This is a genomic window from Micromonospora sp. NPDC047707, from assembly GCF_040704235.1.
In the GTDB taxonomy this organism is placed as follows: Bacteria; Actinomycetota; Actinomycetes; order Mycobacteriales; family Micromonosporaceae; genus Micromonospora.
In genome coordinates this window covers 1-55,699 of sequence record NZ_JBEYSU010000017.1, presented here as the reverse complement: position 1 = coordinate 55,699, position 55,699 = coordinate 1, and the positions used below count along the sequence as shown (strand labels likewise).

Annotated in this window: 52 protein-coding genes and 1 pseudogene (1 of these 53 cut by a window edge); 31 read left to right on the top strand and 22 right to left on the bottom strand. The window is 72.1% G+C overall.

The genetic code is table 11. The features are described from left to right. A protein-coding gene (nhaA, locus tag AB0873_RS19405; RefSeq protein WP_366601066.1) for a Na+/H+ antiporter NhaA crosses the window boundary here: on the bottom strand, positions 1–470 show its 5' portion. 841 nt of this gene lie to the left of the window's left edge; the window shows 470 of its 1,311 coding nt (coding positions 1–470); it begins with the start codon at positions 468–470; its stop codon lies off the left edge, out of view. A 294-nt stretch (positions 471–764) separates the two neighbouring features. Here nhaA and AB0873_RS19400 point away from each other — a divergent pair, with 294 nt between their 5' ends. Next, on the top strand, positions 765–2,222 hold the full coding sequence (locus tag AB0873_RS19400; protein ID WP_155332440.1) for a polysaccharide biosynthesis tyrosine autokinase: 1,458 nt from the start codon (positions 765–767) through the stop codon (positions 2,220–2,222). Here the strand turns inward: AB0873_RS19400 and AB0873_RS19395 are convergent. After that, complete coding sequence (locus tag AB0873_RS19395) at positions 2,203–2,757, bottom strand: low molecular weight phosphatase family protein (protein ID WP_366601065.1); 555 nt, start codon at positions 2,755–2,757, stop codon at positions 2,203–2,205. The genes AB0873_RS19400 and AB0873_RS19395 overlap by 20 nt on opposite strands. A gap of 132 nt (positions 2,758–2,889) precedes the next feature. Here AB0873_RS19395 and AB0873_RS19390 point away from each other — a divergent pair, with 132 nt between their 5' ends. From AB0873_RS19390 to AB0873_RS19380, 3 genes are all read left to right on the top strand, one after another. Then, positions 2,890–4,098, top strand: a complete 1,209-nt coding sequence (locus tag AB0873_RS19390) for a glycosyltransferase family 4 protein (RefSeq protein WP_366601064.1) — start codon at positions 2,890–2,892, stop codon at positions 4,096–4,098. Between the two features lie 178 nt (positions 4,099–4,276). Then, entirely contained in the window at positions 4,277–6,061 is a 1,785-nt protein-coding gene (locus AB0873_RS19385; protein ID WP_366601063.1) for a DUF4012 domain-containing protein, read from the top strand. A 13-nt stretch (positions 6,062–6,074) separates the two neighbouring features. Beyond that, the gene (locus AB0873_RS19380; protein WP_366601062.1) at positions 6,075–6,680 is read left to right on the top strand and encodes a hypothetical protein; all 606 of its coding nucleotides are present in this window, start codon (positions 6,075–6,077) and stop codon (positions 6,678–6,680) included. 91 nt (positions 6,681–6,771) lie between these two features. Here AB0873_RS19380 and AB0873_RS19375 read toward each other — a convergent pair whose 3' ends face one another. Further along, positions 6,772–8,088 (bottom strand): hypothetical protein, encoded by a 1,317-nt coding sequence (locus AB0873_RS19375; protein WP_366601061.1) that lies wholly within the window; start codon positions 8,086–8,088, stop codon positions 6,772–6,774. Between the two features lie 130 nt (positions 8,089–8,218). Continuing rightward, positions 8,219–9,556 carry an NADP-specific glutamate dehydrogenase gene (gene gdhA / locus AB0873_RS19370; protein WP_155332434.1) on the bottom strand — a complete coding sequence of 446 codons (1,338 nt, stop codon included), beginning with the start codon at positions 9,554–9,556 and terminating at the stop codon, positions 8,219–8,221. A 467-nt stretch (positions 9,557–10,023) separates the two neighbouring features. Here gdhA and AB0873_RS19365 point away from each other — a divergent pair, with 467 nt between their 5' ends. Together AB0873_RS19365 and AB0873_RS19360 are read left to right on the top strand one after the other, a co-directional pair. Further along, positions 10,024–10,995, top strand: a complete 972-nt coding sequence (locus AB0873_RS19365; protein ID WP_366601060.1) for a pirin family protein — start codon at positions 10,024–10,026, stop codon at positions 10,993–10,995. A 52-nt stretch (positions 10,996–11,047) separates the two neighbouring features. Further along, a complete protein-coding gene (locus AB0873_RS19360; protein ID WP_366601059.1) occupies positions 11,048–11,707 on the top strand; it encodes a hypothetical protein in 660 nt (219 codons plus the stop codon). Between the two features lie 218 nt (positions 11,708–11,925). Here AB0873_RS19360 and AB0873_RS19355 read toward each other — a convergent pair whose 3' ends face one another. Next, the gene (locus AB0873_RS19355; RefSeq protein ID WP_155332430.1) at positions 11,926–12,567 is read right to left on the bottom strand and encodes a DUF1345 domain-containing protein; all 642 of its coding nucleotides are present in this window, start codon (positions 12,565–12,567) and stop codon (positions 11,926–11,928) included. A gap of 18 nt (positions 12,568–12,585) precedes the next feature. After that, on the bottom strand, positions 12,586–12,891 hold the full coding sequence (locus AB0873_RS19350; RefSeq protein WP_366601058.1) for a DUF2795 domain-containing protein: 306 nt from the start codon (positions 12,889–12,891) through the stop codon (positions 12,586–12,588). Positions 12,892–13,007: 116 nt separating this feature from the next. Between AB0873_RS19350 and AB0873_RS19345 the strand changes: the two genes are divergently transcribed. Next, the gene (locus tag AB0873_RS19345; RefSeq protein ID WP_366601057.1) at positions 13,008–13,418 is read left to right on the top strand and encodes a DUF2267 domain-containing protein; all 411 of its coding nucleotides are present in this window, start codon (positions 13,008–13,010) and stop codon (positions 13,416–13,418) included. Positions 13,419–13,481: 63 nt separating this feature from the next. Here the strand turns inward: AB0873_RS19345 and AB0873_RS19340 are convergent, their stop codons facing one another. Further along, positions 13,482–14,648: a CaiB/BaiF CoA-transferase family protein gene (locus AB0873_RS19340; protein ID WP_366601056.1), complete on the bottom strand. Its 1,167-nt coding sequence runs from the start codon at positions 14,646–14,648 to the stop codon at positions 13,482–13,484. 297 nt (positions 14,649–14,945) lie between these two features. On the opposite strand from AB0873_RS19340, the gene AB0873_RS19335 reads away from it, so the two are divergent. The 5 genes from AB0873_RS19335 (at position 14,946) to AB0873_RS19315 (ending at position 18,266) form a co-directional block, all read left to right on the top strand. Then, positions 14,946–15,959, top strand: coding sequence for a TerC/Alx family metal homeostasis membrane protein (locus tag AB0873_RS19335; RefSeq protein ID WP_366601055.1), 1,014 nt, complete (start codon positions 14,946–14,948; stop codon positions 15,957–15,959). Between the two features lie 79 nt (positions 15,960–16,038). Next, positions 16,039–16,629: a sulfite oxidase-like oxidoreductase gene (locus AB0873_RS19330; RefSeq protein WP_366601125.1), complete on the top strand. Its 591-nt coding sequence runs from the start codon at positions 16,039–16,041 to the stop codon at positions 16,627–16,629. Then, the gene (locus tag AB0873_RS19325; protein ID WP_366601054.1) at positions 16,629–17,387 is read left to right on the top strand and encodes a ferredoxin reductase; all 759 of its coding nucleotides are present in this window, start codon (positions 16,629–16,631) and stop codon (positions 17,385–17,387) included. The genes AB0873_RS19330 and AB0873_RS19325 overlap by 1 nt, the downstream gene beginning before the upstream one ends. Positions 17,388–17,405: 18 nt before the next feature. Continuing rightward, on the top strand, positions 17,406–17,699 hold the full coding sequence (locus AB0873_RS19320; protein WP_155332424.1) for a DUF6510 family protein: 294 nt from the start codon (positions 17,406–17,408) through the stop codon (positions 17,697–17,699). Between the two features lie 48 nt (positions 17,700–17,747). Further along, the gene (locus AB0873_RS19315) at positions 17,748–18,266 is read left to right on the top strand and encodes a GNAT family protein (protein ID WP_155332423.1); all 519 of its coding nucleotides are present in this window, start codon (positions 17,748–17,750) and stop codon (positions 18,264–18,266) included. A 36-nt stretch (positions 18,267–18,302) separates the two neighbouring features. Here the strand turns inward: AB0873_RS19315 and AB0873_RS19310 are convergent, their stop codons facing one another. Next, positions 18,303–18,464: a hypothetical protein gene (locus AB0873_RS19310; protein ID WP_155332422.1), complete on the bottom strand. Its 162-nt coding sequence runs from the start codon at positions 18,462–18,464 to the stop codon at positions 18,303–18,305. Positions 18,465–18,598: 134 nt separating this feature from the next. Between AB0873_RS19310 and AB0873_RS19305 the strand changes: the two genes are divergently transcribed. After that, positions 18,599–19,897 (top strand): NAD(P)/FAD-dependent oxidoreductase, encoded by a 1,299-nt coding sequence (locus tag AB0873_RS19305; protein ID WP_366601053.1) that lies wholly within the window; start codon positions 18,599–18,601, stop codon positions 19,895–19,897. An 88-nt stretch (positions 19,898–19,985) separates the two neighbouring features. Here the strand turns inward: AB0873_RS19305 and AB0873_RS19300 are convergent. After that, positions 19,986–20,546: pseudogene (locus AB0873_RS19300) on the bottom strand (fused MFS/spermidine synthase); the annotation flags it as partial. Positions 20,547–20,635: 89 nt separating this feature from the next. Continuing rightward, positions 20,636–21,622, bottom strand: a complete 987-nt coding sequence (locus AB0873_RS19295; protein ID WP_366601052.1) for a DUF2267 domain-containing protein — start codon at positions 21,620–21,622, stop codon at positions 20,636–20,638. Between the two features lie 249 nt (positions 21,623–21,871). Between AB0873_RS19295 and AB0873_RS19290 the strand changes: the two genes are divergently transcribed. Then, positions 21,872–22,186, top strand: coding sequence for a hypothetical protein (locus AB0873_RS19290; RefSeq protein ID WP_155332418.1), 315 nt, complete (start codon positions 21,872–21,874; stop codon positions 22,184–22,186). 86 nt (positions 22,187–22,272) lie between these two features. On the opposite strand, the gene AB0873_RS19285 is transcribed toward AB0873_RS19290, so the two are convergent. Beyond that, complete coding sequence (locus AB0873_RS19285) at positions 22,273–22,617, bottom strand: STAS domain-containing protein (protein WP_366601051.1); 345 nt, start codon at positions 22,615–22,617, stop codon at positions 22,273–22,275. Between the two features lie 56 nt (positions 22,618–22,673). Further along, positions 22,674–23,036, bottom strand: a complete 363-nt coding sequence (locus AB0873_RS19280; RefSeq protein WP_366601050.1) for an STAS domain-containing protein — start codon at positions 23,034–23,036, stop codon at positions 22,674–22,676. Positions 23,037–23,282: 246 nt separating this feature from the next. Here AB0873_RS19280 and AB0873_RS19275 point away from each other — a divergent pair, with 246 nt between their 5' ends. From AB0873_RS19275 to AB0873_RS19255, 5 genes are all read left to right on the top strand, one after another. Further along, complete coding sequence (locus AB0873_RS19275; RefSeq protein ID WP_366601049.1) at positions 23,283–25,031, top strand: PP2C family protein-serine/threonine phosphatase; 1,749 nt, start codon at positions 23,283–23,285, stop codon at positions 25,029–25,031. Next, entirely contained in the window at positions 25,028–26,059 is a 1,032-nt protein-coding gene (locus AB0873_RS19270) for a cobalamin-dependent protein (protein WP_366601048.1), read from the top strand. The genes AB0873_RS19275 and AB0873_RS19270 overlap by 4 nt, the downstream gene beginning before the upstream one ends. An 80-nt stretch (positions 26,060–26,139) precedes the next feature. Continuing rightward, a complete protein-coding gene (locus tag AB0873_RS19265; protein ID WP_155332414.1) occupies positions 26,140–26,496 on the top strand; it encodes an STAS domain-containing protein in 357 nt (118 codons plus the stop codon). Between the two features lie 60 nt (positions 26,497–26,556). After that, complete coding sequence (locus AB0873_RS19260) at positions 26,557–27,003, top strand: response regulator (RefSeq protein ID WP_155332413.1); 447 nt, start codon at positions 26,557–26,559, stop codon at positions 27,001–27,003. A gap of 180 nt (positions 27,004–27,183) precedes the next feature. Next, a complete protein-coding gene (locus tag AB0873_RS19255) occupies positions 27,184–27,675 on the top strand; it encodes an ATPase (protein ID WP_366601047.1) in 492 nt (163 codons plus the stop codon). Between the two features lie 130 nt (positions 27,676–27,805). Here the strand turns inward: AB0873_RS19255 and AB0873_RS19250 are convergent, their stop codons facing one another. The 3 genes from AB0873_RS19250 to AB0873_RS19240 form a co-directional block, all read right to left on the bottom strand. Beyond that, positions 27,806–28,660: a hypothetical protein gene (locus tag AB0873_RS19250; protein WP_366601046.1), complete on the bottom strand. Its 855-nt coding sequence runs from the start codon at positions 28,658–28,660 to the stop codon at positions 27,806–27,808. Between the two features lie 285 nt (positions 28,661–28,945). Beyond that, positions 28,946–29,374, bottom strand: coding sequence for an OsmC family protein (locus AB0873_RS19245; RefSeq protein ID WP_155332410.1), 429 nt, complete (start codon positions 29,372–29,374; stop codon positions 28,946–28,948). A 78-nt stretch (positions 29,375–29,452) separates the two neighbouring features. Then, positions 29,453–30,397, bottom strand: a complete 945-nt coding sequence (locus AB0873_RS19240) for a serine/threonine-protein kinase (RefSeq protein WP_366601045.1) — start codon at positions 30,395–30,397, stop codon at positions 29,453–29,455. A gap of 143 nt (positions 30,398–30,540) precedes the next feature. On the opposite strand from AB0873_RS19240, the gene AB0873_RS19235 reads away from it, so the two are divergent. From AB0873_RS19235 to AB0873_RS19225, 3 genes are all read left to right on the top strand, one after another. Then, entirely contained in the window at positions 30,541–30,774 is a 234-nt protein-coding gene (locus AB0873_RS19235) for a hypothetical protein (protein ID WP_366601044.1), read from the top strand. A 66-nt stretch (positions 30,775–30,840) separates the two neighbouring features. Beyond that, a complete protein-coding gene (locus AB0873_RS19230) occupies positions 30,841–31,587 on the top strand; it encodes a response regulator transcription factor (protein WP_366601043.1) in 747 nt (248 codons plus the stop codon). Beyond that, a complete protein-coding gene (locus tag AB0873_RS19225) occupies positions 31,565–33,070 on the top strand; it encodes a HAMP domain-containing sensor histidine kinase (protein WP_366601042.1) in 1,506 nt (501 codons plus the stop codon). The genes AB0873_RS19230 and AB0873_RS19225 overlap by 23 nt, the downstream gene beginning before the upstream one ends. A 287-nt stretch (positions 33,071–33,357) precedes the next feature. On the opposite strand, the gene AB0873_RS19220 is transcribed toward AB0873_RS19225, so the two are convergent. Beyond that, positions 33,358–34,212, bottom strand: coding sequence for an arginase family protein (locus tag AB0873_RS19220; protein WP_366601041.1), 855 nt, complete (start codon positions 34,210–34,212; stop codon positions 33,358–33,360). A gap of 37 nt (positions 34,213–34,249) precedes the next feature. Between AB0873_RS19220 and AB0873_RS19215 the strand changes: the two genes are divergently transcribed. Then, positions 34,250–34,930, top strand: a complete 681-nt coding sequence (locus AB0873_RS19215) for a helix-turn-helix transcriptional regulator (protein WP_366601040.1) — start codon at positions 34,250–34,252, stop codon at positions 34,928–34,930. 203 nt (positions 34,931–35,133) lie between these two features. On the opposite strand, the gene AB0873_RS19210 is transcribed toward AB0873_RS19215, so the two are convergent. From AB0873_RS19210 to AB0873_RS19200, 3 genes are all read right to left on the bottom strand, one after another. Further along, positions 35,134–35,559: a hypothetical protein gene (locus tag AB0873_RS19210; RefSeq protein ID WP_366601039.1), complete on the bottom strand. Its 426-nt coding sequence runs from the start codon at positions 35,557–35,559 to the stop codon at positions 35,134–35,136. After that, entirely contained in the window at positions 35,556–36,065 is a 510-nt protein-coding gene (locus AB0873_RS19205) for a SigE family RNA polymerase sigma factor (protein WP_366601038.1), read from the bottom strand. Before AB0873_RS19205 ends, AB0873_RS19210 begins: the two co-directional genes overlap by 4 nt. Before the next feature lie 141 nt (positions 36,066–36,206). Further along, on the bottom strand, positions 36,207–36,602 hold the full coding sequence (locus AB0873_RS19200) for a VOC family protein (protein WP_366601037.1): 396 nt from the start codon (positions 36,600–36,602) through the stop codon (positions 36,207–36,209). A gap of 180 nt (positions 36,603–36,782) precedes the next feature. Here AB0873_RS19200 and AB0873_RS19195 point away from each other — a divergent pair, with 180 nt between their 5' ends. The 4 genes from AB0873_RS19195 (at position 36,783) to AB0873_RS19180 (ending at position 41,826) form a co-directional block, all read left to right on the top strand. Further along, the gene (locus AB0873_RS19195; protein WP_168003842.1) at positions 36,783–36,932 is read left to right on the top strand and encodes a hypothetical protein; all 150 of its coding nucleotides are present in this window, start codon (positions 36,783–36,785) and stop codon (positions 36,930–36,932) included. Positions 36,933–36,937: 5 nt separating this feature from the next. Then, positions 36,938–38,356 carry a methyltransferase gene (locus tag AB0873_RS19190; RefSeq protein ID WP_366601036.1) on the top strand — a complete coding sequence of 473 codons (1,419 nt, stop codon included), beginning with the start codon at positions 36,938–36,940 and terminating at the stop codon, positions 38,354–38,356. Then, the gene (locus AB0873_RS19185) at positions 38,349–40,385 is read left to right on the top strand and encodes a sulfatase-like hydrolase/transferase (RefSeq protein WP_366601035.1); all 2,037 of its coding nucleotides are present in this window, start codon (positions 38,349–38,351) and stop codon (positions 40,383–40,385) included. The genes AB0873_RS19190 and AB0873_RS19185 overlap by 8 nt, the downstream gene beginning before the upstream one ends. Positions 40,386–40,542: 157 nt before the next feature. Then, positions 40,543–41,826: a citrate synthase gene (locus AB0873_RS19180; protein ID WP_155332397.1), complete on the top strand. Its 1,284-nt coding sequence runs from the start codon at positions 40,543–40,545 to the stop codon at positions 41,824–41,826. Between the two features lie 171 nt (positions 41,827–41,997). On the opposite strand, the gene AB0873_RS19175 is transcribed toward AB0873_RS19180, so the two are convergent. After that, positions 41,998–43,389: a glycosyltransferase family 4 protein gene (locus AB0873_RS19175; protein ID WP_366601034.1), complete on the bottom strand. Its 1,392-nt coding sequence runs from the start codon at positions 43,387–43,389 to the stop codon at positions 41,998–42,000. A gap of 333 nt (positions 43,390–43,722) precedes the next feature. Here AB0873_RS19175 and glgX point away from each other — a divergent pair, with 333 nt between their 5' ends. From glgX to AB0873_RS19155, 4 genes are all read left to right on the top strand, one after another. After that, positions 43,723–45,840 (top strand): glycogen debranching protein GlgX, encoded by a 2,118-nt coding sequence (gene glgX / locus AB0873_RS19170; protein WP_366601033.1) that lies wholly within the window; start codon positions 43,723–43,725, stop codon positions 45,838–45,840. After that, entirely contained in the window at positions 45,840–48,170 is a 2,331-nt protein-coding gene (gene treY, locus AB0873_RS19165) for a malto-oligosyltrehalose synthase (protein ID WP_366601032.1), read from the top strand. The genes glgX and treY overlap by 1 nt, the downstream gene beginning before the upstream one ends. Beyond that, positions 48,167–49,900 carry a malto-oligosyltrehalose trehalohydrolase gene (gene treZ / locus AB0873_RS19160; protein ID WP_366601031.1) on the top strand — a complete coding sequence of 578 codons (1,734 nt, stop codon included), beginning with the start codon at positions 48,167–48,169 and terminating at the stop codon, positions 49,898–49,900. The genes treY and treZ overlap by 4 nt, the downstream gene beginning before the upstream one ends. Positions 49,901–50,566: 666 nt before the next feature. Next, positions 50,567–52,768 carry a tetratricopeptide repeat protein gene (locus AB0873_RS19155; protein WP_366601030.1) on the top strand — a complete coding sequence of 734 codons (2,202 nt, stop codon included), beginning with the start codon at positions 50,567–50,569 and terminating at the stop codon, positions 52,766–52,768. Positions 52,769–53,071: 303 nt separating this feature from the next. Here the strand turns inward: AB0873_RS19155 and AB0873_RS19150 are convergent, their stop codons facing one another. Both AB0873_RS19150 and AB0873_RS19145 read right to left on the bottom strand, forming a co-directional pair. Continuing rightward, entirely contained in the window at positions 53,072–55,096 is a 2,025-nt protein-coding gene (locus tag AB0873_RS19150; RefSeq protein WP_366601029.1) for an AAA family ATPase, read from the bottom strand. 255 nt (positions 55,097–55,351) lie between these two features. Continuing rightward, entirely contained in the window at positions 55,352–55,567 is a 216-nt protein-coding gene (locus tag AB0873_RS19145; RefSeq protein WP_366601028.1) for a GntR family transcriptional regulator, read from the bottom strand. Between the last annotated feature and the right edge of the window lie 132 nt (positions 55,568–55,699).

Sequence of the window (55,699 nt, the reverse complement as noted above, 5' to 3'; positions counted from 1 at the left end):
AAGGCGATGTCGGTCGCGGTGGGGATCGCCCAGCCCCGCAGGCCCTCGCCGCCCGCGGCGAGGTTGACTCCCACGTAGATCAGCGCGGGCATCGCCATTCCGCCGAGCGCGGCGACCACCGGCAGGGCGGCGCGCCGCGGGTCGCGCAGTTCCCCGGCGACGAACTCACGCTTGAGTTCCAGGCCGACCACGAAGAAGAAGATCGCCAGCAGGCCGTCGGCCGCCCACTTCGCGAGCGTCAGGTCCAGGTGCAGGGCCGAGCCGCCGGACCAGGGCACCCACTTGGTGACCGCGGTGTACGCGTCCCCCCACGGCGAATTCGCCCAGATCAACGCTACGACCGCGCCGAGCAGCAGCAGGCCGCCGCCAACCGTCTCGGTGCGCAGCACGTCGGCCAGGAAGCGCGCCTCCGGCCAGGAGGTACGCGAGAACAGCCGGAAGCGGCCGGGCTGCGGGGTGCGGTCGGTCATGCGTGATCCATCCGGTGGGTCGAGGGCAGGAGGCATCGATCGCCGACCAGGCTTCCCGGCACACCGCCCGTAACCCTATCCAGCCGGGCGAACGGCCGCGAACGGAGACGACGTGACCTCGCTCGCGCCGTTCCGTTTGTCCCTGGGGAAATGTGTGCCCGGCTGTTAGTCGAAAATGCATAACTCCGGACATAAGACGCACGAGCCGCTTTAATGGTTTCACGCGATTAAGACGACCTTGGGGGTTTTCGTGAAGTTCTTTGGCGTTACCGGCCTGGTACGGAGGCGCGCCTGATGGACCTGTACCGCCACCTCCGCCTCGTGCGCCGGCACTGGTGGATCGTCCTCGTCACGCTCCTGGTCGCGATGGGCGTCACCGCCCTGGTCACCGTCCGGGCCCAGCCCCGGTACGTCGCCTCGGTGACCTTCTTCGTCACCACGCCCAGCCAGGGGGTGACCGACGCCTACCAGGGCGGTCTGTTCCTCCAGCAGCGCGTGAAGTCGTACGCGGAACTGCTGACCAGCGACCGCCTCGCGCAGAGCGTGGTGGCCGACAACCCGGTCGGGCTCACCGCCGAGCAGGTCCAGCGACGGGTGAGCACCTCCACCGAGGCCGGTACGGTCCTGCTGCGCGCCTCGGTCACCGACACCGACCAGACCCGCGCGCTGCGGGTCACCGAGGCCCTGTCGGCGAAGTTCGTCGAACTGGTGCAGAAGGTCGAGACCACACCGGACGGCAAGGCCGGCCCGATCAAGATCGAGGTCGTCAGTGGGCCGCGGGTCAGCCCGACCCCGGTTTCTCCGCAGCCGGTCCGCAACTTCGCGATCGGAGCGCTGATCGGCCTGCTCGCCGGTGTCGGCCTGGCGATCCTCCGCGGGCTCGCCGACGTCCGGCTGCGCGACGCCGCCGGTCTCCAGCGCGTCACCGGCAGCCCGCTGCTCGGGGAGATCCCGTACGAGGGGACGGCGAAGGCCTCCCCGCTGATCGTCGGTGAGGCCGCCACCTCCGCCCGGGCCGAGGCGGTCCGGAAACTGCGGACGAACCTGCGCTTCGTCGACGTGCACGAGCCGGCCCGGGTCATCGCCGTCACCAGCGCGTTGCAGGGCGAGGGGAAGACGACCCTCTCCTGCAACCTCGCCATCGCGCTGGCCGAGGCCGGCTGGCGGGTGCTGCTGGTCGACGCGGACCTGCGTCGCCCGAAGGTCGGCGACTACCTCGGGCTGGACAACGGCGTCGGGCTCACCGACGTGCTGGTCGGCGACGTGCAGGTCGGGGACGTCGTCCAGCGCTGGGGCGACAAGTCACTGCTGGTGCTGCCCAGCGGTTCGGCTCCGCCCAACCCGAGCGAACTGCTCGGCTCGAAGGCGATGGCCGACCTGCTGCTGGCGCTGCGCGAATCGGCCGACATCGTCATCATCGACACCGCGCCGCTGCTCGCCGTCACCGACGGCGTCGTGGTCGCCGTCCAGGCCGACGGCGCCCTGCTGGTGACCCAGCAGGGCCGGACGTCCCGCTCGCAGGTGGCCACCGCCGCCCGGTCGCTGCACTCGGTCTCGGTGCGGCTGCTCGGCTGCGTCCTCAACATGGCCAAGGTGCCGAAGGCCGAGGCCTACCAGTACGAGGCCTACCGGGTGGTCGCGGCCGCGGAGCCGCCCGCCGTGCCGGCCGAGCGGGTCGCCGGTCCCCGGCACGCCGGGCAGCCGGGCGTGGTCAGCGACCACACGCAGGAACTCACCCGGCTGTCCCGATGAGCGCCGCGAGGGGTCGCAGCGACCGTTCGATCTCCTCGGCGCAGCGTCGGAAGTCGGCGGCCGTGCCGCCGATCGGGTCCCGCAGGTCATCCGCGTCGGGGGCGGCTGGTTGCAGCCGCCCCCGGGCGCGGGCGGCGGCCTCGACCGCGGCGCGCAGCGGGTCGTCGGGTGGCGTCGACGCCGGCTCCGCCGCGGCGGCGAGCCGCCCGAACTGGCGCAGGGTGAACGTCCGGTGCAGTACGGCCGGGGCGAGGGTGGCGCACACCGAACGTTGGCGCCGGGTCGCGGTCAGCACCAGCGTCGCGCCGGTCAGGTGCTCGCGGCGCAACCGGCGGGTGCGGAACCCGGTCGGGTCCGCGCCGGTCCCGGCCACGACCTCGGCCGCGTACGGGTGCATGGACAGGTCGTCGACGGCGTCGGTGCCGGCGCTGGCCACCTCGACCGGGCGGTCGGCCAGCAGCCGTCGGGCCAGGTACTCGGCCATCGGTGACCGGCACAGGTTGGCGTGGCAGACGAACAGCACCCGGTCGATCATCAGGACCCCTCTTGCGGACGCGGAGACGGCGGGCGTCCGGCACGGGCGGCCGGACGCGGAGGGGTTGCCCGCATCGTACGTGGACACCCGCCGGGCGCGTTACCGTGCCGCGCCGAGCATCGGGGAGTCGCGATGAGGATCGGCATCCTGTCGTACCACTTCCCGCCGGAACCGGCCTTCATCCCCGGCAGCCTCGCCGAGGAGTTGGCCCGCCGTGGCCACGAGGTGCGGGTGCTGACCGGCTTCCCGGACTATCCGGGCGGCCACGTCTATCCGGGGTGGCGCCAGCGCTGGCACCACGAGACCCGCAGCGAGCGGCTGACCGTGCGCCGGGTGCCCCGCTACGCCGGGGGAGACGGGTCGGTCCGGAGCCGGATGGCCGGCTACCTGTCGTTCGCCGGCAGCGCGTCCCTGGTCGGCCGGCGGTTCCTCGCCGGCGTTGACGCCCTCTACGTGCACCAGCCGCCGGCGACCGCGTTCGCCGCCGCGGCCCTGCTGCGGCTGCTCGGCCGGGTGCCGACCGTCCTGCACGTGCAGGACGTGTGGGCCGAGGAGGAGCCCGCCGCCGGCGAGCAGGGCCGGTCGAAGGCCCGGGTGGCCGGGGCGATGGCGCGGACCTACCGGGCGGCCGACCGGGTCGCGGTCGCCGCACCGTCGATGCGCGAGCTGGTGGTGGCCGCCGGGGCCGACCCGGCCCGGGTCGACGTGGTCCTCAACTGGACCGACGAGCGGATCTTCCAGCCGGCCCGACCCAGCCCGGCGGCGCGACGGCTGGTCCGCCGGGACGACCGGTGCCTGGTCATGCACGCCGGCACCATCGGCGCGCGACAGGGCCTGGAGACGGCGGTACGGGCGGCCGTGGCGCTCGACCGCACGATGGATCTGGTCCTGGTGGGGTCGGGCGAGCAGGAGCGGCGGGTGCGGGGGCTCGCCGCCGAGTTGCGCGCCGACAACGTGCGGTTCGTCGAGCGGCGCTCGCCGCTGGACATGCCGGAGCTGTACGCCGCCGCCGACTACCAGCTGGTCATGCTGCGGGACCTGCCGGAGTTGCGCAGCACCCTGCCCGGGAAGCTCCAGGCGGCGCTCTCCTGCGCGGCGCCGGTCGTCGTGTCGGCCGGCGGGGACGCCGCCGAGCTGGTCGAGCGGGCCCGTGCCGGGTTGTCCTGCCCGCCGGAGGACTGGGCGACGCTCGCCGACCGTTTCTGGCTGGCCGCCACGATCCCGTCGGGCGCCCGGGCCGAGATGGGCCGCCGGGGCCGCGAGGCGTACCTGCGGCAGATGTCCATGCCGGCCGGTGTGGACCGTATCGAGCGGCTGCTGTACGAGGCCGCCGCTCGCTGAGCTGATCCCATACCGACCGCGACGCCGCGCCCGACCGGGCGCGGCGTCGCGCGCTGGGAGTACGAGCTTCACTCTCGTAACGGTCAAGACCGTCAATTTCCCACTACGTCGGTCGTTACGTGTTAAGAACGACGGAGAAATCGTCCCTAGTGTCCGATTCCGGGGGAACGGAGTGTCTGTGAGGGAGAGCGAGGCACCGCGTCGACGGCGCGGTCGATCCCGCCGGCGCCGGCAGGCCCGCCTGCGGCGCGCGCTGCTCGCCGCTCTGGTGGCCGGTTCGGTGCTGCTGGTCTCGGCCGGCTGGGTCGGCTTCCGGGGCTGGCAGGCCCGCGCCCACCTGGTCAACGCCGCGGGGCTCGCCCGTGACCTCAGCGCCCAGGTGGTCACCGGGGACACCGAGCGGGCCCGGCGCACGCTCGCCGCGCTGCAGGAACAGGCTGCCGCCGCCCGCGCGGCCACCGGCGACCCCGGTTGGCGGCTCGGCCGGCAGGCCCCGTACGCCGGGGACAACCTGGTGGCCGTCCGGCAGATCGCCGTCGCCATCGACGACCTGGCCCGGGAGGCGTTCCCGGCGCTGCTGCGGACCGACCTGAGCACCCTGCTGCCGAAGGCGGGGCGGCTCGACGTCCAGCGGCTGCGCGCCCTCTCCACCGATCTCGCGGCGATCGACGCCACCGTGCGACGGAGCCGGGCGAGTCTCGCCGAGGTGCCCACCGCCGGCCTGGTCGACCAGGTCCGGGCGGCCCTCGCCGGCCTGCGGGGAGAGATCGACCGGCTCGCCGGCCTGACCGCCGCGGCCGGCCAGGCCACCCGGCTGTTACCACCGCTGCTCGGTGTCGACGGCCCGCGCAGCTACCTGCTGGTCTCGCAGAACCCCGCCGAACTCCGGGCCACCGGTGGCCTCATCGGCGCGTACGCCCTGTTGCACGCCGAGGGCGGGCGGGTGCGGCTCGGCCGCCAGGGCACGAGCGCGCAGCTCGGCCGGTTCACCAAGGCACTGAAGGTCCCGGAGGAGGTCCGCGCCCTCTGGGGTGACCTGCCCGGGATCTATCCGGCCGACGTCAACCTCACCCCGCACTTCCCGACGGCGGCCGCTCTCTACCGGGAGATGTACCGCCGAAAGACCGGGACGGCCGTGGACGGTGTCCTCGCCGTCGACCCGGTCGTCCTGTCGTACCTGCTGAAGGCCACCGGCCCGGTCATGGTTCCCGGCGGGGTGCCGCTGGCGGCGGACACCGTGGTGCGGACGTTGCTCAGCGAGGCCTATCAACGCCTCGACCTGCGTGAGCAGGACGAGTACTTCGCGACCGCCGCGGCATCGGTGTTCCACACGCTGTTCACGAAGAATGTCGACCCGATGGGGCTATTGTCCGCATTTGACCGTAGTGTCACCGAACGCCGGATATTGTTCTGGAGTGCCCGACCGGAAGAGCAACGGACGCTCGGCGACAGCCGGATGGCCGGGGTGCTTCCGGAGAAGGACACCGTGCCGACGGTCGGCGTGTTCCTCAACGACGGCAGCGGCGCGAAGCTCGGCTACTACCTCCGGCCGGAGGCGACCCTGACGGTCGGCGACTGCCAGGACGACGGAAGCAGGGAACTGCGGTTGCGGGTCACCCTGCGCTCGACGGCGCCGAAGACGGGACTCAGCGAGTCCGTGCTCGGTCTCGGCCTGGCGGGCGATCCCTACACCGTCCGCACGCTCGTGTCGGTCTACAGCCCGGCCGGCGGCGGCGTGCAGGGCGCGCGGCTCGACGGCGCCGACCTCCCGGTGGGCACCGGCACCGAGCGGAAACGGCAGGTGGCCACGGCGAACGTCGAAGTCCCACCGGGGGCCTCCCGGACCGTCGAGGTGACCGTGCACACCGCGAAGACCGGCAGTGGGACGGCCGAACTGTGGCTGACCCCCACCGCCACTCCATGGACCACCCAAGTAACTACCGCACCAAGCTGTGACCAGTAGGAGGGAACCAATCATGCGGCTATCCCGCATCATCATGGCGCTCACGGTCGGTCTGGCCGTCGCGGCCGCGCCGACCGCGGCGGGGGCGGCGCAGCCGCAGCCGACGCAACCACCGGTGTACCCACCGGGTGGGGTCGAGCTGTCCGTGGACGACCCCCAGATCATCCTCGGCGAGACCGTGACGCTGTTCGGACGGGGCTGGAACCCCGGCGAGCGCATCGTCATCCGGGTGTCCTCGAGCCCGCTGGCCAACGCCATGACGGCCGTACGCGGCAGCAGCGGCGACCGGGTCGCGATGACGCCGGTCGCCTACCGGCCCAGCCGCGACGAACCGGACCTGGCGGCGTTCGCCGCCCGGGCCGACGGCACCTTCGAGGTGACCTACACGCCGCGCCGCACCGGCTACTTCCTCTTCGAGGCGGTCGGCGAGACCGGCCGTACGGACACCGCCCAGGTGACCGTCCTGCGCAAGAAGAAGAGCGCGCTGCCGGTGACGGGTGCCAGCACCAGCACCCCGATGAAGGTCGGTGGCGGTCTGGTGGCCACCGGTGCCGTCCTGCTGCTGATGACGCTCGCGTGGCGGCAGCGGCACCGCTTCAACACCCGGAGCGTCCGCTGACGTGACCGCGCGCCGGGCAGGGCCCGGACATGTCGTGGGCGGGCGCCCGCCGGGTCCATCTCCCGGCGGGCGCCCGCCCTTGGTGCGCTCGTCAGCAGGCGGGGTAGAGGCGGCGGGTGCCGACGCCGGCGGCGTACGCGGCCCGGTCGCTGAACCGGCAGCCGTAGTCCGCCGCCGCCACCACCGCCGGGTCGGTGACGGTGTCGCCGGCCTCGGCCGGGGTGAACTCGCAGTGCTGCGCGGCCCGGACCGCCCGCTGGACCAGCAGCCGGCTCCGGCCGTGCTTCGCGACGTCGCGGGCGTACGCCTGCTCCATCGAGAACGGTACGAAGAGGTCGCCGAGGTTGTGCAGGCTGAGCACCGGCGCGGTGGGCCGGCCGGCGACGCGGGGCACCTCGGTCAGGGTCGGGGACAGCCGTTGCCGCAGGTTCTCGGGGGCGACGCGCCGCACGGCGGCGTTGACGTCCACCGGGCTGTTCGGCGCGTACCGGGTGAACAGGTTGGTGGCGAGCTGCCCGGGCCGCTCGGCGGGGGAGTCACCACCGTTGGGCACGCTGATCCCGAACAGGAAGTCCTTCCAGATCGCGAACGTGACATCCGCCCCGGGACGCGGCCCGCCCGACCGGTTGACGGTGATGTCCCGAAGCTGCCGCCCCCGCTCGTTGGTGATCCCCGGGCTCGTGGGCGTCACCCTGGTCAGGCCCAGCGCCACCTGGATCCGCGGCACCACGGCGGTCAAATAGTCGGCCGGCACCGGGTAGGCCTCGACCCCGGCGAGGGCCTGCGCGACCAGGTTGTAGTCGAGGAAGAAGTCCAGCAGCGTCTGGTCGCCGAGCACCCCGCACAGCGGCAGCGCGCCGGCGTAGAAGCCGGGGTACTGCTCCAGCGAGCGGGCGATCACGTAGCCGCCCATCGACGCGCCCGCCAGGTACGTCCGGTGCGGGCGCCGCACCTCCCGACGGAAGTGGTCGGCCAGGTCCCGGGTGCTCAACACACCGGCCCTGATGTCGAAGCCGTTGCGGTAGTACGAGGAGCACGCCCACGCGTACCCCTGCTCCAGCAGGCGCTGCCGCAACCCGAACCCGGGCGGTTCCGGCGACAGGACCGTGCTCTGCCCGCGGTAGCCGTGCGCCCACATCACCAGGTCGCCGTTCCACTTCGCCGGGACCTCGACGATGTAGGCGGAGTGGCGGTGGACGCCCTGCCGGACGGTGGTGGGCGCGCCGCCCACCACCAGCGGGTCGAGCGGCGGGTTGCTGATCGTGTAGCCGGGCAGCGGCTGCGTGCCGTCGCCGTGGCGGTCGGGGGCGGCGGTCGCGGGCACGGCGCCGGCGAGCCCGACCGTCAGGGTCAGGGCCACGCCGGCGCCGAGAAGACGTCGGACGGTACGGGCGGTCGAGGACAGCATCGGCGCTCCCGCTGGGACGGTGGCCGCCCGGTGGTGAGCGGGCGGGACGGTGGCCTACCGACCGGTAGGGACCTGAACGTAGGCGCGCCGTTCCACCGGTGTCAATGGAACCGACTGACCGACCGGTCAGTCACACCACCCCGTGCGCCAGCATCGCCTCCGCCACCCGGCGGAACCCGTTGATGTTCGCCCCGGCCACGTAGTCACCGGGCAGCCCGTACTCCTCGGCGGTCGCCCAGCAGCGGGCGTGGATGTCCCGCATCGTCTCCCGCAGCCGCTGCTCCGACTGCGCGAAGGTCCACGAGTCGCGGCTGGCGTTCTGCTGCATCTCCAGCGCGCTCACCGCCACCCCGCCCGCGTTCGCCGCCTTGCCCGGGGCGAACCGCACCCCCGCCCGCCCGAGGATCCGCACCGCCTCCGGGGTGGTCGGCATGTTGGCCCCCTCGACCACCGCGACGCAGCCGCCGGCGACGAGCTCCGCGGCCTCCGCGCCGCCGATCTCGTTCTGCGTCGCGCACGGCAGGGCCACGTCGCAGGGCACCTCCCAGACGGTACGGCCGGCGACCGCGACCGCGTGCGGCACATGGCGTACGTAGTCCTCCAGCCGGGTCCGGCGCTCCTCCTTCAACTCCCGCAGCAGCTCCAGGTCGATGCCCTTCTCGTCGAGCACGTACCCGTTCGAGTCGGAACAGGCCACCACCGTCCCGCCGAGCTGGTGCACCTTCTCGACCGCGTAGATCGCCACGTTGCCCGAGCCGGAGACCACCACCCGCTTGCCGTCCATGCCGTCCCCGGTCTGCTTCAACATCTCCTCGGCGAAGAACACCGCCCCGTACCCGGTCGCCTCGCGGCGCGCCTGCGCACCCCCGTACGCCAGGCCCTTACCGGTGAGCACCCCCGACTCGTAGCGGTTGGTGATCCGCTTGTACTGCCCGAACAGGTAGCCGATCTCCCGGCTGCCCACGCCGATGTCCCCGGCCGGCACGTCGGTCTGCGCACCGATGTGCCGGTACAGCTCCGTCATGAAACTCTGGCAGAAGCGCATCACCTCCCGGTCCGAGCGGCCCTTCGGGTCGAAGTCCGCCCCACCCTTGCCGCCGCCGATCGGCAGGCCGGTCAGCGCGTTCTTGAAGATCTGCTCGAAGCCCAGGAACTTGACGATCCCCAGGTACACCGACGGGTGGAAACGCAGCCCACCCTTGAACGGGCCGAGCGCACTGTTGAACTCGACCCGGAAGCCCCGGTTCACCCGCACCCGGCCGTGGTCGTCCTCCCACGGCACCCGGAAGATCACCTGCCGTTCCGGCTCGCAGATGCGCTCGATGATCCGCGCCTCGGCGTACTCCGGGTGTCGCGCCAGGGCCGGCCCGATGCTCTCCAACACCTCCCGAACCGCCTGGTGGAACTCCGGTTCACCCGGGTTCCGGGTGACCACCCGGGCGAACACCGTCTCGACGGTCTCCGGCATCCCGACACGTCCCTTCGATCGCTCCCGGCGGCCCCGTTGCCGCCCGCGTCGGCGACTTCGCCGAACCGTCCCCGAGTACGGACCGTCACCCCTGTCCGGTTCACCGACGCGTGCCGTCGGTCATGTGCTCGCCGTTGACCTGGTCGGGGTTGGAGCCCGGTGCCGGGGCGAGATCTTGGAAGGGTTTGGCCCTGGAGGGGCCGAATTCTTCCAAGATCTCGATGTTCCACCTGCGTGTGCTGGGTGGTGTGTCCGGTTCGGGGGTGCCCTGTCGTGGCGGATGTCGGGTTTGGCGGGTGTGGTGGGCGGCATGGTGGGGGTGGAATGGTGGCGGCCGCCGTGGTCGTACGCCGGACGGCTGCTGGTGGCGGCGGGTTGCCCGTTCCGGAGCCGGGCCGGTCCGCGGGCGCCACCGCGGTGACGGTCACCTGGGGTTGAGCGCAGGTCGGTGGGCGTACAGTCGGGCCGTGGAGCGTACCGAGAAGATGCCGGCGGAAACCCGCCCACCTGGTGTGGCGACGGTGGATCCCGGCAGCGTGCTGCTGCCCGGCCACGACGTGCCGCTGGGGCGGTACACGACGGTGCGGCGGCTGCTCCCGCAGCGGCAGCGGCGACTCGTCGGGGCGTGGTGCTTCGTCGACCACTTCGGCCCGGACGACGTCGCCGAGCGGCCCGGCATGGAGGTGCCGCCGCACCCGCACACCGGCCTGCAGACGGTGACCTGGCTGCTGGACGGGGAGATCCTGCACCGCGACAGCCTCGGCAACGTGCAGCCGATCCGCCCGGGCCAGCTCAACGTGATGACCTCGGGGCACGGCATCGCCCACTCCGAACGGTCGCCCGCGCAGCATCCGCCCCTCATGCACGGCGTGCAGCTGTGGGTGGCGCTGCCGGACCCGGCGCGGGCCGGCGAGGCGGACTTCGCCCACCACGCGGAGCTGCCGCGCTGGCGCGACGACGACCTCGACGTGACCCTGCTGGTGGGCGAGCTGGCCGGCGAGCGCTCCCCGGCGGTGGTGCACACGCCGCTGCTGGGCGCGCAGCTCGAGCCGCGCGGCCCGGCGCCGGCCACGCTGCGGCTGCGCCCCGACTTCGAGTACGCGCTGCTGGCCATGTCCGGCGCCGCCGACGTGGACGGGGTGGGTCTGACCCCGGGGGCGCTGCTCTACCTGGGCACGGGGCGGGAGCGGCTGAGCCTGCGCGGTGAGCCGGGAAGCAGGTTGCTGCTGCTCGGCGGCACGCCGTTCGACGAGCCGCTGGTGATGTGGTGGAACTTCGTCGGGCGTTCACACGAGGAGGTCGTCGCCGCCCGGGAGGAATGGATGGCCGGGCGCCGCTTCGGCGTGGTCGCCGACGACCCGGCGCCGCCGCTGCCCGCACCCGCGCTGCCCACCACCCGGCTGAAGGCCCGCGACCGCAGCGGCGGCGTGCACGGCTGACCGGTCGTCGCCGGGCAGGCGTGGGCCGGCGCGGGACGGGTAGTCGCCGCCCATGCCGAGCATCTCCACCATCGAGGACAAGAAGCGCCTGGTCCGCCGGCTGGCCGGCGGCGGGCGAGGATTCGCCGAGCAGTACGGCTTCCGGGTCACCAACAACCCGTCGAGCCTGTTCCAGATTCTGTGTCTCGCCGTGCTGCTGGCCCGGCGGGGCGATTTCCGGCGCGCCCTGGACAGCGCGCACGCCCTGCCCGCGAACGGGTGGGACAGCGCCGCGCGGCTGGCCCGCTCCCTGCACGCCGACCGGATGCGGGTGCTGCGGGAGAGCGGTCAGCGGGGGGACGTCGACGCCCTCGCCACGACCCTCGGCGATCTGGCGCGCACCGTCGTCGAGCGGTACCGCGGCGACCTGCGCCGGTTGCGGTCTCTCGCCCACCACGATCCGGCCCGGGAGCGGGCGCTGCTCACCGAGCTGCCCGGTGTGGACGGCACGGTGGCCGACCTCTTCCTTCGTGAGGCGCAGGCGTTGTGGCGGGAGGTGGCGCCGGTGGCCGACCGGCGCGCGCTGGTCGCGGCGCGGCGGCTCGGGCTGGGGCGCTCCGCCGACGACCTCGCCGGCCTCGCCGGCAGCGGCGAGTCGGAGCGGCTGGCCTGGCTGGTGGGCGCACTGGCCAGGGTGGATCTGGAGCAGCGGTACGCGGAACTGACGCGCTGACGCGACGTGCGCCAGCCCACAGTCATCCGGAATTTCCACCCGTTCGGGGGATGTCATGTCGTATGCTGAGCGCGGCAGAGATGCCCGCCCGGTTCGGGCGTAGGGCAACTGCCTGGTGAGCGCGATCCGGTTCGGGCGCGCAGACCACCGGGACAGGTCCGTGTATGGCGCCCCAGGTCGCGGTTCGCGGCCCGGGGCGCCGGCCTGTCCGGGCCGGCTCACCTCGGCAAACTGACCAGCAGGTTCACGATCGCCGCGACGACGAACGCCCCGAACAGGTACGACACCATCGAGTGCCGCAGCACGGTCCGGCGCATCTCGATGCTGGTTATCGTCGTGTCCGACACCTGGAAGGTCGCACCGACGGTGAACGCGAGGTACGCGAAGTCCGTGTAGCAGGGCGGGCCGGTCTGGCTGAACTCGATCCCGCCGGCGTCGTCCATGTAGTAGAGCCGGGCGTACCGCGCGGCGAAGACGGTGTGCACCACGAACCACGACAGCAGCACGCTCAGCACACCCACACCGCCGAAGGCGTCCCGGACCGCCCGGGTGGGCGCGCTGTGCGCGGTGGTCACCACGAACCCGATCGCCAGCAGGCTGGCCACGCACGCCACCAGCAACAGCACGTCCCGTACGGCCCGGTTCGGGTCCTCGCGCAGCGAGAGCCGCGCGGTGTCCTCGGCGTCCAGCGGCCACAGCTTGTGCCACACCAGCACCAGCCACGTCAACGCGGCGGCGTCCCACCCGATCAGGGGCGCGAGGGTCTCCATGCCGAGCGCCACGCTGACGGCACCGGTCACCACGCCGACCACGCCCATGACGGTGAGCTGGACCGCGGCCGGCGGGTGCCCGTCCGGCATCCGCACCTTACGTACGCGTCAGATGCTGCGCAGGTGCTGCGACACCCGTTGGTGCCGCTCCCTCGCCTGCGCGGCGCGCTGGGAGGGGCTGACCTCCGGGGCGGCCTCGATGCCCGCGGAGCGGGCCACCTCGTTGCCGTTGGCGTAGTCGACCTGAGGCGGCAGGGCACGCAGGGCGCGCAGCACGTCCGGCGGGGCGCCCTCCCGTTCGGCCTCGCGTACCACGTCGTCCTTCTCCGCCGGGTAGTCCAGGCTCGACAGGTACTGCAGCACGTCGGCGTACGTCGCCATGATGGTGAGCTCCTCCGGCATCGATCCGGTCACGACCGGCGGCGGTTACCCGCCCGGGCCGGCCTCACGCCCCCGATCGGCGGGTAACCGGGCCCGTTTTCCGGGCCGGGTTGCGGGTACCCGCGGGGCCGGATTCCGAGGGAGTACGCATGAACTACGACACCTTCATCGACCAGGTCGCGCAGCGCACCCGTACCCCGTCCGAGCAGGCGGTGGAGCTGACCCGGGCGACGCTGGAGACCCTGGCGGAGCGGCTGACCGGCGGGGAGGTGCTGGACCTGGCCGTGCAACTGCCCCGCCCGTTGCAGCTGGTGCTGAAGCCGGGCCCGGACAACGAGTCGGCGCAGCGCGTCGGGGCGGCGGAGTTCGTGACCCGGGTGGCGGCGCGGGCGCACGTGGACGAGCCGACCGCCCGGGACGCGGTGCGGGCGGTGTTCACCACGTTGCGGGAGGCGATCAGCGGCGGTGAGTTCGACGACGTGGTGGTGCAACTGCCCCGCGACTACCGGGACATGGTGGAGCCGGCACTCGCCCCGGGGGCGACGCTGCGCCGGCCCTGAAAGGCTGTTAACAAGGGACCCTTCCACTACCGCAGGCGTTAACAGGGGGCCCTTCCTTACACCTCAGGCGATTGCGCCGCTGGTGCGGAGGGCGGCGATCCGGTCGGTGTCGAAGCCGGCTCCGGCCAGCAGTTCGTCGGTGTGCTCGCCCGGCTGCGGCGGTGGGCGACGCAGCGCCGTCGGGGTGCCGGAGAAGCGCGGAGCGGGCGCCGGCTGCGTCGCACCGTCCCGCTCGACGAACGTGCCGCGCGCGGCCAGGTGCGGGTGTGCCGGGGCCTCGGCCCAGTCCAGCACGGGGGCCACGCAGGCGTCCGAGTCGGCGAGCAGCGCCGCCCACTCGTCGCGGGTCCGGGTCCGGAACAGCCGCGCCCACGCCTGCCGCAGCGCCGGCCAGTTCGCCGGGTCGGTGCGGTCCAGTGCCTCGTCGCCGGGCAGCGGGAAGCCGGTCCGCCGCACCAACTCGTCGTAGAAGCGCTGCTCCAGCGCGCCCACCGCGACGTGCCTGCCGTCGGCGCACTCGTACGTGTCGTAGAACGGCGCGCCGCCGTCGAGCAGGTTCACGCCGCGCGGGTCCTGCCACATGCCCTGCCGCCGCAACGCGTGGATCTGGGTGCTGAGCACCGACACGCCGTCCACGATGGCCGCGTCCACCACCTGGCCCGGGGCGCCGCCGCGCACCGCGTACAGGGCGCTGACCAGGCCCAGGGCCAGCATCATCCCGCCGCCGCCGAAGTCGCCGAGCAGGTTCATCGGCGGCACCGGCCGCTCGCCGGCCCGCCCGACGCCGTGCAGCGCCCCGGTCAGCGCGACGTAGCCGATGTCGTGCCCCGCGTACGGGGCGGCCGGGCCGTCCTGCCCCCAGCCGGTCATCCGCCCGTACACCAGGCGCGGGTTGACCGCGTGGCAGTCCGCCGGCCCGAGGCCCAGCCGCTCGGTCACGCCCGGCCGGAAGCCCTCGATCAGCGCGTCCGCCCCGGCCACCAGCGCGAGCACCACGTCCCGGCCGTCCGGTGACTTCAGGTCGACCGCGATCGAGCGGCGGCCGCGGTTGAGCAGGTCCGGGTGCGGGCTGCCGAACGCGGACGGGTCCACGTCGGTCACCCGGTCCACGCGGACCACGTCCGCGCCCAGGTCGGCCAGCATCATCGCGGTGAACGGTCCCGGCCCGATCCCGGCCAGCTCGATCACCCGTACGCCGGCGAGGGGGCCGGCTGGGACGTCCTCGGTCACCGGGCCACGATAGGCGGTCCGGTGTTTGCGCGGTCAAGGGGCCGGGAACGCGACCGGGTGGACGGGAAGGTGGCCGACGACCGGATCAGGGTGGCCCTGCCGCACGGTGATCCGCCGGGCTCGGGGCGTACCGCGCTTGGCGGTCGGAAACCGGCTGACCTAACCTTGTGCCACGAGGGGAGTACTTCCCACGAACCATGCCGGTCAGTACGGCGTGCCCGGAGCACGCCTCGGGTGGTTGCCCACGAAAGCGGGTGAAGGAGACCTCGAGCATGACACCGTGTTCGAGGAGGCTCCATGACTGAGTTGTACCTTGCCGCCGATCTCCAGTCGGTCGGCACTCCTACGCTGTGGGCCGTCACCATCGCCGGCGTGCTCGCGCTCCTGGTGCTCGACTTCCTGGTGACCCGGCGACCGCACGAGGTGTCGCTGCGGGAGGCGCTCGGCTGGTCGGCGTTCTACATCGCCCTGCCGCTGGCCTTCGGCGCGTGGATCTGGTCCCGGTACGGGTCGAAACAGGGCATCGACTACCTCACCGGTTACCTGGTCGAAAAGTCGCTGTCGGTCGACAACCTGTTCGTCTTCATGCTGCTGCTGGCCGCCTTCGCGGTGCCCGCCGTGCTCGCCCAGCGGGTCCTGCTCTACGGCATCGCCGGTGCGCTCGTGCTCCGGGCGATCTTCATCGCCCTCGGCGCCGCCGCCCTGCAGACGCTCGACTTCGCCTTCCTGCTCTTCGCCGCCATCCTGCTGGTCACCGCCGTGAAGCTGCTGCGGGATGCGCTCTCCGGCCACCAGCAGGAGGTCGACATCAACAAGATGCGCTCGGTGCGTCTGCTGCGGAGGTTCATGCCGGTCACCGAGGACTACCACGGCACGAGGATGACCGTCCGTATCGACGGCCGGCGGACGCTCACGCCGCTGGCCCTCGTGGTGGTGGCGGTGCTCGCCACGGACGTGGTGTTCGCCGTCGACTCGGTGCCCGCCGTCTACGGCATCACCGAGGACCCGTACCTGGTCTTCGCCACCAACGCGTTCGCCCTGCTGGGCCTGCGGGCGCTCTACTTCGTCCTGCACGCCGCGCTGAGCCGGCTGGTCCACCTCACCTACGGCCTGTCGATCATCCTCGGCTTCATCGGTGTCAAGCTGGCCCTGCACTGGGCGCACGGCATCTGGGCCGGCGTGCCGGAGATCCCCACGCCGATCTCCCTCGCCGTGATCGTCGTGGTGCTCGTGGTGGTCACCCTCACCAGCCTGCGCGCCACCCGCGAGCGCACACCGGGCGAGCGGGAGATCGTCGTCGAGCGTCGGTGACGGTCACCCGCCGCGGGTCCCTTCCCCCGAGCGGGCACGGACCCCCCGCCCGGGGTGGTAGGACTGACGGGTGGGAATCGTGTCACCGGGCTTCCAGGGCCGGCCCCGCTCGGCGGAGCCGGCCCTGCCGCCGGGCCAGTACCTGACCGAGGACTTCCCGGTGCTGTCGGCCGGCCCGACCCCGAAGGTGCCCCTGGACACCTGGGAGTTCGTCATCACCTCGGAGACCGGCGTCGAGTACCGGTGGACGTGGGACGAGATGATGGCTCTGCCGCAGGAGACGGTGACCGTCGACATCCACTGCGTGACCCGCTGGTCCAAGCGCGACACCGACTGGCGGGGTGTCTCCCTGGACACGCTGCTCGGCGGCGTCGACACCGCCGCGCACTACGCGCTGGCCCACTCGTACGGCGGCTACACGACCAACCTGCCCCTGGCCGACCTGCGCGGCGCGCGGGCCTGGGTGGCGCACACGTACGACGGGGGGCCGCTGCACGCCGAGCACGGGGGGCCGGCCCGGCTGCTGGTGCCGCACCTGTACTTCTGGAAGTCCGCGAAGTGGGTGCGCGGCATCCGGCTGGGCACCACCGACCAGCCCGGGTTCTGGGAGACCGCCGGCTACCACGACTACGGCGACCCGTGGCGTGAGCAGCGGTACCAGGGCGACTGATGGCGGCACCGACGGCGGGCGCCCGGGTCGCCCCGCTGACCTGGCGGGTGGGCCGCCTCGTCGAGCGCCGGACGGAGACGCCGACCGCGCAGACCCTCGTCCTGGAGGTCCCCGGCTGGCCGGGGCACCTCGCCGGGCAGCACCTCGACGTGCGGCTCACCGCCGAGGACGGCTACCAGGCGGCCCGGTCGTACTCGCTGGCCGGGCCCGCCGACGGGGACCGGATCGAGCTGACCGTGCAGCGGGTGCCCGACGGCGAGGTGTCGCCGTACCTCATCGACACGTACGCCGTGGGGGACCCGGTGGAGGTGCGCGGCCCGGTCGGTGGCTGGTTCGTGTGGCGGCCGGCGGAGACCGCTCCGGTGCTGCTGGTGGGGGGCGGGTCGGGGGTCGTACCGTTGATGGCGATGGTCCGGGCCCGGCGCGCCGCCGGCAGCCGCGCGCCGTTCCGGCTGCTCTACTCCGTCCGCACGCCGGTGGACGTCTTCTACGCCGACGAGCTGCGCCGCCGGGTCCGCGACGACTTCGGCCTCGACGTGGCGTACGTGTACACCCGGGAGGCCCCGGAGGGCTGGCGGGGGTCGCCGCACCGCATCGGCCTCGCCGACGTCAACACCCACGGCTGGCCACCCGACCTGCAACCGCTGTGCTACGTCTGCGGCCCGACCGGCTTCGTGGAGACGGTCGCCGACCTGCTGGTCGGCCTGGGACACGAGACCCGCCGGGTGCGGACCGAACGGTTCGGGCCGACCGGCTGACCCGCCGAGAGGGAAACCATGACCGAGATGTCCTACCTGGACGGCAACATGCTGGACGGGCCGCTGCGGGAACTGTTCGCGGTCGACCTGAGCTCCGCCACCGGCCGCTGCGAGAACTGCGGGATGGTCGGCCCGTTGGCCACGCTCCAGGTGTGGTCGCACGCCCCCGGCCTGGTGGCGCGCTGCCCGAACTGCACCGCGGTGATGCTGCGCCTGGTGCGCGCCCCCGACCGCGCCTGGCTGGACCTGCGGGGCAGCACCTTCCTCCAGGTGCCGATGCCGCTCGACCAGCCGCACCCGCGTCCGCTCTGACCGACGCCGGGTGGACACCGGCGCGACGAGCGGCCAGAGTGGGGCGCCGTGAGGTACCTGTGCAGCGACGGGCGGGTGGGCATCCGCCGTCCCCGTCCCACCGACGAGGCCGAGTTCGTCGCCGCCGCCCGCCGCAGCCGCGAACTGCACCACCCCTGGCTGTCCGCGCCCGACGACGCGTCGGCGTACGCCGCGTACCTCGCGAAGCTGCGCCGCCAGGACCACTCCGGTTACCTGATCTGCGACCGGGCGAGCGGCGCCATCGCCGGGTACGCGAACATCAGCGGCATCATCCTGGGCGCGTTGCGCGGCGGCTTCCTCGGCTACGCGGCCTTCCTGCCGTACAGCGGCACCGGGCACGCCTCGGCCGGGATCGGCCTGGTGGTGCGGCACGCGTTCACCGCGCTCGGGCTGCACCGGCTGGAGGCCAACATCCAGCCGGGCAACGAGGCGTCCCGCCGGGTGGCCCGCAAGCTCGGCTTCCGGCTGGAGGGCTACTCGCCCGACTACCTCTACGTCGACGGGGCGTGGCGGGACCACGAGCGCTGGGCGATCACCGCGCCCTGACCTCGCTGGTCCGGCCTCCGGGAAGGCCGGACCGGGTCACCGACCGGGACCGCGGGCTTCGCGGCGTTGACCTCCCAGGCTCTCGATGTGGCCCTCCTTGTGCTTCACCCGACGGCGCTGCCGTGGGGTGAGCTGCGTACGGCCGCTCTGCCGCAGGTACGTCGGCACCCGCCGGTCGTTCGGTGTCGGCTCGCTCATACGGCGCTCCCTTCCCGTCTCGTGGTGGAACAAGGGTGCGCCCCCCTCGGGTGAGTCGTCCTCACCCGGGACGGGTGAGGACGAGCGCCGGACCGGCACGTTTGTCCCGGGTGTCGGTGGGAACGGCAGCGGGCATGACGAAGCCTCGTGTGGTGATCGTGGGGGCCGGGTTCGCCGGGTACCACGCGGCGAAGACGCTCAGCCGCCTGGCGAAGGACCGGGCCGAGATCGTCCTGCTGAACGCGACCGACTACTTCCTCTACCTGCCGTTGCTGCCCGAGGTCGCCGCCGGCGTGGTGGAACCGCGACGGCTCTCCGTGCCGCTGACCGGCACCCTCGACGGGGTCCGCGTCGTCATCGGCGAGGCCGACCACGTCGACCTCCAGAACCGCTGGGTCGGCTTCACCCAGCCGGAGGGGGAGCGCAACCGGATCGCGTACGACCGTCTCGTGCTCGCCGTCGGCAGCGTCAACAAGCTGCTGCCCATCCCCGGGGTGACCGAGTACGCCACCGGCTTCCGCAGCCTGCCCGAGGCCGTCTACCTGCACGACCACGTCGTGCGGCAGATCGAGCTGGCCGAGCAGGCCACCGACCCGGCCGAGCAGCGTGCGCGGGCCACCTTCGTGGTGGTGGGCGCCGGCTACACCGGCACCGAGGTGGCCGCCCACGGGCAACTCTTCACCGACCGGCTGTCCGCGCAACGGCCCCGCCTCAAGATCCGGCCCCGGTGGATGTTGCTCGACGTGGCGTCCCGGGCGCTGCCCGAGCTGGACCGGAAGATGTCGGACACCGCCCACCGGGTCCTCGACCGGCGCGGCGTCGACGTGCGCATGGGCACGTCGGTGGGCGTCGCCACCGCCGACGGGGTGAAGCTCACCGACGGCGACTACATCCCCACCTGCACGCTGGTCTGGTGCGTGGGCGTCCGCCCGGACCCGTTCGTCGCCCAACTCGGCCTGCGCACCGAGAAGGGTCGCCTGGTGACCGACGAGTACCTCACCGTCCCCGGCTTCCCCGAGGTGTACGCGTGCGGCGACGCCGCCGCGGTGCCCGACGTGACCCGGCCCGGGGAGGTCTGCACGATGACCGCGCAGCACGCGCAGCGGCAGGGCAAACTCGTCGCCCACAACATCGCGGCGTCGTACGGGCAGGGCAAGCGCAAGCCGTACAAGCACCACGACCTGGGCTGGGTGGTCGACCTCGGCGGACGGGACGCCGCCGCCAACCCGCTGCAGGTGCCCCTGTCCGGGCTGCCCGCCAAGGCGGTCACCCGCGGCTACCACCTGCTCGCGATGCCGGGCAACCGCGCCCGGGTGGCCTCCGACTGGGTGCTCGACGCGACGCTGACCCGCCCCGCGGTGCAGCTGGGCCTGGTGCCCGCCAACGCCGTGCCGCTGGAGAGCAGCTCACCGGAGGTCCCCGCCCGCGTGTAAGGAAGGGCCCCCGTTTAACGCCTCGCGTTGTAAAGGGGTCCCTTCCTAACCGCCGGCCGGGTCGGTGCGGGGGCGGGCGCCCGCGACGAAGGCGTCGCAGTGTCGCCGCCTGCACGCGGGCGTGGACCAGCGGGGGAAGGTCGGTGACGTTGACCAGGTGGATGCCGTCCGGGCGCAGCACCCGGGCCACCTCGGCGGCGAACCCCACCGTGGCGACGTGCGGCGGCATCCGGGCCGCCCGGTAGATGTCGGCCAGCACCAGGTCGTACGCGCCGTCGGGGGCGGCGCTGACCGCCTCGCGGGCGTCAGCCACGTGGATCTGGACCGGCGGGGGCGGGAGTTCCCGCGTCACCAGCTCGACGACCGCCCGGTCCCGCTCGACGACCACCTGTGTCGACCCGGGGCGGGTCGCCGCGAGGTAGCGCGGCAGCGTCAGCGCGCCGCCGCCGAGGTGCAGCGCCCGCACCGGCCGGCCGGCGGGTGCGGCCAGGTCGATCACGGCGGCCATCCGGCGGACGTACTCGAAGTGCAGGTACCGCGGATCGGCGACGTCGACGTACGACTGCTCGACGCCGGCGGCGAGGAGGGTGCGCCCGGTGGGCCGGGCCGGGTCGACGACCAGTTCGAGCCGGTCGTCGGGGGCGTCCATGAGAGGGCACGCTAGCCCATGCCGAGCGGCGTGCCGCGCAGCGCCGGCGCCGGCCGGCGAGGCGGGAGCCCGCCGGCCGGCGAACGCGGTCAGCCGCTGTTCATCCCGGCGCCCACCTCGTCGATCGCGTCGTCGACGGCGTGCGCCAGGTCGACGTCGGGGGCGGTCACCGAGCGGTCCTGCCGGGACCGGACGGTCGCCACGGTCACGATGGCGGTGTTACCGTCCGGCCGGGCGATCCGCGGTCCGCGACCGGTCTGCTGCTTGAGCAGGTCGAGGCGGTCGAGGACGCGGTCGAGATTGTCCGCCGGCAACACCACCGTCCGCGACAGCCCGTTCACGTCACCGGACCAGTACGGCAGATCGGCCAGCGCCTCGCGCACCTCCGCCTCGCCGAGCGGAGGTGTCGAGGTGGTGGCGCCCACCAGACCGCCCCCGGGTTCAGGTGGGGCGAGCAGGTCCCGCAATCCGTCCGGGACGTGCAGTGACTCGACCAGGTCACCGTCCCGGTCGGCCAGCGCGGCGAGGGTCGCCTCGGCCTGGTAGCGGGCCTGTTCCGGGGTACGGCCGCTGAGCCGGCTTACCTCGGCCAGGAAACCGGGCAGGTCGGCGTGGGTCTCGACACCGTCGACCGGCGTGACGTCGTGCAGGGACATCGGCACCGCGTCCAGCAGCCGACGGCGCTCCGCCTCGCCGAGCGCCCAGGCCAGGACCAGCACGGTCGCCTCCGCTCCCACCTTCGCGGTCCGGAAATCCACCCCGGCCCGGCGGCCCACGTCGTCGACGAGTTCGCGGTAGCCGATGGTGGTCACTCCCGGGGAGGCCGTACCGGGGTCCGCCATCGGCCGGGGGTTCTCCGGGATGCCGGTCGGGGGCGGTGCGGGACCACCGCGCGTAGCGTCCGGTTTGCGACGACCCGCCGGGGGCGGCCCGTTCCGTCGTCCCTGGTCGAGGCTGGTCAACTGCTTCGACGCGCTCAGGCTGGCACCGGTCTCGCTGGGCCGCATGCCGCGTTCCCGGGCCTGGCGGGCCAGGGCGCGGCGGCGCTGGCTGTCGCCCTCCATCTGCTTGCGCATGGTGACACCTCGCTTCCGCTGGTGTTCCCTCGCTTTCCAGCCGGTCGCCTTCCCGCCGCCGCCGACCAGGAAACGGACGCCGCCGGCCACGAAAGGGACACGCCGCCGGCCACGAAAGGGACAAGCGGCCGGCCCGGCCCGACCGGGTACGAGCTTCATCCGGCGCGGGTGAGGGACGGTCACCCGGCCGGGCCGGACGATCGCAGCGGACCGGGAACCTCCGAGGCACACCCGGAAGGGAAGGTCGTGATGAAGAGGATCGTCGAGATCGTCCCCGCCCGACCCGGCTGGTACGCGCGCTGGCAGCTCGCCCCCGGCGACACGCGCTGCTACCCGGTCAGCCTGTGGGCGCTGCTGGAGGAGGCCGACGGCACCGGCCGCGAGGTGATCGGCGTGGACTGTGTCGGGCAGTGGCCCGGGGCGGACGACAACGAGGCGGGTGGGGAGTTCGTCCGCTACCTCTTCCAGACCCCCGACTCCGGCGCGCCCGACGACGTCGAGCCGCCACCGGACGTGCCCGAGCGGGCGACCGGACCCCGCCGGCAGGCGGTGCCCGCACCCTGAGCATCACTCCGGCCCCCGGCCCCTGGTCCCAGGGTCGGGGGCCATCCCCTGGGCGGCGCGAGCCGGCCCGCTTGCGCAGGCCGCGGTCAGCCGGCCTGGCGCAGGTCGTCGTCCCCGGTCCGCTCGACGGCCAGCAGCTCGACCAGGCCGGTGCGGTCCAGCAGGTTCTGAAGTTGCGGGCTCACGCCGGTCAGGCGGACCGGGCCGGTGCCGGCGCGGTGCACCACCACCAGGGCGCTCAGGCCGGACGAGTCGCAGAGGCCGACCCCGCCCAGGTCGATCAGGAGCTCGTGGTGGCCGTCCCGGCGCGCCTCGGCGGCCGCCTCGACGAGCTCCGGCGCGGTCTCGAAATCCAGGTCGCCGGTCAACCGGAGGCGGGCGCACCCGGCGTCGAGTCGGGTCACCTCGATCGGCAACAGCCGCGGCCCCATGCCTCCATGTTCCCAGTCGCGCACCGATTGGCAACTGTGGGGGCGGCGTCGGCGATTCACGCCGGGGCGGTCGGTTGTTCCGCGGGGTCGCCCGTGGCGGGGCCGCTGTCGGTGATCGGACGCGCGAGCAGGCCCGTGACGCCGGTCAGGTCGAGGATCGTCGCCAGGAACCGGGGCACCGTGCGCAGTTCGAGGACCGTGCCCCCGGCCTGCCCCTCCCGCCACGCGTGCACGATCACGCCCAGGCCGGTGCTGTCGATGAAGCGCAGGTCGGCGAAGTCGAGGACGAGGGCGGCCGGGGCCTCGGCGAGGACGCGGTCGACCTCGGTCCGCAGCGGGGCGGCGGTCGTGTACGCGAGGTCGCCGGCGACCCGGATGAGCGGGGCGTCCGGATCCGACCGATCGACGGTCATGCTCATCGGCGCGGGCTCCGGGTTCCTCCCATGGCCTAGCACGATCACGCCTTTCCGCAGGCTGCCGGTCGGCAAGCGTCCCCGGGAGGGTAGCAACACCCGCTCGACGCCGCCGGGGGCCGAGTCGCCCGCCCGGCGAGGGCGTGGGGTGGCGGTACCGGCGTACCGGCGTAGGGTGGGGACGCAGAGATTTGACCACAAGCGTCGGTTCCCGGCGCGGTGCGGGTGTCGACGAGGAGTGGGGCTCAGCTGGTGACTGCTGCCGACGTCAGGGGTCAGGACCCGGGCGACGGGCGGATCTCCACGCCGACTGCCGCACGGGCTCCGGCGTGGCCCGCCGGCACCCCGGCTCGTCCCATCCGCGCCCGTCCGGCACTCGCGCCCGACCCCGCCCCCGTCGCACCCGTGTGGTCCGAGGTCGTCGAGCACGTCCGGGAGGGCCTCGTCGTCTGCGACGCCGACGGTGTCGTGCGGCACGTCAGCCCGGTCGCGCAGCGGCTGCTCCCCGAGGTGACGGCTGGTGCGTCCCTCGCCGTTCCCGGGCTCCTCTCCGGCGACTTCACCCACCACGGCCGCCGGCTGCGGTCCCGGCGGGTGGCGTTGTCGTCCGGCCGCTCCTGCTGGTACGTCGAGGATGTGACCGAGACCGCCGCCCGCGCCGACGCCCTGCTCGCGGAGCGGGCCCGGTCGGCGTTCCTCGCGGTGGTCGGCGAGAAGCTCGGCAACCCCCTGCACCCCGACCGCGCCGCCGCGGCGGTCGTCCGGCTGGCCGTACCCACCCTCGGGGAGGTGGCGGTCCTGGTGCTGGCCCCCCGTGCCGGACGGGTCCGCTGGTGGCGCGCCTCGCGGGCCGACGACGAGACACCCACGGTCGACAGCGGTGCCCTCCCCGCGACCCACCTGCCGCCGGCCGTCGTTCAGGGGCTCGAGGGCACCGAGCCGCACGCGGTGGACTGGCTCGTCGAGCAGGCCGTCGACGCGGGCTGGCTGCCCGGCCCCGCCTCGACCGGCATGTGCGCCCGGGTGGTGCCGTTGCCCGGCCGGGACGCGCCGGCCGGGGTGCTGCTGGTCGTCCGGTGGGCGGCCCGGTGGTACGAGGACGCCGACGTGGACCTGGTCCGGGCGTTCGCCGCGCGGGCCGGGGCGGCGTTGACGACCGCGCTGCTCTACCGCGACCAGGCCGAGGTCGCCGACACCCTCCAGGCCAGCCTGGTGCCGGTGGAGCCGGCCGCGGCCACCGGCGTCCAGTGGGGCACCGCGTACCGCCCGGCGCAGGCCGGGCTGCGCATCGGTGGCGACTTCTACGGCTCGCACCGGCTGCCCGACGGCGGGTCGGTCTTCTTCCTCGGCGACGTGTCCGGCAAGGGCGTCGAGGCGGCCGTGTTCACCGGCCAGCTACGCCAGTGCCTCCACGCGCTGCACCGGGTCGAGACGCACCCGGGGCGGCTGCTCAAGCTGCTCAACGACGCCCTGTTGGAGACCACCCAGGCGCACGACCGGGGGCGGTTCGCGACCATGGTGCTCGGGGTGGTCCGCCCGTGCCGGGACGGCGGCCTGACGCTGACGCTGGCCGGCGGCGGTCACCTGCCGCCGCTGGTCCTGCGCAACTCCGGCGAGGTCGAGCAGGTGCCGCTGCGCGGGATGCTGGTCGGCGTCGTCCCGGACCCGCGCATCGGCGAGCAGACGGTCCACCTCGACGCGGGCGAGACCTGCCTGCTCTACAGCGACGGCGTGACCGAGGCCCGGGGCGGGCGCCACGGGCACGAGCAGTTCGGCACCGACCGGCTCGTCACCGCCGTCACGGGGTGCCAGCGCATGCCGGCGCCGGCCCTGGCCGAACGGGTCGAACAGGTCACCTGTGACTGGCTGGCCGACGGGGACCACGACGACATCGCCGTGCTCGCGCTCCGCGCGACCGGCCCGGCCGGGCGTACGCCCCGGCACCTGCACGCCGTGCCCGACCAGGCGGCGACGGACGAGGAGAGGGAGCCGCGCGGGTGACCGCCTCGACCACCGCGGCCGGCCCGGCCGCCGCCTGGTCCCGCTATCTGCACTGCCTCGCCGAGGCCGACGAGTACGCCGCCGTCGAGGTGGCGACCCGCCTGCTCGACGACGGGCTGTCCGCCGAGCGGGTGCTGCTCGATCTGGTCGCCCCCGCCCAGGCCGAGGTGGGGGACCGCTGGGCCCGCAACGAGTGGAGCGTGGCGCAGGAGCACGCCGCCACCCACATCAGCGAGCGGGTGGTGGCGGCCGTCGCCGCGTACGCCGGTTCGCGCCCGACCCGTGGTCGGATCGTCGTCGCGTGCATGGACGGCGAGTGGCACGCGTTGCCGCCCCGGCTGATCGCGGAGGTGCTGCGCCTGCGCGGCTGGCAGGTCACCTTCCTCGGCGCGAGCGTGCCGGCGGCGCACCTGGTGTCGTACCTGCACCGGCACGACGCGCACGCCGTCGCGCTGGCCTGTGCGCTGCCGATGCGGCTGCCGCAGGCGCACCGCATGATCGAGGCGTGCCGCCGCTCCGACGTTCCCGTGGTCGTCGGCGGGCGGGGCTTCGGCGCCGACGGGCGGTGGGCGCGTCGGCTCGGGGTCGCCTGGGCGCCGGACGCGCCGTCGGCGGCGGACCTGGTCGCCGACGAGCGGGCGCTGCGGCGGACCCCGCCCGCGGAGCTGTCCCACCTTGCCGACGACGAGTACGCGAGCCTCGTCAAGCGGCGCGGGGAGTTGGTCGACTCGGCGCTGGCGGACCTGCGGGAGCGGACGCCGGCGACCCGGGAGTACACGCCCGCCCAGGTGGACTCGACGGTGAGCGACCTCGGGTACGTGGTCGATTTCCTGGCCGCCGCGCTCTACGTCGACGACGGCACGCTCTTCACCGAGTTCGTGGACTGGCTGGTCGACATCCTCGCCAGCCGGGGCGTGCCGGCGCCCGCGGTGGGGCTGACGCTGACGCACTACGCAGAGTCGCTGCGGGATTTCCCGCGGGCGGCACGCTTCCTCGACGCGGGTCGCAAGGTCGTCGCCGCACGGTAGATCACGTCGGCTGCTGCGCGGGCACCTGTGCGTATACTTGCCCCGCTGCAAATGTCCACGGTCGACCGAGGGAGACCACCGTGACGTTCTCCGTCACGTACGCCGAACGCGACGGGGACACGACCCGCGTGTGGCTCTCCGGCGAGCTCGACCTGAGCACCGCCGGCGAGCTCAACGCCGTGCTGGACCGGCTGTCCGAGGCGGGCGTGCACCGGTTCCTGGTCGACCTCAGCGACCTGGCCTTCTGCGACTCCACCGGGATCGCCGCCTTCGTCCGCGCCGACAACCGCGCGGCCGCCCGTGGCGGCTGGCTGCGGCTCACCGGCGCCACCGGGCGGGTGCACCGGGTGCTGCAGGTCACCGGTCTGGCCGAGGTGCTGCGACACGACTCGGACACCGGCAACCCGGGCGTGACGGTTGATCCCTCGATCGGCTAGATTTCCCCGCCAGCACGGTGACCGCCAGGTCCCCGCTCCACCGACACGAAGCAGGTAACGATGGGTCCAGAGAGCCCGAATCCGGTGCGTATCCTGGTGGTGGACGACGACCCTGGTGACGTGCTCATGATCGAGGAGGCGCTCGCCGACTCGGACGTCGAGAAGGTCATCGACGTGGTCGGCGACGGCCAGGAGGCGATGGAGTTCCTGCGGCGCACCGGCCGGCACACCGAGGCCCGGCGGCCGGACGTGATCCTGCTCGATCTGAACATGCCGCGGATGGACGGGCGGCAGGTGCTGGGCCAGGTCAAGGGTGACGCGGACCTGCGGACCATCCCGATCGTCGTGCTCACCACCTCCAACGCCGACACGGACATTCTCGGCAGCTACACCCTCCAGGCCAACGCGTACGTGACGAAGCCGATCGACCTGGACGACTTCAACGACGTGGTGCGTCGCATCGACGAGTTCTTCGGCCGGGTGGTCGTGCTGCCCAAGCGGCCCTGACGCTCCTCGGGCGACTCGGCGCATTGTCCACGCCGGGCCGCCGGCCGGCACCCCACGACGCGCCGGGGCGCACCGGCCGCTCGCATGCTGAACATTTTTCCCGAACCCCCTCGGCGGCCGTCCGCAGCGCCGAGGATCAAGGGCGGGGGAAGACGTACCAGCTGCCTGGGGGGCGACAGTATGAGGTTCTCCGTCGTTGAGCTCGGCTACGACCAGCGGCAGGTGGATTACTGCCTGGATGAGCTCGGTATCCGGTTGATGCGGCTCGCGGTGCGGGCCGAGGGCGCCGTGGGGACCGGACGGGAGTGGGACGAGATCCGCGAGGAGGCGGCGGGCCTGTGCGGCCTGCTCCAGCGACTCGACATCGGCGACGGGACCCGCCGCTTCGGCAACGGGGTCGAGCGGGAGGCCGCCGAACTGCTCGCCCAGGCGCGGTACGAGCTCGACGCCGCCCGGGAGGAGGCCCGGCAGGTGCGCGAGCGGGTCTACGAGGAGGCGGTGCAGGCGCGCCGCGAGTTCGAGGCGGCGCTGCACGCCCGCCGCCGGCGCGAGGCCCGGGTGGACGAGATCCTCGGTGGGGTGGCCGCGGAGCCGGTCCCGGCGGACACGCCGACCGCCGCCGCGGCGACCACGGGCAACCGGGGCCGGCTCTTCGGCCGCGCGGCCCGCTGAGACGCGCCACCGCCACGGGGCGGCGGCCGGCGGACGGCCGCCGGGCGGCCGGTGCCTGACCTCGCCGGTCACCGCTCCGATCCCGCCCGGCGAGCGCGGCGAGGTGCCGCCCCGCGCCGGGCGCCGACGGTCAGGTGAGCGCGTCGACGATGGTGGTGGCGCGCATCTCGTGCTGGGCGTACGCGTCCGGGAAGGCGGAGACCTGCACGGCCTGGGCGGCGCCGGCGACGCTCATCGCCTGCCAGCCGGGGATCTCCAGCAGCGCCTCGTAGAAGGCCCGCGCGGCGTACGACGGGCGCATGAGCTGCGCGACGGTGCCCCAGCCGCTGCTGGGCCGCTGCTGGAACAGCCCGACGGAGTCGTGGTCCCAGCCGGTGGCCTGGTAGGGGTGGTTGAACGAGTCGGGCACCCCGCCGTTGGCGTAGTTGAGCAGGGTGCTCTCCTGCATCGCGGTGGCGATGGCGACGACCAGGGCCCGGCGGGGCATCTTCATGTCGACGCCCACGTCGACAATGATCTTGGCGTTGTCCATCTGCATCTGGGTCAGGCCCGCCACCGGGCGCGGCCGGGCCGGCTTGGTGGGCTTCGGCTTCTTCGGCGCCTTCTTCTTGGTGGCCGAGGGGGAGGGCTTGGGCTTGGGCGTCGGGCTCGCGCTGGTCGGTACGGGGGAGGCGGCCCGGTCCAGCGAGCGGGAGGCGCGCTCGTCGGCGACGGCCCGGTCGGCCACCGCCTCGGCGACCGGGGTCCGGTCGGTCTGGGCGAGGCCCCGCGTGCCGGTGACGGCGACCACGCCGAGGCAGCAGGTCACACCGGTGGCGAGGGCGATGCGTACGGGGGTCGACGCGAGCAGCGCCCGTCGGCCGCGGCTGGGCGCCTCGGTGGCGCGATGCCGGCCGATCGTCCGTTCGGCTGAGGCGGCATCGGCGGACCGGTCTTCCGGTCGCGTCTCGGTCGTCTTCTGGTCGAAGGTGTCGTCGGGGTGCACCCGCCGAGGCTAGAAAGCGGATCGTGGGTTGCCACCGGCACCCTTTGGTGGCATGCGTCACAATTCGCGGCAATGGCCTGGGCGAAGAGTATGAGGCGACCAGCAATGCCACTTTCCGGCCCTGTCTGTCATGTCGGATATGAGGCCGACAACGGCTAGGAAGGGCACGAAAGATGGATCTTGGTCACCGTGGGACGGGTGCGGCACACCCATCGGCCGAACGGTGGACCACCCATCAGGCGTACGGGCCACGGATCGCCGGTCGGACGTGCCGGCGAGCCGGTGTCAGTGCCGGCCGTTCTCCGCCGGAGTCACCGTCAGCCGGTGCCGGCTACCGTCCCCGGAGGAGAACGGCCAGAGCCGATCCGCGTGCTCGACCAGCTCGTCCAGCTGCTTGCGGGTGAGCCCGGCGGACGAGATGGAGGCGTGCACGTCGGCCAGGTACCGTCCCTCGCCGTCGCGACCGAGCTTCGCCTCCGCCCGTACCTGCACGGTGTGCGCCTCGTCGGTGATGTCCCCGGCCGCCTCGACCGCCGCGTGGTGCAGGCAGGAGGCGAAGGCGGCGGCGAGCAGTTGCGAGGGTGTCAGCCCCGTACAATGCTGTGCCAGTGGAGACGCCAGGGCGGTGGACAGACTGCCGTCCTCGGTGCGGACATGGCCGCCCTCCGCGGTCGCGGCGGCCGTCTCGTCGAGCCAGGAACTGTGGTGCGACATCGCGTTCCTCCCGTCACTCACCGGCCCGGCTACCCGGCGCCCGGCCGGTGAAACCGCACCGGACCGTGACGGCGCAGGTCAGCCCCGGTGCCACTCGGGAACGGGCGCCGCCTCGGTCGCCTCGGCCGCCGCCTGCTCCGTCCAGCGGGACACCGGCGCCGTCCGTTGCCGGGGCGGCACCGGCTGCCGCATCGGCACGTAGACGCGGGCGTCGACGGCCTCGGCGAGCAGCAGCGCGGCCATCAGGCTGGTCGGCCGGCGCTTCGGATCGTCGGACAGGCAGCGGGCGCACAGGTCCGCGACCTCCGGCGGCAGGCCCGCGATCTGCGGCAGGGGCGCGGGCGGCTGCCGTCGCCGTACCCCGAACAGCTCGGTGGCCGTCCCGGCGGGGTACGGCAGGTGCCCGGCCAGGCAGTAGTAGAGAAGGACGCCGACGGCGTACATGTCGGCGGCCGGCGTGGCGGGCTCCCGGTCGAGCTGCTCCGGGGCCAGGTACGCCGGTGTACCCAGCACGATGCCGTCCGGCACCTCGTCGGGGACGCCGGAGGGCGTGGCGATGCCGAAGTCCAGCACCTTGACCCCGGACGGGGTGAGCATCACGTTCGCCGGCTTGATGTCGCGGTGCACGATGCCGTGCGCGTGCGCCGCGGCGAGGGCCGCGCTCACCTCCGCGCAGACCCGTACGGCGATCCGCCAGTCGAGCGGCCCCGCCCGCAGGTGGACGGCGAGGGTCTCGCCCTCCGCCAGCTCCATCACGATGTACGGCACCTGCCGCTGCGGCGAGGACGAGGCGGTGCCGAAGTCGTGGACGCTGGCGACGTTGGGGTGGACCAGGCGGGCGGCGGAGCGTGCCTCCGCGCGGATGCGCTCCACCGACGGGTCCTCCCGGTCCTCGCGGGCCGGCGCGATCAGCTTGACGGCGACCGGACGGTCGAGCACCTCGTCGTGGGCCGACCAGACCTCCGACATCCCGCCGACGCCGATGCGCTGTTCGAGCCGGTACCGCCCGTCCAGCGTCCTCATCGACCGCTCCTCTGCTCCTGTCCGACCTGCTTCGGGGTGCCGGTACCCCGGCTCCGATCAGGGCAAACCGCCGCGGGATCGGCCGGCGTCGGTCCCGGGTGCGGTAGCTTGCGAGCCGAGAGGCGTGTACCGATGGAGGCGGGATGAGCGACGTGACCGTACGCTTCGTCGGCGGGCCGGCCCACGACGTGATCCGCGCGCTGCCGGCCGACCCGGACGGCGCCCCGCCGGCCCGCTGGGTCCTGCGCCACCCCGACGGCGGTGGCCCGACGGTCACCGGAGCCCCGGACCACCTCTACGAGCGGGACCGGCCGGACGCCTCCGGGACCTGGACGATGCGGTTCGTCCACACCTACCCGGTGGGGATGTCCGAGTAGGCGCGCACAGCGCGGACACAGGAAACGCACACACGCGGCACAGCGGACCCGCCCACGATGGGGGTCATGGTGACCAACGAGCAGGTCGGCCCGGTCCGGGTGGAGCTGCGCCGTCCCGACGGGCAGCCCGTCCGCGTCCTGGTGGTCGACGACGAGGCGACCCTGACCGACCTGCTGTCGATGGCGCTGCGCTACGAGGGCTGGCAGGTGCGTACCGCGGGCAACGGCATGGCGGCGCTGAGCGCCGCCCGCCAGTTCCAGCCGGACGCGGTGATCCTCGACGTGATGCTGCCCGACCTGGACGGCTTCGCGGTGCTGCGCCGGCTGCGGGAGGTGTACCCGACCGTGCCGGTGCTCTTCCTGACCGCGCGGGACGCCGTCGAGGAGCGGATCGCCGGGCTGACCGTCGGCGGCGACGACTACGTGACCAAGCCGTTCAGCCTGGAGGAGGTCATCGCCCGCCTGCGGGCGCTGCTGCGCCGCTCCGGCTTCGCGGTCGCCGCCCGCGCGGAGGCGGTGCTCACCGTCGGGGACCTCACCCTCGACGAGGACAGCCACGAGGTGCGCCGGGACGGCCAGTTGATCACCCTGACGGCGACCGAGTTCGAACTGCTGCGGTACCTGATGCGCAACCCGCGCCGGGTGCTCAGCAAGGCGCAGATCCTCGACCGGGTGTGGAACTACGACTTCGGCGGCCAGGCCAACGTCGTCGAGCTGTACATCTCGTACCTGCGGAAGAAGATCGACGCCGGTCGCAAGCCGATGATCCACACCCTGCGCGGCGCGGGCTATGTCCTCAAGCCCGCCGAGTGAGCGCGCGGGCCGGCTGCGCCGGTGGCTGGCCGGCTGGTCGCTGCGCACCCGGCTGGTGGTCATCCTGCTCGCCCTGCTCGCCGTGGTCAGCGTCGCCATCGGCGGCATCACGACGGTGGCGCTGCGGCACTTCCTGATCGAGCAGGTGGACGACCAGCTCACTCTCGACGATCGCCGTCCGGGCGGGCCGCCGCCCTGGTTCGGTACCGACCGGTGGCGGCAGTCCGGGCAGCAACCCGGCACCGGGCCGGAGCCGCCACCCACCTTCCGGCCGGGCTCGGTGGCGGCGCGCGTCGTCGGTGACGACCTCACCGCCGCGCGGATCCGAACCGACGCCGGCACCGTCGAGACCGTTCCGGTCGCCGAGGTCACCGCGTTGGCGCGGGTGCCCGCCGACGGGCGGCCGCACACCGTCGACCTGGGCGACCGGGGGGAGTACCGGGCGGTGGCCCGCGAGATCACCGACGTGACCGTGCTGGTCTTCGCGATCCCCCTCGCCGACGTGCGGGAGACAGTCATGTGGATGGTCGCCGCGCAGGCCGCCGTCGCCGGGGCCGGACTGCTCGCCGCGGGCGCCGCCGGCGCACTCATCGTCCGGCGTACCCTGCGCCCGCTGCGGCGGGTCGCCGCCACCGCCGGCCGGGTCAGTGAGCTGCCCCTCGACCGGGGCGAGGTGGCCCTGTCGGTCCGGGTGCCGGACGCCGACACCGACCCGCGCACCGAGGTCGGGCAGGTCGGCGCCGCACTCAACCGCATGCTCGGGCATGTCGCCGCCGCGCTCGCCGCCCGGCAGGCCAGCGAGACCCGGGTACGCCAGTTCGTCGCCGACGCGAGCCACGAGCTGCGTACCCCGCTCGCCGCCATCCGGGGGTACGCCGAGGTGGCCCGACGTGGCCGGGACCGGGTACCGCCGGACGTGGCGCATGCCCTGCGCCGGGTGGAGTCGGAGAGCACCCGGATGACCAGCCTCGTCGACGACCTGCTCCTGCTCGCCCGGCTCGACTCGGGCCGGCCCCTCGCGGTCGAGCCGGTGGACCTCTCCGCCCTCGTGGTGGACGCGGTCAGCGACGCGCACGCCGCCGGGCCGGAGCACCGGTGGCAGCTCGACCTGCCGGACCAGGTGGTCCGGGTGCCGGGCGACCCGGCCCGGCTGCACCAGGTGCTGGCCAACCTGCTGGCCAACGCCCGGGTGCACACCCCGGCGGGCACCACCGTCACCACCGCCCTGGCCGTCGAGCCGGACGCCGCGGTGCTCCGGATCACCGACGACGGCCCCGGCATCCCCGCCGACCTGCGCTCCGACGTCTTCGAACGGTTCGCGCGCGGCGACAGCTCCCGGTCCCGGGCGCACGGCAGCACCGGCCTCGGCCTGGCCATCGTCGCCGCGGTGGTGGCGGCGCACCACGGCGCCGTGTCGGTGCAGAGCCGGCCGGGCCGGACGGTGTTCACCGTGCGGCTGCCCCATCCCACCGCGGACGCATAGCCGGCACACGGGGCCGGGCCGTCGGCACGGTCGCGTCCCGGCCCGACCGGCGGCGCTGCCGCGGTCGTGCGCCTCCACCAGCGGCATGACCGTCTTGAGGCTGCCCTGGAAGCCGGCGCCGAAGCCCACACCGCCGAACGCGAGGCCGACGAAGAAGCCGGGGACGGACTCCGTCATGACCGACACCAGCGTGAGTCGAGCAGGAACAGGGAGGCGTTCGGCGACAGGCGCCCCGATCCGGCGATCCCCATCCGGCTGACCTCCTGACCTGCGAGCGGCGGCCGTGCCTAGTCGGCCATCACCTCGGCGAGGACCTCGACGACCCGTTCCGCGTGGCGGCCGTCGGGGTCCTCGTCGGCGTTGAAGTCCGCGAGGCTCATCCCGAGCAGGCGACCCGACCGCACCATCGGCCTGATCAGGGCGGCGACGTCCGGCCAGTCCAGCCCACCCGGCTCCGGGTAGGTGACGGCCGGCAGCACCAGCGGGTCGAGCACGTCCAGGTCGAGGTGCAGCCAGGCCGGCCCGGCGCCGTCGGCGGCCAGGTCCCGGCCCGCGGCCGCGGCGGCCTCCCCGCGCAGCCGGTCCGCCGTCACGACGTGGATCGCCGGGTCGAGCCGGGCCGCCTCCCGCACCCCGGCGGGCTCGTGGGACGGCCGGTAGCCGAGCACGTGCACCTGGTCCGGGTCGACCAGCGGCCCCTCCCGGTCGAGCACCCCGGCCGGGCCGTGGTCGGTGACCAGCGACAGGTCCATGTCCGCCGCCTCCCCGGTGAGGGAGGTGATGCCGTCGTAGAAGTCGAGGTGCCCGTCGAGGAACCAGAGCGTGAACCCCGACGGCAGCCCCTGGAGGACGCCCGGCAGGATCGCGCAGTCACCCCCGACGACCAGCGGCACGTGGCCGGCGTCGGTCAGCTCGGTCACCCGGGCCGCGATCGCCCGCCCGGCCCGGCGTACCTGGTCGGCGCCCACCATCCCGGTCTCCGGGTCGCGGACCGGGTCGGTGATCACCGTGTCGATCGCGCCCACGTCCCGCGCGTCCAGCCGGTCGACCAGACCGGCCGCGCGTAGGGCGACCGGTGCCCGCCGTTCGCCCCGCCCCCGGCCGGAGGAGTCGAGCGGCGCGTCCACCACCGACCATCGCACAGCTTCCGAGGCTAGTCGGGCGTGGCAGGCTGGGGGCGTGTACCGGGAACGTCCCGCCGGAATCGCCGGCGCCGTGCTCTGGACCAGCACCGTACCGGCCGGGGCGGCGCCCACCCGGGTGCTGCCCGACGGCTGCGTCGACCTCCTCTGGTCCAGCCGGGCCGGGTTGCTGGTGGCCGGCCCGGACCGCACCGCCTTCGTCAGCGTGAACCCGCCGGGGGAGCGGTGGGTGGGGCTGCGGCTGCCACCGGGCGCCGGGCCGGCCGTCCTCGGCGTACCGGCGGTGGAGTTGCGGGACCGGCGCGTCCCCGTCGCCGCGCTCTGGGGCGACCGGGCCGCCGCGCGGCTCGCGGCCCGGGCCGGCGACTCCCCGGCTCGGGCACTGGTCGAGGTGGCCGCCGCCCGGCTGCGCGAGGCGGGTGGCCCCGACCCGCTCGCCGCGTGGGTGACCGCCGCGCTGGGCGCCGGCGCCACGGTCGGCGCGGTCGCCGCCGCGGCCGGGCTCGACCCGCGCGCCCTGCACCGCCGGTCCCGGCGCCTCTTCGGGTACGGCCCGAAGACCCTGGCCCGGATCCTGCGGTTGCAGCGGGCGCTGGCCCTGGCGCGTGCCGGCACGCCGCTGGTCGAGGTGGCGGCCCGGACGGGGTACGCCGACCAGGCCCACTTCAACCGGGACGTCCGGGACCTGGCCGGGGTGCCGCCGACCGCGCTGCTCTGACGGGTTGGGCCGGCGCGGCCCGACATGTTCGCGTGGAACGGGTTCCGGGCCCCCAGGACAGGCTCTTCCTGTATCAACCTTGCCAGCTCCTGGCGTGACCCCTGAGCCCCTCGGGTCGCGCAATGGCGGCAGTCGGGCGGGCGACCACCTCGCCCGACAGCCGCTGTCCGGGCGGGAAGGCGGCTGTCGGGCGCGTCGGTGGATCAGCGCTGCGGGCTGGGTGACGGGATGGGTGCGGTGGGCCACGGGGTGGGCCTGCCGGGCGGCGGGAACGCGGGGCTCGTGGACGGAACGGCGGCGGTTGGCGCCGGCGGTGGCACGCTGGCCGCCGGGATGGGCGGGGCGGATGGCGTCGGCGGCGGCACGCTGGCCGCCGGGGTGGGCGGGGCGGTTGGCGCCGGCGGGCGCGGGGCGGCCGGGCGCGGCGCGTCCCCGCCGGTCGCGGCGACGGCGAGCGGCGCGGCGATGAGCACGGCGGCGAGGGTCCCCGCCACGCCGAGCGCCGCGGTGGCGCGTCGGCGGTTCCGGGCCCGGCGTTCCGCCGGGATCAACTGGTCCTGCACTGTGGGTGCCTCCTCGGCCAGGTCGGAGAGGGTGGCGCGGATGAGATCCTCGATCGGCGTGGTCACGGCCGTACCTCCAGGAGTTCGACGTCCGGCAGGAGCTGCCGCAGCCGGCTCACCGCCCGGTGGGTACGGCTGCGTACCGTGCCGACGGTGCAGCCCAGCGCCTCGGCCACCTGGGTCTCGGTGAGGTCCTCGTAGTAGCGCAGGACCACCACCGTGCGCTGGGCCGGCGGCAGGTGACGCAGTGCCGCCCGCATCGCCAGGCGTACGTCGGTGCCGCCGCTCGGGTCTTGCTGGACCGCCTCGTCGGCCCCGGTGAGCGCGATCTCCCGCCGTCGGCGCAGCCGCCGCCACCAGCTCACCTGCTCCCGGTACATGACCGTGCGCAGGTACCCCTCCGGGTCGGCGTGCCGCAGCGTCCGCCACTTCGGGATGGTCCTGGCCAGCGCCGACTGGAACAGGTCCTCGGCGGCGTGCCGGTCGCCGGTGAGCAGGTACGCGACCCGCATCAGCGCCAGCGTACGGCTGGCCACGAACTCGGCCAGCCGGGCCCGGTCGTCTTCTTCCACGCACCCTCCCGCACTTCTCTGTCACCGATACAGACGCCCCAGCTCAGGCCAGCTATCCACAGCCCGGCAACGGATTTCGCCGCTCCAGTGACAGGCATGGCGAGACTCGTCTCACCCTCCCGTCCCGACACCACTCATGGGCTAGCCGGACAGGGGTGCGAACAGGTCCACGCCGTTGCCGTCCGGGTCGTGCAGCACCGCGTACCGCTGTCCCCAGAAGGCGTCCCACGGCTTGCGGTGGCCGTGGTACCCGGCCTCGGTGAGCTCGGCGTACCAGCGGTCGACCTCGGTGGGGTCGGCGCAGCGGAAGGCGAGGTTCATCCGGGGGCTGCCGGTGGGCGGTGTCCAGTCCGGGTCGAACGAGCGGATGGTGTCGACGGTGTCCCAGGCGAGTCGGACACCGCCGGGCAGGGTCACCTCCACGTGCGGCTCGGACTCCGCGCCGGGCGGGATGTCGAGGCCGAGCCGGCGGTAGAAGTCCAGGGTGCGGGCCATGTCGGTGACGGCCGTGCCGATCAGGTCGAAGCGAGGTGTCATGCCGGCCACGGTAGGGCCCGCGGCGACGTCCGGTCTTGGACGGATCGGACACCGGGTGCCCGGTCTCGCCCTCGCCGGGGCGTCTTTCCGCGTACTGTGACCGACAAGTCAGGCGTACCGGGTCAAATCCCTCAGGAGGATGCTCCGGTGCGCCGAGGGTCGATACGGAAGGAGCGGTCGGTGAACCATCTGGCGTACCTGGACGCGGGTTCCGGCAGCCTGATCGTGCAGGCGGTGGTCGGCGGCGTGGCCGGCGTCGCGGTGGCGGCCAAGCTCTACTGGCGGCGCCTGGTGGACCGGTTCCGCAAGCAGCCCACCGACCAGCACTGACCGGCATGGCGTACCCCGACACCGGCCTGCGGGCCGAGCCGGCGTCCTTCCGCGACCCGGCGAACCGCGTCTACCACCACGGCGAGGAGGTGCTGCGGGTACTGGACGAGCGGGCCGCCGCCGAGTGGCGGGCGCTCGCCGCCAGCGACTTCTTCCCCGCCCTGCTCGCCGAGGGCAGGGTGTGCGGCACCGAGCCCGTCGAGACCGTACCCGTGCCGCAGGGCTGGGCCGCCGTGCTGCGCCACGAGCGCATCCCGTTCGTCTCCCACCCGTACGAGTGGTCGCACGCCATGCTGCGCGACGCGGCCCTGCTGCACCTGGAGATCCTGCGTGCGGCGCTGCCGGCCGGCTTCACCACCAAGGACGGGTCCGCCTACAACCTCCAGTGGCGCGGCGCGCAGCCGGTCTTCATCGACGTCGGCTCGTTCACGCCGGCCCGAGACGGCGAACCGTGGGCCGGCTACCGCCAGTTCTGCCAGACCCTGCTCTACCCGCTGATGCTCGGCGCCCACCTCGGGCTGGACTTCCAGCCGTGGCTGCGGTCCCGGGTCGACGGCATCGAGCCGGACGAGATGCGCCGCCTCTTCGCCGGCGGACGCCGGCTGCGGCCCGGCGTGTTCGCCCACGTGCACCTGCACGACGCGATGCGGCGCCGCAACGCCCGGGCCAGCACGGCCGACGTCCGCACCCAGTTGCGCGCCGCCGGCTACTCGCGTGAGCTGGCCCTGGCCACCGTACGCGGACTCGAACGCCTGGTCGGCCGCCTGGACCGGCAGCCGCCCGCCAGCCACTGGATCGACTACCAGCGCACCTGCGGCTACAGCGCCGCCGACCGGGCGGCCAAGGAGAGCTTCGTCGCCGGGTCGCTGGCCGCCGGGCCCCGCGCCCGCCTCGCGCTCGACCTCGGCGCCAACGACGGGCGCTACGCCCGCCTCGCCGCCGACCACGCCGACTACGTCGTCGCCGCCGAACAGGACCCGGCGGTGGTGGACCGGCTGTACCGGGCGCTGCGGGCCGAGGGGGAGCGGCGCATCCTGCCGCTGGTGATGGACCTTGCCGACCCGTCCCCGGGCGGGGGCTGGCGGGGCGTCGAGCGGGCCGCCTTCGCCGACCGGGCACGGGCCGACGCGGTGCTCGCCCTGGCCGTGGTCCACCACCTGGCGATCGGGCGCAACGTGCCCCTGCCCGAGGTGGTGGACTGGCTCGCCGGCTTCGGCGTGCCCGGCGCCCGGCTCGTCGTGGAGTTCGTCCACCCGGAGGACCCGATGGCCGGCCGCCTGCTGGCGAACAAGCCGGACGGGCTGTTCCCCGACTACCGGCGGGACGAGTTCGAGCGGCTGCTCGGGGCCCGTTGCCGCATCGAGAGCCGCCTCGACCTGCCCTCGGGCACCCGGACGCTCTACCGGGCGGTCGTGGGTGGCTGACCCGGCCACCCCGCCCGATCCACCGGGCCGGCGGGCCGTACGGCTGCGGGCCGGCTGGCGGGCGGAGCGCGGCCGGCTGCTGGAGATCACCGCCCTGGTCGGGCTCGCGGTCACCCAGCCGCTGCTGGACGTCCTGGGCCGCAGCCCGGACTTCTTCCTGTTCCATCGCGCCGACCGGGGTGAGATCCTGCTGCTGGTGGCGCTGGTCGCGCTGGTACCCACGCTCGCGGTGGGGCTGCTCGGCGCGGTGTCCCGCCTCGCCGGAGCACGCGTCCGGGCGGCGACGCACACCACCCTCGTCGGCCTGCTGGTCGCGGCGCTGGCGGTGCAGGTCGGCCGGTCCGTCACCACGCTGCGGGGCGCGTCGCTGCTGCTCGTCGCCGTCGTGGCCGGTGCCGGCGGCGCGGTGGCCCACCGGCGCTGGCGGGGACCCGGGCGGGTGCTACGCGTGGCGGCGGTGGGGCCGCCGATCTTCGTCGGGCTGTTCCTGCTCGCCTCGCCGACGTCGGCGGTGGTCCTGCCACGTGGCGAGGGCGGGGCCGCCGGGGTCGCCAACGGGGGCCGCCACCCGCCGGTGGTGATGCTGATCCTCGACGAGCTGCCCCTGGTCTCCCTGCTCGGCCCCGATGGGCGGGTGGACGCCGCCCGGTTCCCGCACTTCGCGGAGCTGGCCGCCGGGTCGACCTTCTACCGCAACGCGACCGGCGTGAGCGGCTGGACGCCGTACGCGATGCCGGCGATGCTGTCCGGGCGCTATCCGACGACCGGGGCCGCGCCGCACTACTCCCAGCACCCGGACAACCTGTTCACCGCCTTCGGCGGCCTGTACGACATCCGCGCCGAGGAGAGCATCACCCGGCTCTGCCCACCCAGCCGCTGCGAGCGCCGGGTGACACCGGAGCAGGGGATCGGTGTGCTCGTCCGGGAGAGCGCGGAGCTGCTGGCCCGCCTCGCCGCGCCCGTCGACAGCCGGGTCGACCCCCAGGACTCCTACCGCGAGCGCACCGCCGCCGAGGCGGGCGTCGACGCGGCCGAGCCGGTGCCGACCGACCCGAAGTTCCGGTGGGACCGGCTGAACGCCAACCAGCCGGCCCGGTTCACCAGCTTCCTCGCCGGCCTGCAGCCGTCGGCCACGCCGACGCTGCACTTCCTGCACCTGCTGATGCCGCACTCGCCGTGGGCGTACCTGCCCTCCGGGATGCGCTACGAGGCGCCCGAGGACTTCCCGAACGTGGGGGCGGGCTGGATCGAGCTGGCCCGGCAGCGCCACCTGGCCCAGCTCGGCTACACCGACCGGCTGATCGGCGAGACGCTGCGCACGCTGCGGGCCACCGGCCTGTACGACCAGGCGCTGCTGGTGGTGACCGCCGACCACGGGGTCAGCTTCACGAGGGGCGCGCAGGGGCGGGGCATGGACGCGATCCGGGCCGCCGTCGACGAGGTCGCCTGGGTGCCGCTGTTCGTCAAGTCGCCGGGGCAGCGCGCCGGTCGCGTCGACGACCGGAACTGGCAGCACGTCGACCTGCTGCCCACCGTCGCCGACGAGGCCGGGATCCGGGTGCCGTGGCCGGTCGACGGCCGCTCCGCCCGGCAGGCGCCGCGGGACGACCCGGGCAAGCTCTTCTACGACCGGCCCGCCCAGGGCACCCCCATCTCCGGCGGGGTGCCGGCCGCGCCGCCGCCACCCTCCCCGCACCCGCTGATCGGCACCCCGGTGGGGAACCGGCCGACGGCCGGCTCGGCCCGCGTCGGCGACCTCGCCGCGTTCCGGGACGTGGACCCGGACACCGGGCGGCTGCCCGCGCTGGTCTGGGGCGACCTGCCCGACTCCGTGCCCGACGGCACACCGCTGGCCGTCGCGGTCAACGGCCGGGTCGCCGCGGTCGTTCCGGTGGTTCCCCGGGACGCCGGCGGTCGCCGCTTCGCCGCCCTGGTCGCTGACGACCGGCTGTTCCAGGCCGGGGCGAACCGCCTCGACCTCCTCCTCGTCGCCGCCGACGGTACGCTGACCCGCCTCGCGCTCTCCTGACCCGCGCCGGCCCGACCGGGGTTTCCCAGCCGGCTGGTCGGGAATCGGGTGACGCATACCTCACCGGAGAACCACCGCGGGCGGTGTCCCGCGAACCGCGAATACGGTAGAAGCGAAGGCAATTCAGCGAAGATCTGCCGGCGAAGCGAGGAACCACATGACGGAAGTCAAGCTCGATCACCCCGGTGGGCAGCTCTCGATGCCGGTGCACCCCGCGGTCGAGGGCCCCTCCGGAATGCGCGTGGGCAATCTGCTCAAGGAAACCGGGCTGACGACGTACGACCCCGGTTTCGTGAACACGGCAGCGTGCTCCTCCGCGATCACCTACATCGACGGCGACGCGGGGATCCTGCGTTACCGCGGCTACCCGATCGAGCAGCTGGCCGAGAAGTCCTCCTTCCTGGAGGTCTCGTACCTGCTGATCTACGGCGAGCTGCCCACCCAGCAGCAGCTCACCGAGTTCTCCGAGCGGATCCGGCGGCACTCCCTGCTGCACGAGGAGATGCGTCGGTTCTTCGACGGCTTTCCCCGCGACGCGCACCCGATGGCCGTGCTCTCCTCGGCGGTCAGCGCGATCTCGACCTTCTACCAGGACAGCCTCGACCCGTTCGACGCCTCCCACGTGGAGATGTCGACGGTCCGGCTGATGGCGAAGGTGCCGACCATCGCGTCGTACGCGTACAAGAAGTCGATCGGCCAGCCGCTGCTGTACCCGGACAACTCCCTCGGGTACGTCGAGAACTTCCTCCGGATGACCTTCGGCGTGCCGGCCGAGCCGTACGAGGTCGACCCGGTCGTGGCGAAGGTGCTGGACCAGCTGTTCATCCTGCACGCCGACCACGAGCAGAACTGCTCCACGTCGACCGTCCGGCTGGTCGGTTCCAGCAACGCCAACCTCTTCGCGTCGGTCTCGGCCGGCGTGAACGCGCTCTTCGGCCCGCTGCACGGCGGCGCCAACCAGGCCGTGCTGGAGATGCTGGAGCGCATCCACGCCGACGGCGGTGACGTCCGCGCCTTCGTGCAGAAGGTCAAGGCCAAGGAGGCCGGCGTCAAGCTGATGGGCTTCGGCCACCGGGTCTACAAGAACTACGACCCGCGCGCCGCGATCGTGAAGAAGGCCGCCCAGGACGTGCTCGGCCGGATGGCCAAGCCGGACCCGCTGCTGGACATCGCGATGGAGCTGGAGGAGATCGCGCTCGCCGACGACTTCTTCGTCTCCCGCCGGCTCTACCCGAACGTGGACTTCTACACCGGCCTGATCTACAAGGCCATGGGCTTCCCGACCAAGATGTTCACGGTGCTCTTCGCGCTGGGCCGGCTCCCGGGCTGGATCGCCCAGTGGCGCGAGATGATCAACGACCCGGAGACCAAGATCGGCCGCCCGCGGCAGGTCTACACCGGCTCCCCCGAGCGCGACTACACCCCGTCCAACGAGCGCTGACCCAACCGCACCCGGAACAGGCCGCCGCCCCTGAGGGGGCGGCGGCCTGTTCCGTCCCGCCCCCACCTCGCAAGCGAGGCGATCGCCGTCGATCATGAAGTTAGCGGGCCCGAACCCGGACAAACCAACCCGCTAACCTCATGATCAACGAGAGCGAAACCTGGGCAACCGTCAGCGGAGGCCGGCGGCGGTCAGGAGGTTGCCCTCGCTGGTGGCGGGGAGGGTGCGGGGGGTTGCCAGGCGCGCCGCCGTGAACGCCGGGGCTTCCGTGATCGCTGAGGCGTACGTCGAGGCGGTGCGGGCGGCGATCTGGGGCCAGCCGTACTGGTCGTGGACCATCTGGCGGGCCTGGCGGGCGAGTTGGCGGGCGTGGTCGCGGTCGGACAGCAGGGCGTGCACGGCGTCGGTCAGGCCGTCCGGGTCCTGCGGGCGGAAGGTCATCCCGGTGACGCCCGGCTCGACGATCTCGGCGAGCCCGCCGGTCGCGGACACGGCGAGGGGCGCCCCGGCGGCGGCGCCCTCCAGGGCCACCATCCCGAACGGCTCGTAGATGCTCGGCACCGCGAAGCAGTCCGACGCCGCCATCACCGCCGGCAGGTCGGTGCCGCCGAGGAAGCCGGGCAGGCTGACCGTGTCGCCGAGGCCGAGCCGTCGCACCTCCGCCTCCAGTTCCCCGCGGTACGGGCCGTCGCCGACGATCACCGCCCGCAGTCCGGGGTGCCGGTCGCACAGCCGGGGGAGGCCGGCGAGGAGGTGCTGGACGCCCTTCTCGTACACGAGCCGGCCGGCGAAGGTGACCAGCGGGCCGTCCCCGGCGAAGCGGGCCCGGGCGCGGGCCACCGCGGCGGCCGGCGCCCGCCAGCGGCGCGGCTCCACGCCGTTGGGCACCACGTCGACGCGGGCGGTCGGCACCCGGAACAGGGTGGTGACCTCCGAGCGCATGTAGCCCGAGCAGGCGATGACCCGGCCAGACTCGGTGGCCAGCCACTGTTCGACACCGTGGATGGTGCGGTTCATCTCCTCGGGCAGCCAGCCCTGGTGCCGGCCCGCCTCGGTGGCGTGGATGGTGGTGACGAGGGGGATGTCCAGGTGCTCGCGCAGGGTCATCGCGGTGTGCGCGACGAGCCAGTCGTGGGCGTGGATGACGTCGTACCCGCCGGTCTCGGCGGCGCGCAGGGCGGCCCGGGTGAGGGTGTGGTTGAACGCCATCGTCCAGGCCAGCAGCGAGCCGGTGGCGAGGGGGAAGGTGACGGGGTCCTCGGCGGCGCGGACGATGCGGACGCCGTCGGCGTACTCCTCCAGGGGTGCGCCGTCGGCGTGACGGGTGACGACGGTGACCTCGTGGCCGGCGGCGGCGAGGGCGACGGACAGGGCGTGGACGTGCCGGCCGAGGCCGCCGACGAGCACCGGCGGGTACTCCCACGACAGCATCAGGATCCGGCGGGTCTGCGGGGGGACGCCCGGGGCCGGCTGGGCCGGGACCTGGGTACGGGAGGTGAGGGTGGGCCGGTGGATCCGGTCCGGGGCGGTGGCGAGCGGCTCGCCGACCCGCAGGGTGGTCACATCAATCTCCGTCCATGCATGGTGGGTCGCGCCGGCGCCGGTGCCGGCAGAGAAGGTGGTGGGGTCGGCCGAGAGGCCGGGGGGAGGCGCGCACCCGCGCGCTCTATCCAAGAAAGCGCATGCGGGCCGATTCCGCACCCGGGAGAAGGGCGACCGTGACGGAAGACACCTGAAGGTTTACCAGGGGTCAGTAGGGTGGATTCCGGTCATCGGCCGAACGGTGGGATTGGTGGCGAATTCTGTGGGGCAATAACCGCGTGCGTGCCAGCGGTCCCGCCGGTGGCCCGCTCATGGTGCGGTGCCGCGCTCATGATCGTGTGCCGAAGGAGCGACATGCAGGTCTGGCCGGGTGAGCGTTACCCCCTCGGGGCCACCTACGACGGGATGGGCACCAACTTCGCGATCTTCTCGGAGGTCGCGGAGAAGGTCGAGCTCTGCCTCTTCGACGAGTGGGACATCGGCACCGAACGCCGGGTCGAGCTGCGCGAGGTCGACGCGTACGTGTGGCACGCGTACGTGCCGGGGATCGAGCCGGGCCAGCGGTACGGCTACCGCGTCCACGGCCCGTACGACCCGGCGAACGGGCTGCGCTGCAACCCGCACAAGCTGCTGATCGACCCGTACGCGAAGGCGATCGACGGCGACGTCGAGTGGAACCCGGCGGTGTACGACTACGAGCTGGGCAACCCGGACACCCGCAACGACACCGACTCGGCGCCGTTCATGCCGAAGTCGGTGGTGGTGAACCCGTACTTCGACTGGGGCAACGACAAGCCGCCGCGCACCCCGTACCACCACTCCGTGGTCTACGAGGCGCACGTGCGCGGCCTGACCATGCGCCACCCGGACGTCCCGGAGGAGCTGCGCGGCACGTACGCGGGCATCGCCTCCCCGGCGATGATCGAGCACCTGCGGAAGCTCGGGGTGACCGCGATCGAGCTGATGCCGGTGCACCAGTTCGTGCACGACCACCGGCTGGCCGACCTGGGCCTGCGCAACTACTGGGGTTACAACACGATCGGCTTCTTCGCCCCGCACCACGGCTACTCGGCGCTGGGCCGCCTCGGCCAGCAGGTGCAGGAGTTCCGCGGCATGGTGAAGGCGCTGCACGCGGCCGGCATCGAGGTGATCCTCGACGTGGTCTACAACCACACCGCCGAGGGCAACCACCTCGGGCCCACGCTGAGCTTCAAGGGCGTCGACAACGCCAGCTACTACCGCCTGTCCGAGGAGGACCGGCGGTACTACGTCGACTACACCGGCACCGGCAACAGCCTCAACGTGCGCAGCCCGCACTCCCTCCAGCTGATCATGGATTCGCTGCGGTACTGGGTGACCGAGATGCACGTCGACGGTTTCCGCTTCGACCTGGCCGCCACCCTGGCCCGCGAGTTCTACGAGGTCGACCGGCTCTCCACCTTCTTCGAGGTGGTGCAGCAGGACCCGGTGGTTAGCCAGGTGAAGCTGATCGCCGAGCCGTGGGACGTCGGGCCGGGCGGCTACCAGGTCGGCCAGTTCCCACCGGTGTGGACGGAGTGGAACGGCAAGTACCGGGACACCGTCCGCGACTTCTGGCGCGGCGAGCCGGCCACCATCGCCGAGTTCGCGTCCCGCATCTCCGGCTCCGCCGACCTGTACCAGGACGACGGGCGCCGCCCGTTTCACAGCATCAACTTCGTCACCTGCCACGACGGGTTCACCCTCAACGACCTGGTGTCGTACAACGACAAGCACAACGAGGCCAACGGGGAGGAGAACCGGGACGGCGAGAGCCACAACCGCTCGTGGAACTGCGGCGTCGAGGGCGCGACCGACGACCCGGGCATCCTCGGCCTACGGGAGCGCCAAAAACGCAACTTCCTCGCCACGCTGATGCTGTCGCAGGGCGTGCCGATGATCGGCCACGGCGACGAGCTGGGCCGCACCCAGCGGGGCAACAACAACGCGTACTGCCAGGACAGCGAGCTGGCCTGGATCGACTGGGAGCACGCCGACACCGCCCTGCTGGACTTCACCAGAAGGCTGGTCGAGTTCCGCCGCCGGCACCAGGTGTTCCGCCGCCGCCGGTTCTTCACCGGCCTGCCGGTGCGTTCCCGGCTGGTCGACGAGCCGCTGCCCGACCTGGCCTGGTACACCCCCGACGGCCGGGAGATGACCGGCGAGGACTGGGGCAACGACTTCGGCCGGTCGGTGGCGCTGTTCGTCAACGGCGAGGGCATCCGCGAGCGCGGCCAGTACGGCCAGCGCCACGTCGACAGCTCGTTCCTGCTCTGCTTCAACGCCCACGACGCGCCGCTGGACTTCACCATGCCGCCCGCCGAGTTCGGCCAGCGCTGGGAGCTGGTGATCAGTACCGCGGAGCCGGAACCGGAGAAGACGACGACGGTCGAGGCCGGCGACGCGCTGACCGTCCCCGACCGCTCCCTGGTGGTCCTGGAGAGGACGATCTGATGCCCCCCACCCCTCAACCCGGTCCCGCCACGTCGACGAGGGTCGGGTCGACGTACCGCGTGCAGATCCGCCCCGGCTTCGACTTCGACGCCACCGCCGGGCTCGCCGGCTACCTGGCCGACCTCGGCGTCACCCACCTGTACAGCGCGCCGCTGCTCGCCGCCACCCCCGGCTCTCCGCACGGCTACGACGTGGTCGACCACCGCCAGGTCAACCCCGAGCTGGGCGGCGAGGCCGGCCGCCAGCGCCTCCTCCAGGCGCTGCGGGCCGTCGGGCTGGGCCTGGTCGTGGACATCGTGCCCAACCACGCCGGGGTGGCCCGGCCGGCGGCCAACCCGGCCTGGTGGGACGTGCTGCGCCGGGGCCGCGACTCGGCGTACGCCCGCTGGTTCGACATCGACTGGGACCGGGGCCGGCTGCTGCTGCCCGTCCTCGCCGACGACCCGGCGGCCCTTGACGACCTCAAGGTCGTGGACGGGGAGCTGCGCTACCACGAGCACCGCTTCCCGATCGCCGACGGCACCGGCGACGGCACGCCCCGGGAGGTGCACGACCGGCAGCACTACGAGCTGGTGTCGTGGCGGCGCGGCGACAGCGAACTCACGTACCGCCGGTTCTTCGCCGTCGCGGACCTGGCCGGCCTGCGAGTGGAGGACCCGGAGGTCTTCGCCGCCACCCACGAGCTGATCCTGCGGTGGGCGCAGGCCGGGGAGATCGACGGCATCCGCGTCGACCACCCCGACGGGCTGCGCGACCCCACCGGCTACCTGGCCCGGCTCCGCGCCGCCGCGCCCGCCGTGTGGCTGGTCGTGGAGAAGATCCTGGAGTACGGGGAGGAGCTGCCGGACTGGCCGGTCGACGGCACCACCGGCTACGAGGCGCTGTCGGCGGTCTCCGGTCTCTTCGTCGACCCGGACGCCGAGGGGGACTTCACCGCCCTCGACGCCCGGCTCGTCGGCGGGCACACCTCCTGGGAGGACCTCACCCACGACACCAAGCTCGAAGCGGCAACCCGGCTGCTGTCGGCGGAGCTGACCCGGCTCGCCATGCTCGTCCCCGAGCTGGACCGGCACGCCGTGCGGGCGGCGCTCGCCGAACTCGCCGCCGCGTTCGACGTCTACCGCGGCTACCCGCCCGAGGGCGCCCGGCACCTCGCCGCCGCCCGCTCCGAGGCGGGTCGCCGCCGGCCCGACCTCACCGGCGTGCTGGACGCGGTCACCCGCCGGCTGCGCGACCCCGACGACGAGCTGGCGAAACGCTTCCCGCAGCTCACCGGCGCGGTGATGGCCAAGGGCGTGGAGGACACCGCCTTCTACTGGTGGAGCCGCTTCATCGCCCTCAACGAGGTCGGCGGCAGCCCCGCCCACTTCGGCACCCCGCCGGCCGAGTTCCACCGCTTCGCCGCCGCCCGCAACGTGCGCTGGCCGGCGGCGATGACCACCATCTCCACCCACGACACCAAGCGGTCGGAGGACGTCCGCGCCCGCCTGGCCGTCCTGTCGGAGCTGCCGGAGCGCTGGGCCGTCCAGGTCGGGAGCTGGCTGGCCCGGGTGCCGCTGCCCGACCCGGCCTTCGCGCACCTGCTGTGGCAGACCGCCGTCGGCGCCTGGCCCGTCGAGCGCGAGCGCCTCCACGCGTACGCGGAGAAGGCGGCCCGGGAGGCGTCGACCTCGACCAGTTGGGCGGACCCGGACCCGGTGTTCGAGCGGGCGATGCACGACCTGGTCGACGCCCTGTACGACGACGCTGCGCTGAACGCGGAGCTGACCGCCTTCGCCGACCGGATCACCCCGGCCGGCTGGTCCAACTCGCTCGGGCAGAAGCTGGTGCAGCTCGCCATGCCCGGGGTGCCGGACACCTACCAGGGCACCGAGCTGTGGGACAACTCCCTCGTCGACCCGGACAACCGGCGGCCGGTCGACTTCGGCGTACGCAAGGACATGCTAGCCCGGCTCGACGCCGGCTGGCATCCTCCGGTGGACGCGTCCGGGGCGGCGAAGCTGCTCGTGGTGTCGCGGACCCTGCGGCTGCGCCGGGACCGCCCGGAGCTGTTCACCGGCTACCGCCCGGTGCCGGCGCGCGGGCTCGCCGCGCGGCACGTGGTCGCCTTCGACCGGGGCGGTGCGATCGCCGTCGCCACCCGCCTGCCGGTGCGGCTGGCCGCTCGTGGCGGGTGGCGCGGCACCACGTTGCCGATTTCCGTTCACGCTGTTACGGACATGTTCACCGGTCGGGTCTACAGTGGGTCTGAGCTGCTCCTTCATGATCTGCTGAGCACCTATCCCGTCGCCCTCCTCGCTCCCACCTATTCCGTGGAGGCCGCTGCATGACCGAGTTCAGGGTGTGGGCGCCCGAAGCCGCCCGGGTGCGGCTGCGCCTCTTCGGCGAGGCCGACCGCGACATGCGCGCCGCCGCCGGCGGGTGGTGGCGGGTCGAGGTGCCGGGCGCCGGCCCCGGCACCGACTACGCGTTCCTCCTCGACGACGACGATTACGCCCTGCCCGACCCCCGCTCGTCGTGGCAGCCTGACGGCGTCCACGGCCCGAGCCGGGTCTACTCACATGCGGCGTTCCCCTGGACCGACTCCGGCTGGACCGGCCGGCAGCTCCCCGGCAGCGTCCTGTACGAGCTGCACGTCGGCACCTTCACCCCCGAGGGCACCTTCGACGGGGTGATCGCCAAGCTCGACCACCTGGTCGACCTGGGCGTCGACATGATCGAGCTGCTGCCGGTCAACGCCTTCAACGGCGAGCACAACTGGGGCTACGACGGGGTCTGCTGGTACGCGCCGCATCAGCCGTACGGCGGGCCGGACGGCCTCAAACGCCTGGTCGACGCGGCCCACGCCAAGGGGCTGGGGGTGATCCTCGACGTCGTCTACAACCATTTCGGGCCCTCCGGGGCCTACGCGCCGATGTTCGCCCCGTACCTCAGCGAGCAGTCGAACCCGTGGGGCCGCACCGTCAACCTGGACGGGCCGCACAGCGACGGGGTACGCCGCTACATCATCGACTCGGTGCTGATGTGGCTGCGCGACTACCACGTCGACGGCCTGCGCCTGGACGCCGTGCACGCGATGCCGGACTCCCGCGCTGTGCATCTCCTCGAAGAGATGGCGGTCGAGGTGGAGTCGCTGTCGACGCACCTGGGTCGGCCGCTGTCGCTGATCGCCGAGTCCGACCTCAACGACCCGACGCTGATCACGCCGCGCGAGGCCGGCGGGTACGGCCTGCACGCCCAGTGGAACGACGACGCCCACCACGCCCTGCACACGCTGCTGACGGGGGAGCGGCAGGGCTACTACGGCGACTTCGGCTCCCTCGAATGCCTGACCGACGTGCTGACCGGCGGCTTCTTCCACGCGGGCACCTGGTCTTCGTTCCGGCAGCGGCATCACGGGCGGCCGGTGGACCGGCAGCGGGTGCCTGGTCATCGGTTCGTGGCCTACTTGCAGAACCATGACCAGATCGGGAACCGGGCGGTTGGTGATCGTCTCTCGGCTTCCCTGTCGCCTGCGTTGTTGCGGGTGGGGGCGACGTTGCTGATGACGGCGCCGTTCACGCCGATGCTGTTCATGGGGGAGGAGTGGGCGGCTTCCACGCCGTGGCAGTTCTTCACGTCGCACCCGGAGCCGGAGTTGGCTGCTGCTGTGGCCGCTGGTCGTAAGCGTGAGTTCGCTTCGCACGGGTGGGCGTCGTCCGATGTGCCTGATCCGCAGGATCCGGAGACGTTCCTGCGGTCGCGGTTGGACTGGGCGGAGCTGAACAAGCCGGAGCACCGGGAGATGTACGAGTTCTACCGGCGGCTGATCGCGCTTCGGAAGTCGCGCGCCGACCTGGCGGATCCGCGGCTGCACGCGGTGGACGTGCGGCACGGGGACCAGTTCCTGCTGATGCGGCGGGGGGAGACGCTCGTCGTGGCGAACCTGGCTGGGCGCGCGCAGGGGATCTCGCTGCCCGGGGTTGTGCGGAGAGTGCTGCTGGCGACCGGGGACGGGGTCACGGTGATGCGGGACCGAATCGAGCTACCAGCGGAGACAGCGGCCATCGTGGCGCTGTGAGGCGAGACGGTCGCAGCCACCATTGAGACTCGTCCGGTAGGGCGCTCCACCTTGTCTCCCTGGCCCTGGCCCGCTCCACGGTGTGTGGGTCGGCGGCAGACAGTGATGGCAGCTAGTCGCTGACAGGTGGTTGGTGCGCTCTCGGGCCTGGATTGCGGCTTAATGAGCGCGCGTGCCTAGCTGCCGGTCCGACCACGCGCCGTTGGTGACGAGCTGAGCGAGCACGCCGTTGATCGCGGTTCCCTCGGCGAGGTTCTCGCTACGACCACGCCGAGGCGTCCGGGGAAACCGCCCGGTTAGGCGTTCTGCCACCTCGCGGGCTTACACGGCGTTTGGCGTCGACGGGACACTTCAAGTGGCTGCCCTTGCACGCGGCAGCATGATGGAGGAATGACCCGGCATCGTTGGTGGCTTACCGGCGTCGCACTCGCCCTCCTGGCGCTGTCAGCGACGGGCGCGGTGACATGGCTGTGGAGGCCGCTACCCCTGAAGTGGGGTTGGCTGGAACCAGCAAGCTGGGTGATGGCAATTGTCTTCACTCCAGCTGCGTTCGTTATAGCAGTCGTCAATTGGCGTCGGCCCCAAAATCCACCCGAGGCGGGGTCAAAGGTTGGCTTGTCACCACGCCTTCTCCCAGTTTCCTCGTTCAGTGCCGCATGGGCAGGCGTGCATCCGACCATTCGTGTACAAAGCGCTCAACGCATCGGCAATGAAGCAGAGGGTGCGCACGACGCGGCTCCCTTATATATCAAACGAATTATCGACCAGGAGTTGGACGACCGGCTCACGAAAGCGCGAGATCGTGGTCAGGGCTTCGTGATTTTGATCGGGAACTCTTCGGCAGGAAAAACTCGGTCTGCCTACGAAGCGGTCCTGAGGACCTTTTCGGACTGGAACGTATTCTTGCCATCGTCCGCCGAAGACCTCCTTTGGTTCACTCGGCAGCAGGTGAAGAAGCCCACGATCGTCTGGTTGGACGAGTTGCAAAGATTTCTGTCCGGTGGAGGCGGTAACGGCATAGGCAAGGAGGTGCTTCTCGCCCTATGGTCCAAGCGGCAGCCTGTTATCGTTCTGGCAACGATCTGGCCTAGCCGATACCAGCATTATTTATCGCCAAGTGAGCGGCCGGAGGGTTACGCCGCGGAGCGAAAGGATCGCATCGTAGGGGCTTTGCGTCTCGCCGAGCAGATTTACGTTGAAGACGGCTTCGCGGGCTCCGAATTGGCCGCCGCGCGAGCGCTCGCCAAGAGTGATTCCCGGATTGAGATCGCCCTTCAGGACTCTCACTACGGCGTTACCCAGGTGCTCGCAGGAGCGCCCGAGCTGGTTGCCTCGTGGCAGCATGCCGATCCGCATTCAAAGGCAGTAATCACGGCTGCCGTGGACGTGCGTCGCCTAGGAATCGAGGGCAACCTAGCGCCGGCTCTGCTTAAGCGAGCAGCGGGTGTCTACCTTAGTGATGAGGAGATCGCACGGGCTTCGGCAGATTGGTTCGAAAATGCTGTCTCGTACTGTATACAACGGAATCGAGGTGCAACTTCCGCGCTAATTCCAAGACCGGGGGATAGATACGGCAGCGCCGCCAGTTATGAACTGGCAGACTACATCACGTCCTATGGCGCTCGTGTTCGTGCAAATGAGCCGGTACCGGTAGAACTGTGGGGTACTCTGGCAGAGCAGCTTCATGATCCTATAGACCTCCAACAACTCGCTTCCGCCGCAGATATGCGTGACCTTCGGCCCTATGCAGAGCCCATGTACAGAAGGTCCCTTGCTCTCGGCAATGCTGAATCAGGCTTCTGGCTGGGGTTGATGCTTCATGATCAAGGCCGACAGAGGGAAGCAGTCGAGGTACTGAGGCAAGCTGCGAACATGGGCAGCAAGGACGCGATCGAAGCTTTCGCCGATTACGGCCCCGGCGACGAGGCAATCGGAGTGTTGCGACGCCTCCTCGCGGCAGGGGAGACATTGCCGCACTACGATGTGCGATTAACCATTGCACGACTCCTAGATGACGAGGGCCGCCAGGACGAGGCGGAGCAAGAGTATCTGGAGGCGATTGCCGAGAAGCGGAAGAATGCAGTCTTCTACTACGCCCTCCGCCTTGAGGACCGCGGCAACATGCCAGAGGCGTCAGATTGGTATCTGCGAGCCCTAGATGCGGGCGATGTGGCTGCGTCGGAACGGGCTTGCCGCTTGCTGGTGAAGGACAGGCGGTTTCTTGAGGCCAAGGCAATCTATGAGTCAGCCGTGGTCAGAGGCGATGAGCGCGCGCGGGATTGGTGGACGGCAATTTTAGTGGAAGCCGAGCGTCTAGATGAGGCGCTTGCGATGGCTAAATCGAGTGGGTCATACCGACAAGTTGGCAAAGCTCTGGAGCTAGCCGGCAGGGCTGATGAGGCTTTGGCTGTGTATAAGGAGCAGATCGATCGAGGCGATATCTGGGCGCACTACTACAGCGCGGAACTCCTAGAGTCACGCAATCGCTATGAAGAGGCATTTCCACACTGGATCGAAAGCCTTCCGCTCGGTCCGTATCTTGTAGGGTACGCCATCGTCCAGCATTTTGCGCGTATCGGTGACCTCGACGTGGCGCTAACGCTATACCGCTACTACTTCGCCAAAGGCGTCGATGTAATGTCCGATGAGTTATCGGCCGCGCTAATTAGGGCTGATCGCCTGCCGGAGTTGCTGGAGATGGTCGGGAGGTCGGCGATGCGCGGGAACGATGGGGGCCATGTTCACCAACTTTGCCGAATACTCGAGAAGCATGGGTATGAGGAGATCGCTGAAGTCTTGCGGAGGCACGGCTTCACGGCTGAAGGTATTCCAGCGGCACCCCTGCCCTTCCGGCAGCGGCCGACGTAAAGGTATGGTCCGCGAACCTAGCCCCATCGCTTACTTCAACTCCCCGCCTTGCTGCCCAGGAGGTCCAGCACCTGGGGACGGACTCGTAATGCGCAGGTCGGCCGTGCCGGCTGGGTGACGAAGTGAGTGACAACCGGCCCGCACAGCCATGGACGTCTGAAAATGCTGGCGGACTGTCGTCGCAGGCATTGGCAGCCGTCTGGGCGGCTCCCGCGCCCACGATCATTCTTTGGGGACGAACCGGTCAAGCTCCGCCGGTGAGACCGCCGACGGAGCTTGAAATCCTTAGGAGCATCGGAATGGTTAGACGGCGAGCAACCGGAACACGGCTTCGAAGCGGTTTAGGGTTTCGTCATCCACTTGAACGAAAAACTCTTTGAGATCCTTGGTGAGCTGGTGCGCCGGGCCAGCGTGATCAAACTCGCCCCTTGCTACGGTAATGCGCCGCAAAACCGGTTCCTTGGTCTGAGGAAGATCCGCTTCGGTCACCGATGGCAGACCAGAGCGATTGTACAGCCAGAGGTAGTCCTTGACCGTGAAGAGGTCTTCAATGTCTGCGGTAGCGGGCAGGTCAGGGAGCTCCCCGATTACAACAATCCGGCTAGCGTCCACGCCGATGGCATCTGCGGCTGCCCGGATTTTCCGGATGGATTTGGTCGCCTCCGCCCCATCAACCAGTGCCCGAACATCGAGCCGGCGACCCAAGAGGGCAACGAACGCTGGCATATTGCCAACTCCACCAACCGGAACAATGGAGATGCGGGGGTCGAGGCCGGTCCTGCCCTGAGCTACTAGGTGCTCAGACAGTCGAACAAGGAAGACGAAGTCGCTACTTCCCTCCACGGCCAAGTGGGGTCCGAGCCCCAAAAAGAGGTGCTGCGAAACGGAGTACCCCAATGCTGCCTCGACAGGAAGAATGGTGTCTCGGTCCGCCGAAAGGTCGACAGGCGTTATTACGACGCCCAACTCTGGATTCTGCTGCGTGGCTTGGTCATGCACTGCTCGCATGGTCTCGTATCGTGTGGGATCGAGCATGTGTTGGGAGTGCGTGGTGTAGAGCACCTGCTGGTGCGCGCCGAGCTCGTCGACAATGTAGTCGAGGAAATCCCGCTGAGCTTCGCCGTGAAGACTTGTCCCCGGCTCATCAAGGAGGACGACAACTCTGGTTTCAGATTCTTGATAGCGACTGAAGGCCGCCAGGAATGAGAAGAACCATTGAAATCCAGCCGAACGAGTGGAGAAGTTGGTGTCAACGTCGTGGCGAGCGTCGTGAAGTTCGACCTTGAGAACGCGGTGACGGATCTCATGCCCTTGGGGCGAATGTCCCACCACAGGCATGTCAGTGTCGAAGCGGACGGACAACGCGGGATTCTGCCGCCAGTACCTCATTACCTGACTAGTTAGATCGGAACTAGCTGCCTGTAGTTCCGCCTTCCGACTAACGTACTCCTCGTCGAGAAGGTTCTTAGGCTCCTGTCCGGCGAGACTCAGCAGTGCCAGCATCGTTTCGTCGCCGCGCTTAAGCTCGCCCGACTCAACCCGCTCAGCCAGCTCCACCAAGTCACACTCTCCCGCCAAAAGCTCGTAGTTGGAGAAGTAGAAGAACTTTGGTAGGAGCGGAATGATCGCCTTCTCCTGCTCTTCTGTTGTCTGCTCCTCCAAGAGCACGGCATACTTGGCGAGTTCGCCAGGAACCTTTCCTACAGCGGTCGCCCGTGCGGTGCTACCCTCCGCTTTCAAGGTCTTAGCGAGTTCCTTCGCAGTAGCAATTGCGGAGGCCACATCCTCCTTCGTCTCCAGTTCCGCAATGTCTGTGGGGTCTGCGCCTACCGCCTCGCCGGCGATCAAAAGAACCTCAGGAAGCTCGCATTCTAACTCGACTGTAAGCCGGCCGCCGTAAGAACGACTGGCTACAACCTTGGTGCTAGACGGAGGCGTAAAACCCAGGACTGGCTTCAGCGCTTCAATATCAACTGGTTCAAGAGAGAACCGCGCGGCGATCGGATCTACGCGCTCAAGCTTCTCTTTACGGCGGTCTCTCGCGAGCCGACGGCGGGGATATTCGACAGCTAGGTCGAAACTGTCGGGCCTGTTGGCGGGGTTCAGCCTATGGAGGGCCTGCAAGATCGTCGTCTTGCCGGACTCATTCTTGCCGATCAGGCAGGTAACCGCTGGGTCAACCGTCATCGACTGCGGATTGATGAAGTTACGGAACCGTTCAACCTTGATCGACTCAAGCAGCATCTCTAGCCCGTCGCTCTCCCGCTCGGCTGATAGGCACCAGACAGTACCCGGTACCACCGACAAGTCCCTCAGTCGACCGATCATGGTTGGGTGCCTAGTCCGTTACTCTGCCGGCGCGTTTGGGCCGTACCTGGGCCGTCTGGGGCGTGATTGGGCCGTCGAACGCCCGCCAAAGATGACCGACAACAACCGTCATTGCCCAGAGAAACAGCAGGTCAGCCACCATGTGACGGCGGCTGACCTGGTGGGCGACGGACGAGTCGACCTGTACGCTGGATTCAGTGTGCGCGATCTGAGTGCGGCAGTGTAGCTGTACTCGCGGGTGTACCAGGGGTGGTGCTACTCCGCAACGAAGACGCCCACGCCTGGGAGCGTCTCGGTCATGCTTTTGGTCCGTAGCACCTGCATGGCGCGGTCGATCACCGGCTCGGTGACGCCGTAGTGCTCGATCAACTCGCGCCGGCTGGGCAGCTTGGAGCCGGGCGGGAACTCACCGGACGCGATGCGTGCGGCGAGGTCGTCGGCGATCTGCTCGTAGCGGTAACGCGGTGGCACTGTGTTCCCCTCGGTTGGCAACACGAGTACTACCACCTAATACTCCAACGTCACTTGGCTTCGGCGTTGGGCGTGGCGCGGGCATGAAGACGGCCACCGCGTTGATCATCGATGGTTTGTGAGGACAACCGA

Coding starts and splice junctions, on each gene's coding strand:
- AB0873_RS19310 (WP_155332422.1), bottom strand. CDS start 18,464: ATGAGCGAGCCGACACCGAACGACCGGCGGGTGCCGACGTACCTGCGG.
- AB0873_RS19380 (WP_366601062.1), top strand. CDS start 6,075: ATGCGGCTATCCCGCATCATCATGGCGCTCACGGTCGGTCTGGCCGTC.
- AB0873_RS19245 (WP_155332410.1), bottom strand. CDS start 29,374: ATGTCGCACCACAGTTCCTGGCTCGACGAGACGGCCGCCGCGACCGCG.
- AB0873_RS19240 (WP_366601045.1), bottom strand. CDS start 30,397: ATGAGGACGCTGGACGGGCGGTACCGGCTCGAACAGCGCATCGGCGTC.
- AB0873_RS19190 (WP_366601036.1), top strand. CDS start 36,938: ATGGCGTACCCCGACACCGGCCTGCGGGCCGAGCCGGCGTCCTTCCGC.
- treY (WP_366601032.1), top strand. CDS start 45,840: ATGCCCCCCACCCCTCAACCCGGTCCCGCCACGTCGACGAGGGTCGGG.
- AB0873_RS19345 (WP_366601057.1), top strand. CDS start 13,008: ATGAACTACGACACCTTCATCGACCAGGTCGCGCAGCGCACCCGTACC.
- AB0873_RS19180 (WP_155332397.1), top strand. CDS start 40,543: ATGACGGAAGTCAAGCTCGATCACCCCGGTGGGCAGCTCTCGATGCCG.
- AB0873_RS19390 (WP_366601064.1), top strand. CDS start 2,890: ATGAGGATCGGCATCCTGTCGTACCACTTCCCGCCGGAACCGGCCTTC.
- AB0873_RS19295 (WP_366601052.1), bottom strand. CDS start 21,622: ATGCGCAAGCAGATGGAGGGCGACAGCCAGCGCCGCCGCGCCCTGGCC.
- AB0873_RS19260 (WP_155332413.1), top strand. CDS start 26,557: ATGGGTCCAGAGAGCCCGAATCCGGTGCGTATCCTGGTGGTGGACGAC.
- AB0873_RS19335 (WP_366601055.1), top strand. CDS start 14,946: ATGACTGAGTTGTACCTTGCCGCCGATCTCCAGTCGGTCGGCACTCCT.
- AB0873_RS19395 (WP_366601065.1), bottom strand. CDS start 2,757: ATGATCGACCGGGTGCTGTTCGTCTGCCACGCCAACCTGTGCCGGTCA.
- AB0873_RS19230 (WP_366601043.1), top strand. CDS start 30,841: ATGGTGACCAACGAGCAGGTCGGCCCGGTCCGGGTGGAGCTGCGCCGT.
- gdhA (WP_155332434.1), bottom strand. CDS start 9,556: ATGCCGGAGACCGTCGAGACGGTGTTCGCCCGGGTGGTCACCCGGAAC.
- AB0873_RS19225 (WP_366601042.1), top strand. CDS start 31,565: ATGTCCTCAAGCCCGCCGAGTGAGCGCGCGGGCCGGCTGCGCCGGTGG.
- AB0873_RS19255 (WP_366601047.1), top strand. CDS start 27,184: ATGAGGTTCTCCGTCGTTGAGCTCGGCTACGACCAGCGGCAGGTGGAT.
- AB0873_RS19290 (WP_155332418.1), top strand. CDS start 21,872: ATGAAGAGGATCGTCGAGATCGTCCCCGCCCGACCCGGCTGGTACGCG.
- AB0873_RS19235 (WP_366601044.1), top strand. CDS start 30,541: ATGAGCGACGTGACCGTACGCTTCGTCGGCGGGCCGGCCCACGACGTG.
- AB0873_RS19280 (WP_366601050.1), bottom strand. CDS start 23,036: ATGAGCATGACCGTCGATCGGTCGGATCCGGACGCCCCGCTCATCCGG.
- AB0873_RS19355 (WP_155332430.1), bottom strand. CDS start 12,567: ATGCCGGACGGGCACCCGCCGGCCGCGGTCCAGCTCACCGTCATGGGC.
- AB0873_RS19325 (WP_366601054.1), top strand. CDS start 16,629: ATGGCGGCACCGACGGCGGGCGCCCGGGTCGCCCCGCTGACCTGGCGG.
- treZ (WP_366601031.1), top strand. CDS start 48,167: ATGACCGAGTTCAGGGTGTGGGCGCCCGAAGCCGCCCGGGTGCGGCTG.
- AB0873_RS19375 (WP_366601061.1), bottom strand. CDS start 8,088: ATGCTGTCCTCGACCGCCCGTACCGTCCGACGTCTTCTCGGCGCCGGC.
- AB0873_RS19200 (WP_366601037.1), bottom strand. CDS start 36,602: ATGACACCTCGCTTCGACCTGATCGGCACGGCCGTCACCGACATGGCC.
- glgX (WP_366601033.1), top strand. CDS start 43,723: ATGCAGGTCTGGCCGGGTGAGCGTTACCCCCTCGGGGCCACCTACGAC.
- AB0873_RS19360 (WP_366601059.1), top strand. CDS start 11,048: ATGCCGAGCATCTCCACCATCGAGGACAAGAAGCGCCTGGTCCGCCGG.
- AB0873_RS19150 (WP_366601029.1), bottom strand. CDS start 55,096: ATGATCGGTCGACTGAGGGACTTGTCGGTGGTACCGGGTACTGTCTGG.
- AB0873_RS19305 (WP_366601053.1), top strand. CDS start 18,599: ATGACGAAGCCTCGTGTGGTGATCGTGGGGGCCGGGTTCGCCGGGTAC.
- AB0873_RS19285 (WP_366601051.1), bottom strand. CDS start 22,617: ATGGGGCCGCGGCTGTTGCCGATCGAGGTGACCCGACTCGACGCCGGG.
- AB0873_RS19320 (WP_155332424.1), top strand. CDS start 17,406: ATGACCGAGATGTCCTACCTGGACGGCAACATGCTGGACGGGCCGCTG.
- AB0873_RS19400 (WP_155332440.1), top strand. CDS start 765: ATGGACCTGTACCGCCACCTCCGCCTCGTGCGCCGGCACTGGTGGATC.